This is a genomic window from Dysgonomonas sp. GY617, assembly GCF_015233815.1.
Lineage (GTDB): Bacteria > Bacteroidota > Bacteroidia > Bacteroidales > Dysgonomonadaceae > Dysgonomonas_A.
Genome location: NZ_JADCLR010000001.1, coordinates 1 through 57671 on the forward strand (window position 1 = coordinate 1; position 57671 = coordinate 57671).

Below are 57671 nucleotides of genomic sequence, written 5' to 3' on the forward strand. Positions count from 1 at the left end.
ATACATCGTATTGTGTTCAGTACCAATAATCAGCGAATTTTGAGCTGTATTCTTTACTTGTATAGTATCATAGCCCATAACATAAAATGACTTTTCTTGTAGTACAGGAGAGCTGTACACAAGAGAATATTCATCATTGACAGACTTTAGCTTGCCAAAATCCCATATAACATTTTCACCAGATCTTCCTGGATCTTTGTAGTCGACTTGTTGTTTGATGATTTCATCGCCGGAGCGGAGTCCATTGTGTTGTAGGTTAATCTGACCAAATGTGAGTAGCGGACAGAAGATCAAAAGGAGAAAGTGTAGGGTTTTCATATGGTTGTTGTTTTATTTCTTTTCAGCCAAAGCGGTTTGAAGTATTTCTATTTTTTGTTCCAGTTCTTAATTCTTCTTTTCTTGTTGAATAACGTATAGAGTTAACTCTTCTATTTTCTGAAGAAGCTTGATCTGGAATTCATTTATATTAAGCCCTTCGGTTTGCATTTATTTCTCTGATTGTACTTCCGGAAGATGTTTGTTTGCTTGGATAAAGCTTTCTACTTCGGATAGTGGTTTTAAATCATAATCATGATTGAATACATGATCAGCTCCAGCTGCAATATCAATGGTCACTTCTCGGGCTTTGAGTGGACCTGCAATTTCGACACCTCCGGTATGTATCATCGAGAAAAGCTTCTTTCCCCCATACATGATATCTAGATAAGCAGTACTGGGTGTATCCCGTGAAGTAAAATACCAGGGGCCTGCACTATGACGATAAGGAGTGATTGCTATTCTATTGACAAGTCCTCCATTGCTTGGATCTATTTGCTTTCCAACAGTTAAGAGGTTACTAATAGAACCGGTTCCTTCTACGTCTAATTTATTGACCGGATTAGTTGTTCCTATACCCACATTCCCTTTTTCAATAAAATGATTTCCCTTTCCTCGTATCATTAAATTTCCTGAACGATTTACGTCTTCGTTAATGATTGTAGATACAGTAAAATCCGGAATGTTTATAGGGGATGGACTCTCATTAATTTGTATCTGATTAAGAGCCGTTAATGCAGTAACCTTTGTATGCATATAAGTAAGTCTAACTTTGTAATGGCTGTAGTACCTTATATCAAGGTATACAGGAATGGCTTTATTGATATAGCCTCCCTCCTGTGTTGCCAGGTTGTAGGGTATACCTAATGTTATCTTCGCATTATGATTTATACCTTGTGAATCTATTAATTTAACTTCCGGATTTCCTTGTCCACCCTGTGCATATCCAATCTCAACTGAGTACTTTTCATATCCTGTTGAATAGGTAATATGAAATAATTCTACAATTATCACTCCCCCAGGTTGCCAGTTGTAGGAGTTATAACCAACTGTTGCAATTTCAAACCTTCTGGCCTGTGTTGCATTGGCTGAAAAGCTGCCAATGACACTGGTCTGTACTCCATTCTGGTTAATATGAGTTTGAGAAAATGTGGGAATGGTAATTAGAGTCAGAAGTAGAATGAGTATTCTTTTACAAAAAGCAGTTTCCACTGTGTTAGCAATAGAGCTTATTCCAGAAAAGAAGAATTTCTTCATAAATATAGATTTATTATATAGTTGGATGATGATTTATTAATTGTTGGGCTTTATTGTCGTAAGTCTTGTTATATCTTATGATTGATTTAAATGAGCTAAGCTGACATAGCTTATTCTAACATATCATAAGATATAGGCATATAAAAAAAGAATCAGCCACTTTTACTCAGTTATAGATAAATAAAGTTGAGATTGGATTATTGTGTTTCTTCATAAGGTCTTGTTATCGCATTTTTAAACAAAAATAAACATATTTTTAGACTAAAGACCTTCACTCTATAATTATTATGGATTTTAATAATAAATATTTTCTAGATGTGTGTAAATATGCTGTTTATCAGTAGTTCTGTGGATGTTGTGCATGAAATTATTATATGATAATCTAAAAAGAATAACAGACAATCTGTCCAATATGAATGATCTGAGTTTTTTATAATTAGCCAACATATCTATCATTTCAATGATGGCTATCTCTAGTCTTTGCTTGCTAAGTAATAAAAGGTCTGCAATCTTAAAATTATGAATGTTGCTTAGTGAAATTTCGAAAACTTCCCTCTATTATGACAGACGAATGAGATAGGTAATATTTTAAAAAAAAATATCACTGAATGATCAAATTGTTGCAGAATATATCCCAAAGCCTCAAAACCCAATAAAATAGCCTTAGTAGAGAGAAAATAGCACAATTATGTCAAAGGATAGCACATACTATTCAGAATACGTGTGACAGTGTTTTTTAGTTTATTTTTTTAATATGTTTGATTAACCAAAGAAATCGAACCTGAAAAATAAACCTGAAATCATGAGAATATCTAAGAGCACAATTTTTATTCTATTGAGTCTGCTCATAATTCCTTTTAATAAGAATTCTGCAACCCCAAAAGATGAAATCACTAGTAACTTAAAGCAACCTATTGCTTTAGCTGACCCATTTATAATATTACATGAGAATACCTACTATGCTTATGGAACTAATGATAAGGATGGTATTGTTGTATATATATCAAATGATCTTATTAATTGGGAAAAAGAATCGAGATTGGCTCTACACAAAGATGAGTCGTGGGGAGACAAATGGTTTTGGGCACCCGAAGTGTACTATATTCCACAAAAGAAAATTTTTTACATGTATTACTCAGTTGATGAGCATATAAGTGTTGCTATTTCCGACTCACCAACAGGACTTTTTCGTCAAGACTTAAAAAAGCCGATTATAGAAGATGAAAAGTGCATCGATAATTCACTTTTCATAGATGACGATGGCAAAGCGTACCTCTCATTTGTCCGTTTCACGAACGGAAATAATATTTGGGTTGCCGAAATGGAATCAGATCTGAAAACGATAAGAAAAGAAACAATGAAGCCCTGTATTCATGTAACAGAAGAATGGGAAAACGATTTGGGACGTGTAACCGAAGGCTCTTTTATAGTTAAGCATAAAGGTATTTATTATATGATTTATTCTGCGAATGACTTCAATAGTCAAAATTACGGAGTAGGTTATGCAACTGCTACTTCGCCAATGGGACCGTGGGTGAAATACGATAAAAACCCCATCTTTCAGAAACCTGATGATCTTGTAGGTGTTGGACACAGTGCAATATTTAGAGATAAAGAGGGCAAACTGCGAATGGTATTTCATGCTCACCACGATAAAGAAAATGTGCATCCTCGATTAATGTATATAGCAGATGTTACTTTTTCTGAAGATGAAACCCCAGTAATGAAAATTGGGGGTAATATTATAGCACCTCAGCAAACAAATATCAAATAGAACAACTAAATGGTAGTTCGGGTATACCTATTTGTCTGTCCGAAATGGGATAATCTCTATACCAAAATTATAAATAGGTCTGAGACCTCAATAAAAGAAGATATACACAACATGAAAAAGAAACTCTTATTAATTGCACTATTTATTTCCTCTATCGGATTGATTGATGCAGCTGATATGGCTGATAATTTGGTACGACAAATAACATTAAAGTCTCCCGGAAACCCGGCAATAGCCTATCCATTGCAAATTCAAAATGGTATATTGACATCAACAGAAAAAATACCAGTTGAGATAAAAGAAGAAGCTGTCGAAAATGACTCTGTATTGAAGCTGATAATTACGATCAAAGCTCACGATTTAGTATATTATAATTTTGAAGAAAGCTATAATACAACGATGAATCACGATGATTGTCAATTCTATATGCCCGGATTTTGGTATAGACGCAACTTAAGATCACCCAAGGAAGCACCATCGTTTTATACAAGCGATAGCTGGCAGGTGAGAGAAGATCGTTTGAGTACACCTCTTACGGGAATATTCAACGAAAAAACGGGAGCTTATTATACAGTATTGCGTTTAGATGATTTTAAGAACGAAAGTTTAGCCTGCCACAGTCAAGGGGAAGTTATCTTATCAGGAAAAACCTCTTTAGGATTTACAGGGTTTCGTAATCAAGACGGAAAATCGTCTCTTGTTTTTGGATTTCCGTATAGTGAAGCACCTAAAACATATATTCGTAAACTGACTTTAGCTCCTGCTGTGCAGGCATTCGATAAATTAGAAAAAGGAGAAACCCGTCAATTAGTATGGGAGATCAAAAAAAGTAAAGCATCCGATTTTTCTACATTTGTAGCTTCCGTTTGGGATTATTCATTTGATACATTAAAGCCTCAAGAAGTAAAAGATCACTTATCGACAGTGGAAGCAAAAGAAATACTTTCGAACTTTTTCCATGAAAGTTATGTTGATAAATATGATCTGAAATATTTCTCAGGAGTACACATGCGTACCGACGATTGTAAAAATACAGGTTCGGTAGAAGTTGGTTTTGTTGGTCGTGTTTTATTGAATGCGTTTAATGCTCTAGAGTATGGTGAAGCAAATAACAGACCCGATTTAGTAGAAAAAGCAAATTCGATATTCGATAGTTATTTGCAGTATGGGTTTACCCCTTCCGGCTTTTTTAGAGAGTTTGTAGATTATGATCATAACGATGAAACTAAAATATACAGTATCCGTCGTCAATCCGAAGGAGCCTTTGCAATACTGAATTATCTTGAATACGAAAAAAGAAAAGGTCGCAAGCATGCAGAATGGGAGGCTAAAATAAAAACTCTTCTGAATAATTTTCTCAAATTACAAGAAGCAAATGGTAGTTTTCCTCGTAAATTCGAAGACAATTTCAAAATAGTAGACGAATCGGGAGGTAGTACACCCTCGGCAACTCTACCATTAACAATGGCTTATACCTATTTTAATAATAAGTTGTATTTAGAAAGTGCCAGAAAAACAGCTCTTTATCTTGAGAAAGAACTTGTCTCTAAAGCCGATTATTTTTCATCAACCCTAGATGCCAACTGCGAAGATAAAGAAGCTTCTTTATACGCTTCTACTGCTATGTATTATCTGGCAATGGTGTCCAAAGGAAAAGAGCAGCAACACTATATTGACCTAAGCAAGCAAGCTGCTTATTTCAGCCTTTCGTGGTATTATATGTGGGATGTACCTTTTGCACAAGGTCAAATGTTGGGCGATGTAAACTTTAAATCGAGAGGTTGGGGGAATGTTTCAGTCGAAAATAACCACATTGATGTATTTATCTTTGAATTTGCAACCGTTCTTGATTGGTTGGCTAAAGAACGTAACGAACCTCGTTTTTCTGAATTTTCGTCTATCATCAAAAGTTCTATGCTTCAATTGATGCCCGTTAAAGGACATATGTTCGATATAGCTAAAGTTGGTTATTATCCTGAAGTTGTACAGCATACAAATTGGGATTATGGCAAAAACGGAAAAGGCTTCTACAATGATATTTTTGCTCCGGGCTGGACAGTTGCATCGCTATGGCAAATGCTAAGCCCCGATCGAGTGGAAAATTACTTTAATTACAAGAAGAAATAAGGTTTAAGATCGCAAAGCTATCTATTACACTTGGTAAGAGTGAGTATTAGAGGTGATTATATTTATAGAATATATTATTAAATACGTTCAATTCCTTAATATTATGAGAAAAACTCTTTTATATCTGTTTACATTGGTTAGTTTGGCGGCGTGTTCATCGAACAATAATGATTCGCCTCCTGCACCCGAAATAACTACATATTCGAATCCAGTGATTGCAAGGAGTTTGCCCGATCCTACAATAATTAAAGCTGCCGATGGTTATTTCTACCTCTATGCCACAGAAGATGTACGCAATATGCCAATTTATAAATCGAAAGATCTAATTGCATGGAGTTTTGTAGGAACAGTTTTCACTGACAGTAGCCGTCCCGATTTTGAACCTAAAGGAGGACTTTGGGCTCCCGATATTAATTACATAGATGGTAAGTATGTCCTTTATTATTCGATGTCAGTTTGGGGAGGCGAAGAAACCTGTGGAATTGGAGTGGCAGTTGCCGATAGTCCCGCAGGACCTTTTACCGATAAGGGAAAGCTTTTTAGAAGTAATGAAATAGGGGTGACAAATTCAATTGACCCTTTCTATATAGAAGATGGAGGAAAGAAATACCTGTTTTGGGGTAGTTTCAGAGGTATCTATGGTATAGAATTAAGCAATGATGGGCTTACTGTAAAAGAAGGTGCTGAAAAGAAATACATTGCAGGAACGGCCTTTGAAGGTACTTATATACATAAAAAAGGTAATTACTATTATCTGTTTGCATCCATCGGTACTTGTTGCGAAGGCGTTAACAGCACTTATAAATTGGTTGTTGGACGATCGGAATCACTTATGGGACCTTATGTCGATAAGGTTGGAAAGAGTATGATCGATAACGGATATAATATAGTAATCAATAGTAATAGCCGCTTTGTAGGAAACGGTCACTGTTCCGAAATAGTACAAGACGAGGTTGGTAACGATTGGATATTTTATCATGGGGTGGATGTGAAAAATCCACAGGGTAGGGTATTGTTGCTTGACCAAATAAAGTGGGATAATAATAACTGGCCTTATGTGGAAAACGGAAGTCCTTCATTATCTGCTCCGAAACCTATGTTTGAAATTCAACAATGAAAAATATGAAAACATTTATTTATCTAAGCTTATTAATATGTTTATTCTCATGTAATAAACACCCCAATAAAGAACTACCGCTATTGAACGAATCTGCATTCAAAACAGAGGTAGATGGCAAAGCTGTTGATCTATATACCTTGAAATCGGCAAGCGGATTAACTATGCAAGTTACCAATTTAGGTGCTAGAGTGGTTGCGCTTTGGGTTCCCGATAAAAATGGAAAATATGAAGACATTGTACTGGGCTATGATAGTATCGACAGATATATCAATAATAAAGGCGAGCGTTTTTTAGGACCTATTGTTGGTCGCTATGCAAATCGTATAGCTAAGGGGCAATTCGAATTGGATGGAACTACCTATCAGCTACCTATCAATAACAATGGTCAAACATTACATGGAGGTTTAAAAGGTCTTGACATGGTTGTTTGGAATGTTGATAAGGTGACTGACAACGAAATACATCTGTCGTATGTTTCGCCCGATGGTGAAGAAGGTTTTCCGGGAACTATGAAAATAGATTTGACTTATGCTCTTACTCCCGAAAATGAATTCAAAATTACCTACGCTGCCACTACGGATAAAGCGACGGTAATAAACTTATCGCATCACGGACTTTTCAATCTGAAAGGAGAAGGAAACGGAACTATTACAGATCATATCCTAACGATCAATGCAAGTAATACAACTCCCGTTGATAGTGTATTAATTCCATCAGGAGAAATAGCAAGTGTAGAGGGTACTCCTTTTGACTTTAGAAAACCGACTTCTATTGGCGAAAGAATAGATGTTGAGAACGAGCAATTGAAAAATGGTGCGGGTTACGATCATAATTGGGTTATAGATCGAAAAACAGATAAGGATGTAGAGCTAGTAGCTTCTATTTATGAGCCTGCAAGTGGAAGAAAGATGGAAGTGTGGACGGATCAACCCGGATTGCAATTTTATAGCGGTAACTTTTTTGATGGAAAAGTCACAGGGAAAACTGACAAGCCTTTGAAATATAGAGAAGCCTTTGCTCTCGAAACGCAACATTTCCCCGATAGTCCTAACCATGCTAATTTCCCAACAACACGTTTAAATCCGGGAGAAACATATACCCAAACATGTATTTATAAATTCTCAGTACAAAAGTAACTGTGAAATAAATAGTGAGTAAAAAAGGACTTTATCATCTGTTGTATGGTTATATCAGCTTTAGGTTGTTATGCTTCGCAAAAGATTAAATAGGTCTGAACCCTTAACCAGAAATACGATAACCATGAAAAGAAACTTTTTATTATTCTCAATGATGATATCTTGCATCGGGTTGTTTGCGCAGTGGAAACCGATGGGAGATAAAATAAAGACGAAGTGGGCGCAGACCATCGATGTAAATAATGTATTGCCTGAATACCCTCGTCCTATAATGGAACGTTCGGAATGGACAAACCTCAATGGATTGTGGGAGTATGCAATATTACCCAATGGACAGAATGAACCTCAAAAATACGATGGCAAAATACTTGTGCCATTTGCAGTAGAATCGAGCCTTTCGGGAGTTCAAAAAGAACTTGGAAAAGATAACGAACTGTGGTATAAACGTTCGTTTAACGTTCCTGCGAATTGGAAAAACAAAACCATCTTGTTACATTTTGGAGCAGTAGATTGGAAAACAGAAGTTTACCTCAATGACATTAAAATAGGTAGCCATACCGGTGGTTATACCCCTTTCTCGTTTGATATAACTCCTTTTCTTTCAGATGGAAATCAGAAATTAGTAGTGAAAGTATGGGATCCTACTACCGATAGTTTCCAGCCGGTAGGTAAACAAAATTCCAAACCCGAAGGTATCTGGTACACTCCCGTTTCGGGCATTTGGCAAACTGTTTGGTTAGAGCCGGTTAATGCACAACATATAGCTTCAATAAAGACGATTCCTAATATTGATACTAAGAAACTATCAATAGATGTGTCTACCCAAAAAACTACATCTGCCGATATTATAGAGGTTGTAGTAAAAGACGGTTCATCTATTGTAGCAAAAGCAAAAGGAGCAGTAGGTCAGCAATTGAATATTCCTATTACTGATATGAAATTATGGTCGCCCGAATCTCCTTTCTTATACAACCTCGAAGTTAACTTGTATAACAATGGTAAACTGGTAGATAAGGTAAATAGTTATGCAGCTATGCGTAAGATTTCGACCAAAAGAGACGATCATGGAATTGTACGCATGCAGTTGAACAATAAAGACTATTTTCAATTTGGTCCTCTCGATCAAGGTTGGTGGCCCGACGGATTATATACCGCTCCCACAGATGAGGCTTTGGTATATGATATTCAAAAGACCAAAGACTTTGGGTTCAATATGATTCGTAAGCACGTGAAAGTAGAACCTGCTCGCTGGTACACACATTGCGACCGATTAGGAATACTCGTTTGGCAGGATATGCCTAATGGAGATAAGTCTCCACAATGGCAAAACCGTCAGTACTTTAATGGTAGTGAACTAATTCGTTCGGGCGAATCAGAAGCAAACTACTATAAAGAATGGAAAGACATTGTAGACTATCTTATTTCATATCCGTCTATCGTAACATGGATTCCGTTTAATGAAGCTTGGGGACAATTCAAAACAGTTGAAACTGCCGAATGGACTAAAAACTACGATCCATCGCGTTTGGTAAATTCTGCAAGTGGAGGTAATCACTACCGCACAGGCGATATGCTTGATTTGCATAATTATCCGGGACCCGAACTTTATTTATACGATGCCGAAAGACCAACGGTGTTAGGTGAATATGGTGGTATTGGGCTTCCTCTCGAAGGTCACTTGTGGCAGCCCGACAAAAACTGGGGATATGTGCAATTCAAGAATTCGAAAGAAGTTACCGACGAATATGTAAAGTATGCCGAAGTACTGAAAAAATTGATAAAAGCAGGATTTTCTGCTGCTGTTTATACTCAGACTACGGATGTTGAAGGTGAAGTAAACGGACTGATGACCTATGACCGTGAGGTTATTAAATTAGACGAAGCTCGCACCCGAAAAGTTAACCAAGAAATATGTAATTCTTTAAACAAGTAAGTAGCTGAAAGTTGGTAATGTGGTATTTCAAAGTTGTAACAGTCCGAAGTTATTACAACTAGAATGAACAAATAACGTTCAGTGGGACCAATAAATAGGTCTGAGACCTTAATCTTAATCTCTATATTTTAATAATGCTTTACTACCCATGTAATTTGGGCAGTATAGACCCTTTGTTTATCTAATAAAATCTAATTCAGATGATGAAAAAATTATTAATTCTTATGCTAAGTATGTTTACACTAGCCGTTTGTGCTCAGAATGTAAACATTACCGGAAAGGTGGTAGACGTAGAAAGCAATCCACTCATCGGCGTATATGTGAAAATTAAAGGAACCACGACCGGAACGGTTACAGACATCGACGGAAAGTTCAGTCTCTCAGGAGAAAGAGGACAAACCTTGGTCTTTTCTTTTCTAGGTCTTACTACTCAAGAGGCAGTTTACAATGGTACGCCTCTCAATATTACTCTCAAAGAAAATGCGGCAGACTTAGATGAAGTAGTCGTAATTGGATATCAAACAATCCGAAAGGCAGACCTCACCGGAGCAGTTTCCGTAGTAGATACTAAGGAAATGAGAAAAAGTGCAGCCGGAACTATTGCTACTCAGATGCAAGGACTGGCTACGGGGGTAAATGTCCGTAGTAGCGGTAGAGCAGGTGAAGATGCTTCAATAGAGATTCGAGGAGTCGGTACACTTAGCGATCGTAGTCCACTTTGGATTGTGGATGGTATGATTATGAATCCGGGAATAGACTTTAATCCATCGGATATTGAGACTATTCAAGTCTTGAAAGATGCTTCTTCGGCAGCCATTTACGGTTCGCGTGCAGCCAATGGTGTAATTATAGTAACTACAAAGAAAGGAAGATCGGGTCCGATGAAAGTTAGCGTGAACGCGAAAGCAACTATGGAATGGACTCCTCGTTACGACTTGATGGATGCTGCTAATTATAAAAAATACAATGATTTGGCATATACCGAAGGAATTGCTAACGGTAGTTGGAAAGGTGGTTTACAACAACATTCAGATTATGATACCAACTGGCAGGATGCAGTGTTCAGAACGGGCGTTATTCAAGACTATAATGTATCGTTATCGGGAGGTGGTGAACATGGAGGCTATTTTGTATCAGGAGGTTACTTTAATCATAAAGGAGTTTCGTTCGGAAACGATTTCGACAGATATAGTTTCAGGGTGAATACCGATGGAAAGAAAGGTGTTTTCTCTTTCGGACAAAGCCTTGCATTCTCGGCTACAGATAAAGACCCTTTGCAAACCAATCCTTATAACGATGTGATGAGAATGCTTCCTACCATTCCTGTGTATGATGCAAACAATCCCGGAGGATTTGGATATGGAGATGCAAATGCCAATACATTTGGAGTGAATCCGATAGCTCGCGAAACTTTGGAGCGTCAGAGAGAAATTCAACATAGACTTAATGGTGCAGCTTGGTTCGAATTTAAACCATTGCCTTACCTGTCTTATAAGTTGAATGCTGGTATCGACTATTATTTCTGGGAGAAATCATGGTTCAGAGGAGAAGGCAACTGGCAGAGAAATCAGGAACACCGCGATCCAGAAGGTCTTAAAGAAAGAGCTAATACTTATAACAGACTTTTAGAGCATACATTAAACTTCAATAAGGATTTCGGAAAACACCATATTGATGCATTAGCGGGTCTTACTTACCAAACTTATAAATGGGAAACAGTAGGAGGTTCGCGTCTTAACTTTCCAATGGTGGGAGGGGGGTACTTAACTGTATTGGATGCAGGACAAAGTAATCAACAGAATTTCAACAGTATTCAACAAAATTCGATGATTTCCTATCTGGGAAGATTCAATTACAATTACGATAATAAGTATTATCTAACAGGAACAATGCGTAGAGATGGTACATCTCGTTTGTCGAAAGAAAATCGTTGGGGAAATTTCCCATCTATATCGGGAGCTTGGAGAATATCTCAGGAGAAATTTTTCAATGTGCCATGGATTGAAGATTTGAAACTTCGTGGAAACTGGGGTCGTCTGGGTAATGCCGCTATTGGTAGCTGGGATTATTTAGGTACAATCAACCAAAGTATGGTTACGGTAATTGGCGGACAATTGGTTTCGGGAGCATCTCAGGTTAAGATTGTTAACTCAAACTTGAAATGGGAAACCAAAGAAACTGTGAATGTTGGTTTTGATGCTGCTTTCTTAGATCAACGTTTAACAGCAAGTGCCGAGTATTATAATGCTATATCGAGAGATGTATTAACTACAATGCCTATTGCTATATCAACAGGTAATCAAGAAGGTGCGCCTTTGGCTAATGCTGCAAGTTTGAGAAACAGAGGCTTTGAGTTTACTGCAAACTGGAAAGATAAAATAGGAGACTTCAACTATGGAATAGTAGCCAACTTAACTACACTTAGCAATAAGGTATTAGACTTGGGCTATGGTAAAGATGTATACTATTCGGGAAAAACTAAATCGGAGATAGGACAGCCCTTATCTATGTATTATTTGTATAAAACTGCGGGTATTTTCAGAACGCAAGAACAAATAGATAATTATGTAACATCAAATGGAACACCTATTCTTATTGGTGACAAAAGACCTCAACTAGGTGATGTTATTTATATAGATACCGATGACAGTGGTTCTATCACTGCTAATGACCGTCAGATAGTTGGAAATCCATGGGCAAAAGCACAATTGGCTCTGACCTTTACGGGTAGCTGGAAAAACTTCGACTTTTCGATGATGTGGTATGGTCAATTTGGAAATGATATATACAATGTAACCAAATGGCAGGGAACTTATTTTGCAGATAATTCGAGCTACTTGAATTTCAAAAAAGGACAAGAACCTTATCAAATAAACCCAAATTCGAATACTCCACGCATTATTTATGGAGATGCTCGTAATGCCTATGATAGCGATAGATATTTGGAAAACGGTTCGTTTTTTCGTTCGCAATACATCCAATTTGGATACACTTTCGATAAGAAGTTTATAAGGAACTTGGGGATTGAAGCTCTTAGAGTATATGCAACAGGAAATAATCTGATAACCTTTACTAAATATAGCGGATTAGATCCTCAATTTATAAACAATGATGTATGGGATAGAGGAACCGACAATTTTGCATTCCCCAATATGGGATCGGTTATGTTTGGTTTAGATCTTACATTTTAAGAAAAATAATTGAATACTTGCTGATTTATCCTACATCAAAACAATAAATAGGTCTAAGACCTTATAAATTAATAATAAGATGAAAAAAATATATATTCTACTAATCGGAGCCATGCTGGGGTTTACCGCATGCGACTCAAGCCTTTTAGATATAGATAACCCCAACCAAGGTACTACGGTAACCTTTTGGAAGACTGCTTCCGATGCAGAAGCAGGAATAAATGCTTGTTACAGTGCTTTCTATAAAGAGGGTACGTGGATGCGTTGGCTTTCATTCAGATACGATCTTACTTCGGATGAGGGGCTGAGTTCTTCTCCTTGGATAGAGCTTGCCGATTGGACTCGATTCTCATATACCAACTATAATTTTTATGATGGGAATAATATGCATTGGGAACATTTCTATATGGCTATTTTTCGTTGCAACCAAGTATTGAAATATGTACCTAATATTGACATGGATGCTGATAAAAAAGCTCAGATATTAGGGCAGGCACATTTCTTGAGAGCATTGTGGTATTTTCAGGTAAATCTTCTGTGGGAAAAAGGACCTCTTATTCTTGAACCTACGGATGCAAATTATGTACCTGTAGAATCGAGCGGCGAACAAATTTGGGCTCAAATAGAAACTGATTTAAAAGCTGCAATAACTGAAAATCCTTTACCCGAAAAATGGGGTGATGCCGATGCTGGTAGAGCTACAATGGGTGCGGCAAAGGCTTTACTAGGCAAGGCTTATTTACAACAAAAAAAGTATGATCAGGCAAAGACCGAGTTTGAATGGTTGGTAAATAAAGAAGGCTCTCTATATGGTTTGATAGATAATTGGGTAAATAACTTTACTCACTTGGATGAAAATAATAAAGAAGGCATTTTCGAGATTCAGTTTGATGATACCAATAAAGGTGGCACCGGCAATAATGCAAGTATGGCAACCGGCTTTCAACGTACCCAATTTTATGCTCCTGAGGGTATTGGCTGGGCTGATGGAAAAGCCAGAAGATGGCTGGTTGATGAGTTCCTGAAAGAAAAAAGAACAGATGGAGCCAACGACCTTCGTTTATATAATAGTGTTCTCTATCGTGATTTTATAAAAGATTTCCCGAACGGTAATCCAATGTATTATTCGGTAAATGCAACTACCCAGTGGGACGAAAAAGGATGGGGATCTTCGTGCTATATCCGCAAATATAATACTGCTTATTTCCGTACCATAGAAGATTACTTTGCACCAAATAACTATCGGATCATGCGTTATGCTGATATTCTTCTTAATTATGCCGAATGTATTGTAGAAACAGGCGGAAGCACAACTCAGGCAGCTGTTTATGTAGACAAAGTAAGAAACAGAGTTGGATTAGCTAAACTAGCCAACAGTATATATGCTAGTTCGCTTAATTCGAAAGAAAGCTTTATGAAACGTCTGCAAATGGAAAGGTCTCTTGAACTTTGTTTCGAAGGATGGAGATGGGCCGATCTTAAGCGTTGGGGGCTATTGGATAATCAGGTAGGATTAGCAGAACTGAAGAGCCGAGACGAAGATTTCAATAATTTTATAATAGGTAAGCACAATAGATTGCCTATTCCTCAAATAGAAGTAGATAATAGTGAAGGTCAATTGACGCAGAACCCCAATTATTAAGTAATACAAAAAGGTCTAAGACCTTAATCCTTTTCAAAATAGATTCAATAAACCTGATAGCTATCTGTTATCAGGTTTATTGACCTTTAAAAAAGCAGAGTTATGAATAAATATGAAATATATATACGATACATACTATTAATTGCTCTCTTGTTTTTTGTTGAAATAAGTTCGCTTTTCTCACAGAATATTCAAAATCCGGTTTTACCACATGTTGCCGATGCAGGTGTTATAAAGTACAATGGCAAATATTATATAGGCGGTGTGTTTACCGATGGTAGTTACTATGTATCCAACGATTTGGCGACGTGGACAGGACCTGTTCATGTGTTGGATATGAATAATGAATGGACAGCAGGAACGGGAGCAGGAAACGATCAGATTCACGCCAATGATATGATTTATTTAAACGGAAAATTTCATCTGTATTGGTCGGTCAATTATTGGGGAAAAGATAAGCATATAGTACACATTGCACATGCCGATGCTGATAATATTCTCGGACCTTATACCGAACCCGTAAAAAGTACTTGGATGGACAATAGAATAGATCCGAAAGTATTTAAAGACGATGATGGTAAACTCTATATGTATATGGTTCGGTTTACGGATGGCAATACAATTTGGGTTCGCCCGATGAAAGATCCATACACATTTAGTGGTCATCCGCTTTACCAGTTTGCATCCCTGCCTCAGACATGGGAAACGATGGATAATCGTGTAGCCGAAGGTCCTTGGGTGATGAAATACAGGAATCGCTATTATATGATGTATAATGCCAATCATACAGCTACCGAATGGGGCAATTATCAATTGGGGGTGGCAGAAGCCGATTCGCCGACTACATTTAATCACGGAACAAAATATTCGTATCCTTTACTACTGTCTAATCAGACAAATGTGGAGGAAGAGTATGTAGACTTGTTGCAATTTGGTAAAACTTATAACCCTCTTTTTACGTATACAATCAACGCACCTCAACAAGATTGGAAAACTGTTTCTTTTGATGATTCTTCATGGCAAAGAGGAAAAGGTGGTTTTGCTTCTGAGAATATAAAAGGATCAACAGTCCGTAAACAAGGAACAAAATGGAATGATAAAGAAATTTATCTGAGAAAAATATTTACAGTCAACAAATCGGATATAGGAAATCTAGCATTGCGTGTAACTCACGATGGAGATATAAAAGTATATCTGAATGGTAATCTTATATATGATAAGTCGGGCTCCGATTATCGTATAATTAATTTGACAGAGAAAGAAAAAGCAGCCTTACTAAACGGAGAGAACTGTTTAGCGATTGAAAGTAAAGCAGGAAAACATAGTTATATAAATGTTTCGCTCTTTGATATGCAGAACGATAAAGCAGACGATATTCTTTTCTCACCCGGGCAACCTAATATATTACGAGGGCCCAATGGTTTTGAATGGTGGTTGATTTATATGGCAAATAAGAATAAAGAGCTTCGTAGTCAATACGTCAATCGAATACATTTTTTTGATAAGACTATGCATTCTGATGGTATAACCAGTGCAAATACCAAAGGCTATTTCCCTGAACCGACTAAACCTACTTATGGCGATACTTTTGATGATAGCAAACTATCTAAAAATAAATGGGTGTTTTCTGCTAAAGAATGGGTTGTAGCAAATGGAGAATTCATATCTAATAGCCAAGCATCCCAAACAGCAATATTAGAAAAGAGTTTCGAGTCCACGGATTATTATTTCGAAGCAGGTATAAATACAACTGATAAAGCGGGCGTAATTGCATGGTATAAAGATCAGAATAATTGGCTGAAAATAGGACTCGATTCGTCTAACAAGAGTTGGTATTACCAAACGAATACAGGAGGATCGATAGATACAAAATCGTATTCATTATCAACCGATTTTAAGTTTGGTGTATATCATACAATAACAGTACAACGAAATAGTGGAGTGTTCTCAATAAGCATTGATGAAATTCCTGCACCTGAGTTATCTATTCTTAGAACTACTATATCAGAAAAAGGAGTTCCTGGTTTGTTTTCGGAAGAAGGAAAAACGTCTTTCGATGGGTTAATCTATACAATTGGTTGGGACGAATCTGATGCAAATATCTATGGTTGGGGAAATTCTCAATCAGGAGAGCAGACAATAGGTAAATACAATGTTGCAGAAAAAGGATTGGAAGTGTTGAACGATAATTTTCAAGTTTTTAAAGGAGACTTTCTTTCTCAATATGAGTTTTCTACACAAATAACAAATTCTTCAGGTTCTGGAACTGTGGGTGTATATGCCATCTTTATTGATAAGGATAATTACGTGAAAGTAGTGTTCGATTATGAGCGTAAAAAGTTAGTTGAAGTTATTATGACAAAAGGTAAACTAATAGCAGAAAACGATTACCCTCTTTATAAATGGCAAACCCATTATGCCGACATAAAATATACTGATTTCATAGAGAAAGGATATTCATTTGCTACACCTACCTGGATAGATGCAATTAGGTTAAGCAGGCAAGCTTTTAATAATGACGATCTTTTTGTCGATAACATGTTTGATAAAGTTTCAGCCGAATATTCAGTAAACGGAGAGTGGCATTCATTCCCTAATACGAAAAATGGAGTAGCCGAGCACCCTGCATATAACGAGATGACTTTCGATAAGGTAAAAGCTGAGGCTTTGCGTTTTATCAATAAGGAGGCAACAGATGAAAACCCTTATTTGTATAAGATACGGGTAAAGGAATTGCTTAAAGATTCATACAATCTGAGGTGTGTAAAGTTAAAAGACTCATTACTCATTTATGTGGATGGAAAAGAAATCTGTCGTTTAAAAACTTCTGCAACTCCTGCTCAGGTAGGTTTGTTTTCAGAAGGAGGTCTTCCCATATATAATGGAATTATGAGATATCATATTCCTGAATAATAAAACTATAATTAAGAGAGGTTGCCTATGAAAATACAGCCTCTCTTCTATTTCATCCTAAAAATATACTCAAATGAAAAGATATAATCTTTTATTGCTTTGTATTATCTCTCTCGTTGTATCTGGCTGCCAAAATAATCAGCCCACTATAACCGAAGAGCCTAAAATATCACTGGTTCCTTTGGGTGATCCTTTTATAATGCTGTATGACAATACGTACTACGCATATGGAACTAATGCTGAGGAGGGTATTGAAGTTTATACTTCAAATGATCTGAATAAATGGAAAAAAGAAGCTAAATTAGCTCTACATAAAAACGACACTTGGGCAAGCCGTTGGTTTTGGGCTCCCGAAGTATATTATGTAAACGGGAAGTTCTATATGTACTTTTCGGGCGATGAGCATATTGGTGCCGCCGTCTCCGACTCTCCTCTAGGTCCTTTTAAGCAAGAGGATAAGAAACCGATGTTGGATAGTGAGAAAGCAATAGATAACTCTTTATTTATTGATGATGATGGCAAAGCCTATCTGTTTTTCGATCGTTTTAATGATGGTCTGAATATCTGGGTTGCAGAGTTAAATGACGATCTATTGTCCATTAAAGCAGAAACAATGCACCCTTGTATTCATGTTTCTCAAGCATGGGAAGAAGTTTGGCCAAGAGTAAACGAGGGACCGTTTGTAATCAAAAGAAATGGATTGTATTACATGACTTATTCGGCTAATAGCTACGAAAGTCCTTTCTATGGCATTGGTTATGCTACTACCGATAACATTATGGGCGAATGGACTAAATATTCGGAGAATCCAATCCTTCAAAAGCCCGGCAATTTAGTTGGAGTGGGGCATAGTGCAACATTTACCGATAAAGAAGGTAATTTGCGTATTGTATTTCACGCACATCACGATACAACCCATATTCACCCAAGGGCAATGTATATAAGTGATGTGTATTTTCAGAATGAGAATGGTATTGATAGAATGAGAATCAATTCTCAGTATAGTGTACCAACGCTAAAGTAAGTAACGAAAAGGTTTGATCCTAAAATCTTTAAACTAATCTCAGAATTTTTCGAATAGATAATATGAAAAAAACAGTTGCTATCCTTATCCTTATTTTGTTGGGAAGTTTTTATTCCAAAACTTATCCGTTCCAAAATAAGGATAACTACTATTTTAAAAGGCTAAATATTACACATGGCTTATCTCAAAATACGGTTAATACGATTATACAGGATCGTAATGGCTTTATGTGGTTTGGAACTAAAGATGGTCTCAACCGGTTCGACGGGCAATCTTTCCAGATATTTAAGTATACGCCACAAAAAGAACATAGTTTGGGGAATAGTTTTGTCACAACTTTGTTCGAAGATAATGAGGGTAATATATGGGTAGGTACAGATGCCGGAATCTATATTTACTATCCGGAAGAAGAAATTTTCAGACCTTTTACCTTGAAAGCAACCGATGGAAGTGTTGTCGAAAAAACAGTAACAATAATCACAGGAGACAAAGAAGGCAATATTTGGATTGTTGCAGAAATGCAAGGCTTGTATTGCTATAACTCGCAGACACAAAGCTTCACTAATTATCAATTGAAGAAGAGTAATATAAGAAGCTTTAATATTGATAAAACGGGAACAGTATGGGTATCTTTCTATGAAGGCGGTTTGTTCTTCTCTAAGGATAATTTGAAGACATTGAATCCTTTGAAAGCTGAGGATGGCAAGGAGCTTTTTAAAGATGAAGTTATATCTAAAACCTATCTTGGACCTTATAATTGCTTATATGTTGGTTCTGAAAAAAGTGGAATGAAAGAGGTCGATCTATCGACTCATAAAATAAGAAACTTATCTCTTTCCGATAAGTTGGGAGAGTTTGTATTTGTTAGGGATTTTATTCCCTATCAGGATAATGAACTGTGGATAGGAACTGAATCGGGAATCTATATTTACAATTTTAAGACAGATAAGAGTACTCATCTTCGTAGTTCGGCTTACGATCCTTATTCCTTATCAGACAATGCGGTGTACAGCCTTTTTGTAGATAGAGAAGATGGGTTGTGGATAGGAACCTATTTTGATGGTATTAACTATCTACCTAAACAGTACACCTATTTCAAGAAATACTATCCTACTGGTAGAAACACCGATCTGCAAGGACGCAGAGTTAGAGAAATATGTGAGAGTACCGATGGCTCTTTATGGATTGGAACAGAAGATAACGGATTGTATAATTTCAATACAAAAACAAATACTTTTGATTTTTTTGCTCCCAGTAAAGATTTTACCAATGTACATGGTTTATGTATGGACGGAGATAATCTATGGGTTGGTACTTTTTCGAAAGGAGTAAAAGTGATTGATTCGAAGAAGCAGATTATAAAATCATATATAAAAGGAGATCATAGTAATTCGTTGAATGATAACAGTGTATTTACAATATGCAAAACACGTACGGGTGATATATATTTAGGTACACTATTTGGTCTTTTGCGTTATAACAAAGCTACGAATGACTTTACAGAGATTCCTGAATTGAAAAATATCTTCGTTTATGATATAAAAGAAGATTCGAAAGGTAATCTATGGTTGGCTACTTATGTAAATGGAGCTTTCAGATACGACATAAATAAAGATAAGTGGACACACTACACACATAATGAGAAAGTAGAAAATAGTTTGCCTTATAATAAGGTGCTAAGTATTTTCGAAGATAGTAAAAAGCGAATATGGCTGACAACACAAGGACGAGGTTTTTGCCGATTTGATGCAGAGAAAGAAACATTTGTACAATACAATTCGTCTAATGGAATGCCTAACGATGTCGTTTTTCAGATAGTAGAAGATGATAATGGCTTCTTTTGGATAACTACAAATAATGGGCTTGTGAAATTTAATCCCGAAGATAAATCGATACGAGTTTTTACAGTAGCAAATGGGTTGTTAAGTAATCAGTTTAATTACAAATCGGGCTTTAAGTCAGACGATGGTACAATCTTATTCGGAAGTATTGATGGGCTTATATCTTTTAATCCGAACTCTTTCTCCGAGAATAAATATATTCCACCGGTTGTGATTACCGATTTTTTACTGTTCAATCAAAAGGTAGAAGTGGGAGGCTCTAATTCTCCACTGACAAAAAGTATAACATTTTCGGATTCAATAGAACTTAGCTCGAAGCAAAATTCTTTTTCTCTGCGTATTGCAGCCATGAGTTATCAAGCTCCCGAAATGAATAAGCTGATGTATAAACTCGAAGGTTTCGATAAAGATTGGCTTCCTGTAACAGAAAGTTCATTGATTACATATTCTAATATAGGGCATGGAGAGTATGTATTTAAAGTACGGGGATCAAATAGCGATGGTGTATGGAATGAGAAAGAAACTCAATTGTATATAAAGATACTGCCACCGTTTTATTTGTCAGTTTGGGCATATATGCTCTATTTTCTGATGATTGTAGGGTCTGTATTCTTATTCATCAGATACATCAAAATACGTAATGAGCGGAAGCAGCGTCGTTTGCTAAGCTTATTTAATCAAAAGAAGGAGCGGGAATTATATAATACTAAGATTGAGTTCTTCACGAATGTTGCTCACGAGATACGCACACCTTTGACCCTTATAAAAGGACCTCTTGACAATATAATAAAGAAAGGAAACGTAGATGATGAAACAAGTCTCGATCTGGATATAATGAGTAAAAATACATCGCGCTTGCTTAATCTGACAAACCAGCTTCTCGATTTTAGAAAGACAGAAATACAAGGCATTACCATGAATTTTATAGAGTGTAATGTCTCTGAAATCCTACGAGAGACATCAATACGTTTTATTCCCTTAGAAAAACAAAAAGAGCTTGATTTTAAGCTGAATATGCCTCAGCATGATTTTTTTGCTCATGTAGATAAAGAGGCATTTACCAAAATACTCAGCAATCTGTTTAACAATGCTATCAAGTATTCAGAAACTTATGTTCATGTTTCGTTAGTAATTGGTAATAGTGAAGATAATGTTTTTCATATCAGTATAGTAAACGATGGTCCTGTTATACCTAAAGAGATGAGGAATGAAATTTTCAAACCATTTGTAAGGTATAATATAGACGAATCGCAAAAAGCAACTGTGGGTACGGGAATCGGTTTAGCCTTGTCTCGCTCGCTTGCCGAGTTGCATCATGGTAATTTGTATATGGATGAAGAGTTAACTGTAAACAGCTTTTATCTTACGCTTCCTGTTTTTCAAGAGAATACTATTCAAATAGTAGGTAACTCAACTATTACACATCATTCGCCAATTAGTAGTATTCATAAGATTGATAAAGAAAAGAGCAATCAACCATCTATCTTACTTGTTGAGGATAATCAAGAGATGCTACTATTTGTCAGTAGAGTATTGTCCGATGATTATGACGTTCTTACTGCCGAAAATGGAGTTCAGGCATTAGAAATTCTCGATAACACCTCTGTCAATTTAATCATCAGTGATATTATGATGCCACAGATGGATGGTTTCGAATTATGTAAAGCCATAAAATCGGATTTAAATTATAGTCATGTGCCCATTATACTACTTACTGCCAAAACCAACTTGCAATCGAAAATAGAAGCAATGGATACGGGAGCAGATGCTTATATCGAAAAGCCATTTTCGAATGAATATCTTTTGGCTAGTGTTGCAAACTTATTGCAGAACAGAGAAAAGGTACGCGAAGCATTTACAAAATCGCCCTTTGTGGCTGCCGATACAATGGCAATCACAAAACCTGATGAGGAATTCCTAGCCAAATTGAACGAAATAATCCAATCGAATTTAAGTAATCCCAATTTTAGTATTGATGATATGGCAGATACTTTCTTTATGAGCCGATCGAGTTTCTATCGAAAAATTAAAGGAATTGTGGGAGTTAGCCCCAATGAATTTTTGCGTCTCGAACGTTTGAAAAAAGCTGCCCGATTACTCAAAGAAGATGTGGCACACGTGAATGAAGTATGTTATATGGTTGGGTTTAATTCTCCATCCTATTTCACAAAATGTTTTTATAAGCAGTTCGAAATTTTACCTAAAGATTATACTAAGAAGTAACGTAAATCTTGTATTGTATCAGAATTAATTTATTCTCAAATATCATTTCATCATCAATTCCGATCATTTCATACAACCAGTATGCTATTTTATGAAATGGGGATAAATAGGTATTATTATATGTTTGGAAAGACATATCTTTGTTCTTATTAAAAAATGAAGGATGTCAAAGTATTTAGTATTAACCAATAGCAATGAAGTCGTGAGGGTTACCCCCGAACGGATTGTGTACATACTGTCGGAGGGGAATTATTCTACTATGACTCTTGTAGATAAAGACGAGCATGTGTTTTCGTTCAATCTGGCTTCGTTCGAAAAAATAATAGAGCAGCAATTGGGTACTGATGCACAAACATTTATTCGTTTAGGAAAAAGCCTCATTATTAATGGTAAGTATATCTACTACGTAAATGTCTCAAAGCAACAGATTGTACTTTCGGATGGTAGTTTCTCTAATAAATTTACGCTTTCGGCTTCGAAAGAAGCATTGAAGGCTCTTAAGACAGTGTTGGAGGATAGTATAAAAAGTAGGAGGATTGGAATATGATGACAAAGAAGAATAAACAAGATAACGAAGTATATATTCTTGGCTCTGAAATTAAGGAAAAAAGAAAAGGGCTTACAACCAGAGTGAAGTGGCTTATTCTGACTATCTGTTCTTTAATAATCTTAGCAAGCCTTTTGTTCTTCTTCCTAACAAAGGAACAAGCTCCCGAATATTACTTTGAACCTGAAGAAACAACGTCAGAAAGTATATCTATAACAATTGATACTATTAGCAGTCCGAGTAAAGAAGGATATATTGAAGTTCTATCGGATACTATAAATGATGTACCTCTATTAATATATATACCTAATGGAGCTACAATGTCTCTATCGTTAGGGATGCCCGACAGATCGGATTCCTCTATTCTATATGCTGCAATGGCTGCCGATATACGTAAGGATAATCAGAAAATTGTAGGAGACTTTGTTCTTTCAGGAGAGCAACTATCAAAAGGAGTTGCTAAAAAAGGATTTTGTGCCATTCAAGATAAAACGGTTTCTATTGGGGTGGGAGAGTATACCCCTTTATTGGAGCAAGTGATTGCAAATAAAGGCTCTTTTTTCAGACAGTACCCTCTGGTGCAGAATGGAGAATTGGTTGAGAACAAGCCTAAAAATAAATCGATACGCCGTGCCCTTGCTGTTCGTAACGAGCAGGTAATGATGATAGAGAGCCGAAATAACGAATCGTTTCACGACTTCTCGCAGGCATTGATTGATATAGGTGTATCCGATGCCATATATCTGGTGGGAGGGAATGCCTTTGGATGGTATTACAACAAAGAAGGAGTTTTGCAAGAGTTTGGAGAAGAGTTATCGGATGTTCCCGAGAATATCTCATACATAACTTGGCATAGTAAATAAAATAATCCATTAAATATTAGCTGATTAAGGTTGAAGTAGTTTCTTCGACTAGAGAATCATATGTCTTTTTTGACAAGCGTAAGTCTTGCCTCCTGGAGATTTTATACCTAATAGAAACACTCTAACTAACACTTATATACTAACATACTAACTAACATTAACTCTAAAAGGTCATGAAAAAGAAAAAAACACCCCTCCTCTTTACGCTCTTATTACTGATGAATATAAGTTGTTCCGAGTTTGATAATAGTCAAGATATAGGAATTGATGCTGTTTCGGTTGCTGATTCTATTTCTTATCCTGATCTAGTTTCGGATTCAATAATTGAAACTACTGCAACTATTGAAAAGAGCGACTCGTTGAGTACCCGAAAATATATTTACCTCACAATTGACGATGCTCCTCTTAACGGAAGTATGTATATTGATAGTATTATATCAAGTGAAAAGATAAAGACTAGCCTGTTTGTTGTAGGCAATGCCATAGATGGAAGCAGTAGATTTTCGAGATATTATAAGATGCTTCAACAGAATCCCAATATTGAGATTTACAACCACAGTTATTCGCATGCTAATAATAGATATGTTGATTTTTATAAGAACCCCGAATTGGTTTTAGAGGACTTTGATAAAAATCAGTCAGACTTTGATATCACTCATAAGATTACACGCCTACCCGGACGTAATTTGTGGCAGATAGGGGAAAGAAAAAAGAACTATAATCAAACAGGAGCTACCTCTGCCGATTTATTGGTAAAGAATGGTTATAAAGTATTTGGTTGGGATGTAGAGTGGAATTACGATGCAAAAGATTATATGCCTAAACAAACCATTGACGAATTGGTTGAAGAGATTGAAGCCTCTTATAACTCTTCCAGAACGTTTACAGCGAACCATGTTGTACTGTTAATGCACGACCAAATGTTTGCAAAGGTAGGTGAGAAAAACGATCTTAGAGAATTGATTACTAAATTAAAAGATAACAATTATTGCTTCGAATATCTAAGTGCATATCCCGAATGATGGTTTCTTGATGGCAACAGAAAGCTTTTTTAGAATACCTCATTTAGTGATATAAAGAACCCTTGTGAGCCGTTGGTTGCCCATCCGTAATCGAGATTGACATTAGAACGGCTCTTCTTGTTAATCATAACGCGCAAGCCTAAACCGTAAGCTAGGTTTACATTCTGAAAAAGGTCTATATTCTCTGTACGGCTACTCGCTGTGGTGGTATTGGCAAAAATTACACCACCCAAGAGGTCGCTATTTGCTTGTAAGGGAAAACGGTATTCAACCTCAGTATATATCAAATCTTCACCTCTGAAACGTCCCGAAGTATAAGCTCTTCCCGATCTGCTGAACATATCCCAGCCAATGGCGGGCAGATTCATATAGGGTAAGTTGCCACTTGTAACAAACCATCCGTATGTCCATATACCAATGAGGTGGCGAGGGCGTTCTTTCGATAAATTAAAGTAGTCGCGATATTCCAGCCAAAGTGTACTCGAATTTTGTGTACTTCCAATCAATTTAGGGTTCAACCTCCAACTGGCAAAGGCATAGCGTCCCGAATAAGGGTTCGCCACATTGTCTCTGCTGTCGTACATCAAATTGAGAGATACACCCGATACCGTATTGCCTTTTGTGCTGAAACCTTTAAGTTTGTTGTAGCGGTAATGTTGGGTTACTTGTTGAGGAACAGTATCCAGATCGAGTAAATTGTCGTCTATATTGTATATTACATCCAGATGGTATCCTAAACCATAAAAGAAGCGAGTGTCTTCATGCTTCCTCAGAGTTGTCATATAAGCTCTTATGAGATCATATTCCATCATCTGATGTTTTTTTAGATAATGTCTTTCCGAATATCCGTAATTGTTATTTACCAAAGGATGTATAGAGCCGCTTCCTGTACCTAGTCCATAGGTAGGTTGCGAAGTTATCTGATACCTGAGGTCTGCCATGATATTCCATTTGTCACCTTCCAAAAAAGTATTTCCTCTGGTACTGAATAAAAATTGCTGATTAGTAGTATAGACCAATGATGCCACAACAGACGACATGCTGGTGTTTTGCTGATCGCCCATGTACCATGTAAATCCGGGAGATACGCCGAATGCAAAACCTACGGTTGGATTGGTTGCAAGAACGGGAAATGGGATGATATTTACTTTTTTCTCTTGAGCCTTTATCGTGAATGCAGCCAAGATAAATACTATTGTCAGTTGAATCGTTATAAACGTTCTCTTCATTAGGTTCATTAGATAAGATACTATCTAATGAACCGTATTCTTGAGAAATAGTTCATCATAATGGATAAAACTCTTTGCTTAGTTTCTGATAAGTCTTACCGAATTACTTATGGTTCTAAGAGAATTTAATTGGAAATTTAGATTCACATTATTTTTGTATATAAAATATCGGTTGGCATACGATACATCCGAATAAAGTGTTGTTGTCCAATAATAACCATATATATCTTTTTGAGAGAATTTAAAATCTTGCGTTCTTACTCCGCCTAACTGCCCCGAAAACCCCGTAATATTATCAGTAGAGCTGTCGCCTTGCATTGATAATTTATTTGCAACAGAAGTTGTACCCAAATAAGTAACTAGAGTATTTATTTCTTCAGTTGAAGGTACATGCCAACCCTCGGGAGCTATTCCCTGCGAATCCATTATGGCATTCCAATCATACATTGCTCCATATTGAATTTTATAAGCTCTATCATCGTTGTAATAAGCATAATTGATAGGATTTCCGTTTCTGTAATGCTCAACACGTAAATTTTCGGTCATCCAATATTGAGTTCCTATTTTTACAAGTTTATAATTGTTACCATCAATATCTTTTTGTAATTCGGGTTCAGCTTTTAAACCATATACAATATTGTCAGTAACTCCTATTATCCCTTTGTTGCTTATTTCAACTTTTGAGAAAAGAGCTTGTTTCCCCTCAGTATATGTAGCTATTGCCTTGTCACTCCAAGAGACCTTGCCACCATGTACCGATGTTTGGAGAGGATCAAAGCTGTTGGTTGCAGCATTCATCTTCCGAATCATAACTTGAGCCACAAAGCCATTTGTCAGATCAGGTTTACCTTTCACCATAGGATATACAACAATTGCCTGAGCATCTATCGACCCCGATTTAAAAAGGTATTCTTTGCAGACTTGGGCTACTTGTACATTGTTGTCGAATACTTTCTGTACAAGAGATGTTGTCCAATCGATGTCATTTAAGTTTAGAACCTTCGTACTTAATTCTTCCATGTCATCCTTTATCGGATCATCTAAAATCCAGTCTGCAATGGCACCTGTTGTTACCGTTATTTTCATCGGGCTAAGTGTAATATCAAATGTATATTCTTTTCCCGATTCGAAAGTAATAGATTCCTCTAACTTATAATTATATCGTGCCCCATCCTCTACGAATACTATAGCAAAAATGCCCGTTTTAGCACTAAGAGTTTGAGGTACTATAATGCCTGTCAGACTAATTTCATATCCCGATTCTGTAACAGTAGATTGTCCGGGAGAAATATTTGCTATTAGTGATGTTTCAGAAGGAATTACATTTCCATTTGATAAATCGATAGAGCCTTCCACTTTTGTATTTGTAATTCTTACAAAGGAATTTGGCAATCGGTCTGCCAGAAATCCATTTTCAGATTTTATATTTAGTTTTATCTTACTCATTCTATGAGTAAAAGTAAGGTGAACATCCTCTTTTGTTGGTGATAAGTCTGAGGTTTTAGCCCATAGAAAATCGCTAGCCCGATATCTTTCCTCTATTTTTTGATTGCCTTGTACCATAAACGTATAGTTCTTAGGATTAGGCAATGCTTCGCTGTAAGGGGCATATGCATAGATATCTACTTTAGGTCTGTTTGGCCAAGACATCTTATTGCCGGCATCCATCAACCACTCAGTTCCGTTGAATGTATGTCTTTTATTGGATGCAAAGTTTGATACACCAATTTGTCCCGGAGTTATATTGTCTTCATTATATTCTACAACATAAACACCTATATGATCGTCTTTTTCAAAATTATTATCAGTTATACGTGTTTGTCTAAGACCTATGTGCGAAGCTAGTTGCAGATACTCACCACTGCTTTCATTCTCGAAATCGTCCTCATGCGAGCAGCCTGCGAAAAGAAGCCCCATCATTGTAGTAACAATTATGAAAAAAGAGGTATATATATTGCTTGTAAAACTAATTTTTCTTACATGTCGAATCATGAAATATATTTGTTTAGTTGTTTTTTATAAGACGTACGTAAAATGCCGAAACTTTAGGAAAACTAGGGAAATCAACCGTTCCCGAATTATATATTCTCATCGCATAAGCACTGGTACTTGTTGTTGAGATGGGCGTTGATGTCCATACATAGGCAACAAGTGCAATCCCCGAAAAAGATTCAAATGTGTTTACTATTTGCATTAAGCCTCCGGGTAGCATACCATACCCTGTATTGTTTGTAGACATGATAGACCAACTGCCTACATGTTTTAAATTGGTTGCAGCGCTCCCTCCAAACTTATTTAAAGTTTCGAGTTCGGCTTTTGTTGGCAGATGCCAGCCCTCAGGTGCAATTTCATTTGCATCTGCAACTGCATTCCAATTATACATTGTCCCATATACATCTTTATAAATAGGGTTATTGCTGTAGTAGTAATGAGGTATATTTACCCCGTTTCTATATCTTTCAACTTTTAGGTTGTCTAATGTCCAATACTGTGTTCCCGTTTTTACTACTCTGTACGTATTGTTGTCAATGTCAGTAACGAGATCGGGAGAGATTGTCAATCGGCAGATATAATTATCGGCAGTAGCTCTTAATACGCTACCCGAAGTAAGTTCGACCTTATTGATCAAGGGTAAATTCCCTGCTGTATAACTTGCAACTGCATTGGTACTGGTATTCCAGCTTACGGCTCCGCCATGCACATTTGTTTGAAGCGGGTCATATTCGTAAGTAGTATTATTTATTGTACTACTCATAACCTGAGCTACAAAACCTCTGTTTAAAAGAGGATTTTCATTGGCATCTACCGGATATATTACTATTGCCTGATTATCTATTGTTTGAGGGGTTGCTGTTTTTAACGACAAATACTCTTTAACCACTATCGCTACTTTGTATCCATTGGCATCATATACATTATGTACCAGCGATTTATTCCAATCTATTTTACTAAGATCCATAGCTTTTCCTATTGACTGATCTATATTCCCTTCAACTACTGGTGCAGGCTGCCAATCTTTAATCTCGCCTACTGTAACCGTCATACCGGTTTGTGTAATCGTTAGATTAATAGTACGCTCTTTGCCGCTTTCGAAAGTTAATGCTGCATCCATATCGTACACATAGCCTATTCTGTTGGTGTCAAAATTCATATCTACCAATCTAGAACCTATTGACAGTGTTTGGGGTATAATAATACCTTCTACACTAATGTCATATCCTGTTACGGGAGTAGCATATCTAAGAGGAAGTATGTCTACTAAACTTCCTTCTTGAGGTGTTACTTGCCCGTTTTGGAGGTTTACGATACCCATTCCCTTCGTATTTCTGATTTTTACGATAGCATTCTTTATCTCGTCAGCAGATAAGTCTATTTCAGATTTGATATTTACCTTCACTTTGCTCAATCGATGCGAAAACGATAAGTCTATGGCACTTGTTGTCGGTGCTGTTGAAACCGATTTAGCCCATAAAAAATCGCTTGCATTGTATCCCAATTTGGTTTGCTGATCGGTTTTTACAGTAAACGAATATGCTGTCGGATTACTTCCCGAGAGGCTCGAATCGTATGGGGAATAGGCATATATATCAATTTTAGAACTAGCATCGGGCCATGATATCTTCGACCCATTATCTAAAGTCCATGCCTTTCCGTTGAATACATGCTTAAGATTTGATGCGTAATTGTTTGTACCTATACTACCGGCAGTATTATTGCTATTTGTAAATGGTACAATGTATAAGCCTATCTGATCATTTGTTTCAAAGTTGCTTCCAGCTATTTTGGTTCTAGTTTCCAAAATAGACGGAGCTATTCTAATTAAATTATCCTGCTCGATAAAATCTTCGTTATCATGGCTGCATGCTCCTAAGAAGAAAACTCCCATTAGAGTGAGTAGCATTGATAATGAAAAAGATATATGCTGTTTAATTTTATTTTTTATAATCATACATGTTTATTTAGAATGATGCAATACTTATATTTTCTAGAGAAACAGTTGCTGATGAACGTCCCAATGTATTTATCGTCATATTGAAGGTATATACCTTTTGAGGTGAAAATTCTATATCTTGTTGTGTGACAAACATAAGATCTGTATAGTTATACCTTATAGCAAACAGAGGTGTACCCGCTTTTATAATCTGAGGTACTACAATCGCTTCGTATGCTAGCTTGTAACCTGTTGGTATATCAGTTCTGTTATTGGGTACTATAATCTGATTACTCCCTGTTGAGGTTGCTTTTCCTATACTCATATCAATAAGTGCCGAGGCTTTGATGTTATGTATCTCAAACGAAGCATTATTCTCATTTATAGAAGAATCACTGTATTTCAGATTGATAATACATTTACTCAAAATATGCTCGAATGTTATATTGGCAGTATTATTATCTGGTGATAAACCCGATACTTTCCCCCACAAGAAGTCACTACTCGTGCCATTAGATACTGTTTGATCTAGCGATACTGTAAATAAATACTTGTTGAGGTCTTTTTTACCTGCAATACTTCCCATCTCATTATCGTATGGATAATAGGCATACATATCGGATATAGATTGAGCGTTATGGAAATAAAGCCCTCCCGCTATATCAGCATTCCACAAATTACCATCGTAGGTGTGAAGTACATTCATATACTCGTTAATATCACCGATATTACCGGGTTGCAATCCTTTGTAATCTACAAGATAGATGCCTATTTTATCTTTCTCGATAAATTCTTGCATAGAAGTCGATCTTGTATCTTGTTGAATAGATCGGATTTTAGCGTTTATAGCTATTTTGTTGTTTACTTCAGTTTCTATGTCAGACGAATTATCATCGCAAGAGTAAAATATCGGACTCAAAAGAATTCCAATAAACCAATACTGAAATGTTAATTTGAAAGTTTTATTTTTCATTTTACTTTGTTTTTGATAACCTTAAATCTTATCTATAAGTAAGCTCCTAAGGCGTGTTGTTATGTATAAATATCTAAAAAGTAGTGCATTCGTCAAAATAAGATATGATTATTTAATCATTTTGATAGGCGCATCTGATGGCATTAATCTTTTTTTTTATAAAAAAAGTATATTATCGTGTTGTTTGGACACTATTGCAAAAAAAGCAGTTGGTTTTTAGACCAACTGCAAGCATTTTATTTATAGGAGTAAGAAAAGTGTAGATGTTAAAATAATCGCCAGATTTGAGCTACCATAAAGCAGACAAAAATACCTAATAAAAGAGGCAATAGCGAAGCAACTACAGTCCATTTAATACTGCGTGTTTCTTTGTAGATAGTGTATATGGTAGTACTACATGGATTGTGTAGCAAGCTAAATAGCATTAAATTGATTCCGGTGAGTAATGTCCATCCCCCGGCATGCAGAATATTAGCTACCTCATTTTCTGAACCGTCGAAAAGTACACCTGCACCATTGCCAACCCCCATGCTGCTGAAAGTAAGCGTGGTAAGCATTAGTATAGTAGGTATAACAATTTCATTGGCAGGAATAGCCAGAATATATGCTAATAAGATAACTCCATTTAAGCCAAGTACGATTCCAAAAGGAGATAGCCCCTCTATTAACCATAAGGCAATGCTTTGATCTTGAATATTAATATTGCTGATCAACCATATAATTGCTCCTGCAGGTGCAGCAAATGCAACAGCACGTCCTAGAACTATCAATGTTCTGTCAATTAAAGACGTATATATTGTTTGCCATATTCTTGGCGGGCGATAGGGAGGTAACTCCAAGATGAAGAATGAAGCTTCGCCTTTTAGCATGGTTTTGGATAAAAACCAAGACACCAGAAATGTAAAACCAATACCTAATACGGCAATAGCTATAACCGATCCCGTAGATACCAATTGAGACAAGCCTGTTGGCACAACTGCTCCGATAAAGATGGTAGCTATCAGAATTTGAGTAGGCCACCGTCCATTACACAACGAAAAGTTATTGGTGATAATAGCAATAAGTCTTTCTCTAGGACTGTCTATAATACGTGTTGCAACTACTCCTGCTGCGTTGCAGCCAAAGCCCATACTCATAGTTAAGGCTTGCTTACCATGTGCCCCTGCTTTGCGAAATATATTGTCTAAGTTGAAAGCTATACGTGGTAAATATCCAAAATCTTCCATTAATGTAAATAACGGAAAGAATATTGCCATTGGTGGAAGCATTACAGCTACAACCCAAGCAGTAGAAAGATAAACCCCGTCGATAAGTAATCCACTAATCCATGAGGGAATACTAAGGCTTTCTACACCACTTTTCAAAAATGGATAAATTGTTTCCAGAAACAGTGACGATAATAGCTGAGACGGATAATTTGCACCTATTATAGTCAGCCAAAGTACTACGCCTAATAAAAGCAGCATAATAGGAAAACCCCATATTTTGCTGGTAACAATATTATCGATAGCTCTATCAACCCGAAATGTACGGTGTTGATCGTCAGATTTAACTGAGTTCTTTACAATTTTAGAAGCATCGGCATAAAAACTCTCGGTTAGATTATCGTGGTAGTTATCTCCCACATCTTTCCGTAAATCCTCTGCTAGTTCGAGTAACTTATCAAGTTCGTTTCTATCCTCTGTCATCAATGCAACCTCCCTTCTTTAAGAGCCTTTATTATACTCTCGTCACCCTCCAGCAAACGCATAGCAATCCATCGGCTGTTTGCTAATTGAGGGTATAACTTTAGCAATTCGTCATTTAATTTCTCAATTGCTTTATTGGTTGTTCTCGGTATATCTTCGAAGTGATACGGTTTTGTAACTATTTCACCTATTGCTAAATCGTGTACGGCATGCAAGAGATCAGTTATGCCTTCATTCGATCTTGCACTTGTTGTTACAACCGGAATACCTAAATCTCGGGCAAGAGTTCTGTCATCTATTTCTATATTATGTCTTTTAGCTTCATCCATTAAGTTGACGCACAAAACAACTTTGTTGGTAATTTCCAGAATCTGTAATGCCAGATTCAAGTTTCGTTCCAATCTGCTGGCATCTACTACTACGATAGTAACATCGGGTTTTCCGAAAAGAATAAAGTCACGAGCAACCTCTTCGTCCTCTGAGGTAGATAATAGAGAGTAAGTTCCCGGTAGATCAACCAATTTAAACTTCTTATCTAAAAAGGAAAAACTCCCTTGAGCTGTGGTAACTGTTTTACCCGGCCAATTTCCTGTATGTTGTCTAAGCCCCGTAAGGGTATTAAAGACAGTACTCTTTCCGGTATTAGGATTTCCGGCAAGAGCTATCGTATAGTCAAAAGAAGTAGTTTGCTCTCCCATCTTTTTCAGATCAGAGACAGTATTATATTTGCATGTACTACAAGCGTTTGTCATTGTCAGAAAGTTTTTTTATTAATATAAGCTTTGCTTGTTCGTTTCGTAAAGCAATCAGTGTATTGCGTAAACTATAAGCAACAGGATTACTCAATGGACTTATGTTCTGAACCGTAATTCGGGTGCCTCTCACAAATCCTAAATCAAGCAAGCGTCTTCTTATTTCGCCTTTGCAATTATCAGAAATACCGAGTATTTCGGCTTCTTCCCCGTAGGTGAGTTCCGATAATTTAGTTTCTATTTGCAGAGCTTCATTTTCCATCGTATCCGTTTTTTAGGTCGCAGACCTTTTATTACTTTTAGTAATTATGAAACAAAAAAATATTCTTCTTGTTCTCTTTCTATTGTAATTAGAATTGTAAAATTAGAAAGTTAGATTAATAAAACAAATTTATTTGATTCTTATTTTCATTATTCTTTTGTTTTTATATATATTTGTAGTACAATGTCTCCAACCGAAGAAAACTATCTCAAAAATCTGTTTTATCTGGAAAATAAACTGGGTGAAGCTACTGTTAATGAACTAAGCAAGTCATTAGACATAAAGATGTCTACCGTAAACAGCATGATGAAAAAGTTTGTGGAGAAAGGTTTAGTTCATTACGAAAGCTACAAGCCTTTAAAGTTGACGGAAAAGGGCAGACAAGAGGCAGCTTTGATTCTTCGTAAACACCGTCTGACCGAAATGTTCCTATACGAAAAGATGGGTTTGGGTTGGGAAGAAGTTCATTCAATAGCCGAACAGATAGAACATATCAATTCAGTTGTATTCTTTGATCGAATGGACGAATTATTAAATCATCCACACATAGACCCTCATGGTTCTCCTATTCCTGATAAAAAAGGAAATATTCCCCAAATAGATTATCATAGATTGAGCGATTGTAAGATTGGCGAAGTGGTTACTTTCTCGGCAGTAATCGATTCATCCGAAGATTTTCTGAACTACTTAAGCAAACGCAGTTTAGTACTAGGCACTCAGTTAAATATTAGCTCTGTGGAAAATTTTGATGGAAGTATGACTATCAGTTATCAAGATACCAAAGCAGATGTGTTGAGTAAGTTTGTCTGTGACAGGCTACTTGTTGTGAAATTATAAAATAATATACTCTTATCTTCTTCTTTTCAGGATGACCTTTTTCTCTAAGGTTAGAGCTGCCTGATCCCAATATTCTCATAAAGATTGACTTTTTTCTAATATAATTACTAGATTTGGGAAATCTTAAATATTTCTAAACAAAATCATAAGATGTGAATTAATGGTAAAATCATTAGAGCATAATAAAATTGTAATTGATGAAACTACACTAAAAGAGTTCTTCGATTTATACTTCAAGGATGTTTGTACATTTTTGAATTATTATACTCATGATCAGTTTTTGATAGAAGACATTATTCAGGATATTTTCATAAAACTATGGGAAGACAGAGAAAACGTAAATATATTCTTCATTAAAACATACCTCTATAATGCTGCAAGAAACAGAATGTTGAATCATCTGAGGGATGAGCAAAACAGATCGGTATTGATAGAGGAATGGGCAAATAGAGAGATTGAGAAACAAAAGTCGGAAGACTGTGTCAATATGGAAGAATTTAGCTTAGTCTATCAACAAGCCATTAAAGATTTACCACCCAAATGTCAGGAAATATTTCTGTTGAGCCGCGAACTCAATAAAACATATAAGGAAATAGCCGAAGAAAAAGACCTCTCTGTGAAAACAGTTGAGGCTCAAATGTCGATAGCTATAAAAAAGACAAGGGAATATATCCTCAAGCATTATAACCGTCCTAATAGCGCACTGCCTTTATTAACAACACTTATTCTTTATCATGGATACATGTTTTTAAGTAAATAAGGTCTCAGACTTATCAATTACTTTAGTGAGTACAACGGCAATAGTTTGTTGCGACTCGAAAGTATATCATTCAATAATTATCATTTTATAAAAAAAATATCTCTACTCGTTTAGGGGTATTTATATCTGTTATGTGTCTAATAATAAAAGGGAGCAGAAAATATGAATAATAAGCAGATACCATATGATATTTTAGCGAGGCATATTCGTCAGGAATGTACGGATGATGAACAACGCTATATCGAAAATTGGATCAGTTCTTCGGACGACAATAAAAAGCTATTCGAGCAATTGTTGCATGAGTGGGAATATATTTATGATAGCCCCGAGAAAATTGTATATCCTGATAAAAATAATATCTGGGACAATATTCAAACCCAACTTTTTGCATCTGTAGCCGAAGCATCGTACTCGAAGAAGCTTCTCATCAAAGTTTGTAGTGTGGCTGCCATGATTGCCCTAATTATAGGAGCTGCAACAACTCTGATTATAAAATCAGCAGCAGACTCTTCCTTCTTAGCCGAATCTATTACAACAATAGAAACTATGCAAGGGCAGAAGATGCAAATGACATTGCCCGATGGTACACAGGTCTGGTTAAACTCAGAGTCGAAACTAACCTATTCGGCAGCCTTCAATAAATCGAGCAGAGAAGTTAACCTCGAAGGAGAAGCTTTTTTTGATGTGAAGAAGAACGAGAAAAAGAAATTTATAGTAAAAGCATCCAATATCAATGTAGAAGTAAAAGGTACAGCATTTGATGTATCGGCTTACTCAGCCGATGAAAATATTATTGTTTCGCTACTACGTGGAAAGGTTGGTATAGTTAGTAAAGATGGAAAACACTTAACCGATCTCGAATCAAATGAAATGGTAGTAGTCTCTAAAAAAGATTTGCAATACAGTTTGTATAAGAGCGATGCCGAAACCCATAGAGCATGGATAGAAAACGAACTGATATTCTACAATTCGGATATTCATCAAGTTGCTAAAAAGCTCGAACGATGGTATGGTATAAACATAACACTTATTAATCCTGATGAAAAACAAAAATATACATTCTCAGTAAAAACCGAATCATTACGCGAATTACTTGAACTATTTAATAAAATAACACCCATAGAGTATTCAATAAAAGGAAAGGAGGTTACTATTACTCACCGATAGTTCTCGTGAAAAAACACATATAGAATGTGGTAACCTTTCTGCTCCTCAAAAAATCTAATCCAATATTAATAATAAATAATTTTGTTATGCGAAGAAAAGCACTAATAATTAGCTGTCTATTTTTTGTATGTTCTACATTATCTGTTTTTTCCCAGAATAAAGACAAAATAGACCTGTCATTAAATAATGTGACGCTAAAAGAATTCTTTTCAACAGTTGAAAAAAAACTAGGCTATTCGTTCATGTACAGCAATGTAGATATTGACGACAGCCACTTAATTTCGGTTGAAGAAAAGGGTGGAAACATCAATACTCTTTTGGACAAGGCTTTTAAAAATCAGCCGATAAGCTATGAAATAACATCCAATAAGATTATCCTCAAAAAAACTGAGCGATCAACTAATCAGCAAGTTGCAAACCTAAAAAAAGTAAAAGGAACTATTCTCGATGAGTACGGAGAGCCTGCCATCGGAGTAAGTGTAATTGTAAAAGGCAGTCCCAGAGGCACAATTACCGATATTGACGGTAATTTTGATATAGAAGCTGCCCGAGGCGAAACTCTATTGGTTTCGTATGTTGGATTTCTAAAACAAGAACTCAAAGTAAACGAAAAGAATACATTCGATATTAAGTTAGAAAAAGATAATAAACTACTGGATGAAGTAGTAGTTATTGGTTACGGAACTCTTCGTAAAAGTGACCTTACAGGTGCTTTGAGTTCCGTAGATACAAAAGACCTTGATACCAGAGCAACCGCCAACGTTGCCGAAGCCTTGCAGGGTATAGTTGCAGGTGTGAATGTGCAACGAAACAGTGGTATAGCGGGAGACGATGTTGCAGTAAAAATACGAGGTGTAAACACATTCGGAAGCAACGATCCTCTCTATATTATCGACGGTTTTCCCGGTCAGGTAAATAGTGTGAACCCCAATGATATAGCATCTATGGAAATTCTAAAAGATGCTGCCGCAGCCGCTATTTATGGTTCTATTGCAGCCAATGGGGTGGTAATTATAACCACTAAAAACGGACAATCGGGTAAAACTCAAATCGATATCAATAGTTTTGCAAGTGTAACACAAACTGCAAAACGGTTGGAGATGCTAGATGCCGATGGATATGTTGCGGTACATCAACGTATGTATGATGAGTATAATAAATATGCATCTTCTCCGGTTGATCTTCCCGGCTATCTGTCTGCTCCCGGTGTGCATAATACCAATTGGCAGGATGAGGTATTCAGAACGGGATTTGCTACTACTCAAAGTGCTGCGGTGCGAGGTGGTCAAAACGATACTCAATATTCGTTATCAGCCAACCTTACAGATGAAAAAGGTGTTGTGATTTCCAACACATTCACCAAACAGAATGCACGTATGAAAATCAAAACCAAGAAAAACATCTTCACTATTGACGGAAACATGGCAGTTACTGCTATAAAGAGCAGAAGACCCAATTTCAGTTTGAAGGAAGTATATATGATTTCGCCACTTGTACCCGTACATGACGAAACTCAAGAAGGAGGTTTTGGACTTACAAATTGGGGCGATCTTCCTAATAACGTAAATGTTATAGCTCAGGATCATTATGTAAGCAGTTGGAGAAAAAAACAAAATATAGCTGCTAATATAGCCGTTGGTGTAGATATTACTAAAGCTCTTTCTTTCAAAACGAGTTATTCATATAGTGGTAACAATGAGCAATATTACAGACACAATCCGGCTTATGTTGCCGATGTGAAAAACCCATACGAATATCCTGCTTACGAAGAATACCGATCGTATTGGGAAGAGCAAGTATTTGATAACTTGCTGAATTATACTCAACAAATAGGTAAGCACTCTATTAATGCTATGGTAGGAACATCGTTGATCTTGAATGCATCTACATGGAATACGGTAGGGGTAGAAGGTAAGAAGACGGTCTATTCGGTAAACAACGGTTCTATTGTAACAAGCGAATTACCTGCCGGTTTCCCCGATCCTTACTTTATGACTATTGATGCTGGTAAAGGAGGAACTTTTTCTGCCGATGGTTCTAAATTCAAATACAATAGAATGTCTTATTTCGGAAGGTTAAATTATTCGTATGATAGTCGTTATCTATTGCAGTTTACATTCCGTCGAGACGGTTCCTCTAAATTTGGAAGCGAAAGCCGCTACGGAAATTTTCCCTCTTTAGCATTGGGATGGAGAATAAACGAAGAAGCATTCTTCCCTAAAAACAGTGCCGTTTCTAATCTTAAGCTAAGAGCCAGTTGGGGTAAACTGGGTAACGAAGTTGCTTTAGGGTATTACGATCATCAAGCTCTCATCAGAACCTATAATAACTTGTTCTTGGGATACGTTCAAGGCGATGGAAACAATCCTTGGCCGGGAAGTATTGCAACGGGACTCGAAAACAGATCGTTACAGTGGGAAACTACGGTGTCAAAGAATATCGGATTCGATTATGGTTTCCTTAATAATGCCATAACAGGATCTATAAACTACTTTAATAATACAACAGAAGACCTTTTGATTATAAAGAAAATGGCTCCCTCGGCAGGTCTGGACGACCCTATCCTGAATGTTGGAAAAATACGTAACAGTGGTTTAGAATTTGAATTTACCTACAATAAAACCTCAGGAGATTTTCAATACAGTCTAGGCTTTAATGTATCTACTTTAAAGAACGAGGTGGTTTCTTTAGCCGATCAAAATCAGATACTTTTGGGTACAGGGTTGAAATTCGATACGGAGCATTTTCCCAATCAAACTAGAGTAGGTCATCCAATTGGAGCATTCTTCCTCTATAAAACAGATGGAATTTTCCAAAGTCAAGAAGAAGTAAATGCGCACAATCATAACGGAAAACTGATTCAGGAAGATGCCAAACCCGGTGATATACGCTTTGTTGATGTAAATGGTGATGGCGTTATTGACGATGATGATAAACAATATTGTGGAACGGGAATACCAAAAGTAGAGGTCAACTTTAATTTAAGAGCCTCATATAAAGGTTTCGATGCATCTGCACTTATTGGTAGCGGATGGGGACATAAATTGTATAATGGTAATAAATATTACTATGAGGGAATGAACTCAGGATCTAATTTCTTGAAATCGACTTTGGATGCATGGACTCCCGAAAACCGAAATACAAGTATCCCTCGTGCCGTATTGCAAGACCCTAATGGAAATACAAGAGAGTCGGACAGATTTCTTGAATCGGGCGATTTTATCCGTCTTCGTCAGATACAAATCGGATACACTTTGCCAAAAAGATTGCTAACTCAAATAAGATCCGAAAATCTAAGGGTGTATGTAAGTGGAGAAAATTTATTTACATGGACAAAATACGATGGAATTGATCCTGAATTTGCAGCTGCCGGAACAAGCAGTACGCCAAGTGTATTGAATACGGGGGTAGACAGACTCATATTTCCATTCACTCGTTCATATGTGTTAGGTCTCCAATTTACATTTTAAGGATACAAACCACTTTATGTTATAAAAAAGGTCTGAGACCTTAACTTGTTCATTTATTTAATATTATCAGTATGAAAAATAATATATATATAATACAGTCTTTAGTATTGGCTATATTTCTATTTTCAGGATGTGCCGATCAACTGAATGTGGAATCGCCCGACCAACTGACTTCCGATAATTTCTGGCGTTCGCAAACAGATGCCGAAGCAGGGCTTGCAGCCGTATATTCGAAATTGGAATGTGCTACGGATATTTGGGGCTTTGCCGAAGTGAAATTTCCCGTAGAAACCTATCGAGACGATCTTTCAACCATAGGCAGCGATGCTCTTAATTACCCTACATGGGTAGACCTTTATAACTTTAGCTACACTAATGGTAATAGCCAGTTTACTGAGTATTGGACAATTCATTATCAAGGAATTTCGTATGCTAATCAGGTATTGGAAAAAGTACCTACTATTGTAATGGATGAAACTTACAGAGATCAGATTGTAGCCGAAGCACGTTTCTTGAGAGCTTATTATCACATGAAATTACTTCTCAATTGGGAGAAAATTGTGTTGAGAGATGAGTACATCAAAGACGAAAAGCAAATAAGCAAAGCTCTATCAGAAAGAGCCGAAACTTGGGATTTCATCGTGAGCGATTTTGCAGAAGCAACTGCCAATTTACCGGTAAAGCAATCGAACGAACATTTAGGACGTGCAACCAAAGGAGCAGCATATGCGTACTTAGGCTATTGCAACCTTACCCGTGCATATGAAGAAAGTGATAAAAAAGCTGAGTATTTAAGCAAAGCCGAAGCCGCTTTTAAAGAAGTGAAAGGTTATTCATTAGAATCTAACTTCTTATCGATGTTTGACGGAACCAATAAAAACTCAAAAGAATCTATTTTCGAATTACAGTTTACTGACAATACTGCCAATGGTGCTTCTTACAGAACCGCAATACACAAATGGGTAGCCACGGGCGAAATTGGTGGATGGGATGAAATATTACCAAGCAAAAGACTGATAGATGAATTTAAGAAAGAGGGCCAAACGTCGTCCGTAGGAATGTATGATGCACGTATCTACCAAACGATGTTTTTCAACGATGATTATTTTAATGATCCGGTAGAAAAGCGTGTGTATGGACGCACATATAAAGAGCTTTTTGGTGCATATTCGGAGAAAGCTTGTTTCAGAAAATATTTACCTGCAAAGTGGTCAGATATGCAGAAAGGGCAAACAGCCGTAAATCTTCCATTGATGCGATATTCGGATGTATTGTTACTATTGGCTGAAACCTTAAATGAAGAAGGTAAAACAGCAGAAGCTATTCCGTTTATCAATCAGGTACGCGAGAGAGCAAAAATGTCGGGCATACCATCGGGTTCTAACAAAGATTTTGTAAAAGCTCAGATAGAACACGAGCGGATTCTCGAATTTGCTTTAGAAAATACCCGTTTCTATGACTTAAGACGTTGGGGTAAGGCTCAGGAAGCTTTAGCGGCTGTAAACAGAAAAGGTTTCGATCCTTCCAAAAATAACTTTTATCCGATACCTTTGCTTGAAATAAAATCGAACGATAAGGTTAAGTGATACTAATTGTAGTTGTTTACGAGCAAACGAATAAAAGGTTTGAGACTTTAAGTAAGGGTTTTGTATCCGATTTTGATTAGACGATAAATATAAATGACATTAATTTTTTGAACTATGTTTACTGTTTTCACCATTATGGTTATAGGAATTATAGCCGGATATTTTCTTCGCAGGATACCAGATATTAAGATAATCGGCAAGCTTATTACAGGCTTTATTTTTCTGCTTCTGTTTTTCTTAGGAATAGCAGTTGGTCATAATGAGAAAATAGTAAATAACCTAACGACTATTGGCTTGCAGGCTCTCATTATAACAATGGGAGCCATAGCGGGCAGCGTTGGTCTGGCATGGTTTGTTTATAAAAAGTTTTTCGAAAAAGGACGTGAATAATCCCATTAGTCGTATTTATAGTAGTCAAAGCAATAAACAGGTCTGAAACCTTACTTAGAAAGATATGAAAGGAAGTCTTATAATATTATCGTTTTTTGTTGTCGGAGCCGTAGCAGCCTATTTCGGAGTATTACCCGATATAGTATTAGAGAACGACTTTAGCATCTACATACTATATGGTTTGATGTTTCTGGTCGGAATCAATATCGGTTATGATAAAAAGACATTATCAACTCTCAAAAACAATAAATTTAAAATAGTACTTGTACCACTGGCAACATTGGTCGGAACATTGGGTGGCTGTGCAATAGTTAGCATCTTCCTTCCTCAATGGAGTCCGTTCGAATGTATGGCAGTAGGTTCAGGCTTTGGATACTACTCGCTTTCGAGCATTTTTATTACTCAATACAAAGGAGCCGAGCTGGGTACAATTGCTTTGGTATCTAATATCATTCGCGAATTGTTTACCCTGCTGGCAGCTCCGCTTTTAGTAACCTATTTCGGAAAACTGGCTCCCATATCAGCCGGAGGAGCTACAACGATGGACACAACTTTGCCTATCATCACTAAATATTCGGGGCAGGAGTGGGTTGTAGTCGCCATCTTTCATGGCATAACTTTAGACCTTACCGTCCCGTTTTTAGTAACGTTTTTCTGTTATCTATAAAAAAATACAAATGAAAAAAATAAATATCCTCTTGTGGTTATTCTGTATCATACAGTTTAGCCAAGCCCAACAATTGCCGAAAGAATGGGAAAATCCACTTGTAAACCAGATCAACCGCTTGCCTATGCATGCCCATTTCAAGCCCTATGCAACCAAAGAAGCAAGCATAAAAAGAGATGCTGATAACAAGCGCGAACAATCGTTGAATGGTACTTGGGATTTCCATTATGCGAAAAATCCCGATTCGTGTCCCAAAGATTTTTACAAGAAAGATTTTTCGATTGCAGGATGGAGTAAAATCACAGTTCCCGGAAGTTGGGAACTACAAGGATTTGATGCACCTATTTATACCGATGTGGCATATCCATTCCCTGCTAATCCGCCCTATGTCCCTCACGATTATAATCCTGTGGGATCCTATAAAAGAACATTTACAGTACCCGCAGATTGGAAAGATATGGACATTATCTTACATTTTGCAGGTGTTGAATCTGCATACTATTGTTGGATAAATGGTCAGTTTGTAGGCTATGCTGAAGACAGTCGCTTACCATCCGAATTTAAGATAAATGACTATTTACAACAGGGAGTAAACGATATTTCGGTAGAAGTATATCGTTACAGTGATGGGTCGTATGTTGAGGGACAAGACTATTGGAGATATAGCGGTATAGAGCGTAATGTATCGCTGATTGCCCGTCCAAAAGTCAGAGTTCAAGATTTTGGACTAAAGGCCGATCTTACCAATAATTTCAAAGACGGATTATTTGAACTTGAAGTGAAAATGAATAGAGATGCTTCTTTTGTAAACTCATCTGTTCGGATCGATGTTTCTGATAATGGCAATATCATTTATACTACAACTCAAAAGCTGAAAAGCAAACAAGATTCTATAATCAATATCGACAAGACGTTTACCAACGTCAGACCATGGACTGCAGAAACGCCTAATTTGTATACTTTAACTGTGAGTACGCTCGATAAAAACGGAAAAGTAACAGAAGCTTTTTCGCATCGCTTTGGCTTCCGCAATGTGCAGATCAAAAACGGTATGCTCATGGTAAATGGTGTACCCATTACTATAAAAGGGGTAAACAGACACGAGTTTGAAGCTAAAACAGGACGTACTATTTTTGAAGAAAGCATGCTTAAAGATATTGAGTTGATGAAACTATTTAATATCAATGCAGTACGATGCAGCCATTATCCGAATAATGAGAGGTGGTACGAATTGTGTGACGAATATGGCTTGTATTTGGTAGATGAGGCTAATATTGAATCTCACGGTATGGAAGCGCATGAATTGGGCACTTTGGCTAATCTCCCTGATTGGATTGTACCTTTCCATGAACGAGTTGAAAGAATGGCTCTTCGTGACCGAAACTTCACTTCTATTATTATCTGGTCGCTTGGTAACGAATCGGGATATGGCGAACATTTTGCAACTATGTACCATTGGTTGAAGAAGTACGATCCATCACGACCCGTTCAATACGAAGGTGCACGAAAAACTGGATTATCTGATATCTTTTGTCCGATGTATGCACGTATTTATCAATTGCAGGAACATGTAAATCAACGTCAGATACGTCCGCTTATTCTATGTGAATACGCTCATGCTATGGGTAATAGTGTAGGCAACTTGCAAGATTATTGGGATTTGATAGATAAACACGATCAGTTGCAGGGTGGTTTTATTTGGGATTGGGTAGATCAAACTTTCCCGATAAAAGATGCTGATGGAAACGATATTTGGGCATATGGTGGCGATATGGGATATGTCGGTGTTCCTAATGATTCTAACTTCTGTGCCAATGGATTGATACTTGCCGACAGATCTTTGCGTCCACATATTTGGGAAGTGAAAAAGGTGTATCAACCTGTTCGATTCGAGCCTGTATCTTTCTCTGATAATAAGATTAGGATAACCAATCGTCAGGATTTTGCCAATCTGGATGATTATGAATTCGAATGGCAGGTAAAAGCAGATGGAAAAACCATATTCAGTGAGAAGTTTGATGTTTCGGGATTAGAGCCTCACGGATCAAGAGATATAATTCTGAATATTCCAAAGATTAATGCAATTGCAGGAACTGAGTATTTCTTAGATCTGAATGCTTATTACAGAGGGAAGCACCCGATGATACCTGCCGGACATTTACAAGCATATGAGCAATTTCAACTACCGATAGAATTTAAAGCCATTGTAAGGAAAGATGCACAAGGAGATATAAATCTCAAAGACGAAACAAACAAAATAATTATATCGGGTACTGATTTTGAGATTTCATTTTCAAAAGAAAACGGACAATTATATTCTTTAAAGAAAAGCAACAACGAATTATTGAAATCGGGTATAATGCCAAACTTCTGGCGACCTCTTACTGATAATGATGTAGCCAATAAATTGGGAATCCGTTCTGTAACATGGAAAGAAGCTACACAGAATATGACTTTAGCAAATATAGAAAGTCGTAAATATGGTAATCTGGTTAAAGTAAATACTATTTACGATCTTGCAAAGCAAGGTTCTAAAATAGAGATGAACTACATTATTTATCCAAATGGAGTAATAGATGTAAACTACAATTTAATAGTGGGAGATATGCCTTTACCAGAAATACCCAAAGTGGGCTTGCATATGGTGCTGAAAGGCGAATACGATCAGATGACTTGGTTAGGAAGAGGACCTCATGAGAACTATTGGGATAGAAAAACGTCTGCAACCATAGATCTATACAAGAGTGATGTTTGGAGTCAATTCCATCCTTACATACGTCCACAGGAAACGGCTAATAAGTCCGATGTTCGTTGGTTCAGCCTTCAAAGTACCAATGGAGATGGTCTTCTAATCAAAGGCAGACAACCTCTAAGTGTAAGTGCATGGAACTTCCCTATGTCGGATATTGAGTATGTTCCGTTTGATATTGAACGTAAACATGGGGGAAGCGTCAAGAAACAAGATATGGTGTGGGTAAATATTGATTATCTGCAAATGGGAGTCGGTGGAGATAATACATGGGGAGCTCAAACTCATCCTCAGTATACTATTACCCCTCAAAGTATGTCTTATGGATTTACTATAATTCCTGTGAAACAAACAGATAACCTGATAGAAGTAACTAAACAATACTAAGGTTAGATACCTCCTTATTCCTTTGGTCAGTATTATGAACAAGTTAACAAGTGTACAAGTTGAGAAAGCTTGTACACTCGTAAACTTAAAAGACCATTAAAATCAAACTTTTACTTAAATACAATTAAGATGAACAGAGCAATATTATATACCTTTTATTTTATATCAGTCTTGTTAGCGAGTTGGTTGTACTCATGTACGCCTACTCAGCAACAAGATATGCAGCACGATTTAGCATCAGATTACCCCAATCTGTTGAATCTTACACATAATCCGGCAAAACGTACACAAGGAAAAGGATTCTTTACCGATAAAGGTTCTTGGATGGGTTTTTCCGTTCCAACAAAAGATACCGAAGTAAATGGCTTCTGTGGACCTTACGATCTCGATCATAGAAATTGGATAAGTAGCTCGCTGTGTCAAGTGTCAGCTTTATCACCTGAGGAAATACAGATACCTCTGAAATTAGATACTGCTATCTATTATCCGGGTAAGGCTGTTCTCAAATCGGTAGGTGAAAAACTGCAATTAGATCAGGAGTTGATTTTTGTAACAGCCAATCATGCTTTGTTGAGATGTAAATCGACAGCCGATATTTATTTCAAAATAGAGGGCAATCTATCCGATAGCCTTATTTGGGATGCAGAGTCACATAACTTAATTGCTGGTTTGAAGACGGGAGAAGTTCTGGGGATCAGTTTTCCTCAAGATGTAATTTTAGAAATAAATGGGGGTGGGTATAATGCAACATCAAAAAAAATGGGAAAGCAATTAGATATTGTAATTTCTTATTTCAATACAAAAGATGATTATTTGAAATTGAAAGGCGAGATTCCTGAGATTCTCTCATCTTCCGATCAAAAGATAAAGGAGCATACCGATCGTTGGAACAATTATATTGCCTCGAACATAAGAGAAGATATGCCTGAAAAGTACAATCGGGTATTGGTGAAAAGTATAATGACACTCATTAGCAATTGGCGTAGTCCTAAAGGGGCTTTGCTTCATGCTGGAGTTGCACCTTCTCATGCAATGGATTATTTTGTGGGATTTTGGGCGTGGGATTCGTGGAAGCATGCCGTTGCGTTAGCTTCTTTGGATATAGAACTGGCAAAAGATCAGATACGAACCATGTTTGATTATCAGGATGAGGCAGGTATGATAGCAGATTGTATCTATACCGATGAGAAAGAAAATAACTATCGCGATACTAAGCCTCCTTTGGCTGTGTGGGCTGTTGATGCTATTTTTAAAGCTGATAAGGATACCGCTTTTCTGGCAGAGATATATCCTAAACTTTTGAAATACCATCAATGGTGGTACATATACAGAGACCACGATAAGAATGGAATATGTGAATATGGAGCAACAGATGGAACCATAGAAGCTGCCAAGTGGGAGAGTGGTATGGATAACGCTATCCGTTTTGATGACACCAAAATGGTAAAGAACAAAGAGAACGCATGGAGTATGGATCAGGAATCGATTGATCTGAATGCTTATCTTCAATACGAATATACTTTGTTGAAAGAGATGTCGGGTATATTAAATATAGCATTTGACGAACCTGATAGAAAAGCTTTGATTCAGGATCACTTCTATGATTCAAAACTGGGATATTTTTTCGATAAATCGTTGAAAGGATCTTTTATTGAAGTATATGGTCCTGAGGGTTGGACTCCCTTGTGGACAGGTCTGGCAACTAAGGAGCAAGCCGATAATGCTACTAAAATAATGTTTGACACGAATAAGTTTTCTACCTATATTCCGTTTCCGACTGCGGCTGCCGATAATCCTAAATTTACTCCCCGAGGATATTGGAGAGGTCCTATTTGGCTCGATCAGGTATATTTTGCCATATCGGGTATACGCAAGTATGGTTATACGAAAGAAGCGGATGAATATACTCGACAAGTTTTTGATCGCCTTCAAGGTTTGGAAGACGATGCACCCATACACGAAAACTACGATGTACATTCGGGCGAACGATTAAAAGCTGCTCATTTTAGTTGGTCGGCTGCTCATTTGATGTTATTGTATAAAGAGTATGGAACGGCATTGAAATAATCTGTCGTTTTTAAATCCTAAAAAATAAAACAGTCCGAAATCACTTCGGACTGTTTCGCTATCATGATAAAAATACTTTCCCTATGTTAAGGAAAATCTGAAATCAAATGTTGTGTATTTAATGAAACTATTTTGCTTGTTTTACTTGTCTTTCGTTTTATACTATGCATGAAACAAAAATAAGGTGTTGGTTTGTATTGGAGTATATAAAATAATTCAAATGAATGTAATATTGTCTTTTATACTATCTTATGAATAGGTGATGTGTCTAAAGCTGTATTTAAAATGTCAAAATGTATAGGCTTTTGAATGAATTTACATAGTAGGCTCAATGTGTGAGTGATATATTTGTATTGTAGTTTTTACCTGAATCTGTAAAATTAAACGATACAATATTATGAGGCACTCGGCTAGTACCCTTTCTCGAATTTATTTAACCGGTCTTTTTCTTTTTATGTGCTTGTCTGTCTTTTCTCAGGAGAAGACAATCGATCTGCAAGGAACATGGCGTTTTAATATTGATGCCCATGACAATGGTCTCAAAGAACGTTGGTATTCACGAATGCTGAAAGATGAAATTGTCTTGCCAGGTTCTATGACCGAAAACCGAAAAGGAGACGAAGTTACACTTCATACTGATTGGACTGCGAGTATCTATGACAGTTCATTCTTTTACAACCCAAGATTAGAAAAATTCAGAAAGCAGGAAAACTTGAAACTTCCTTTCTGGCTGACTCCTCTCAAATATTATGTAGGTGCAGCGTGGTATCAACGTGATGTAGTTATTCCTAATTCATGGAAAGGTGAACGGATTACATTATTCTTAGAACGTCCACATACCGAAACCATGCTTTGGATTAACGATAAGGAAGTCGGCATGCAAAATTCGTTATCAGTTCCCCATGTATTTGATGTAACACCTTATCTGAAAACAGGAAAGAATACTATCAGCCTAAGGATTGATAACCGAACCAAAGAAATTAATGTAGGCAAAGACTCGCATAGTATAACCGACCAAACTCAAGGTAATTGGAATGGGGTAGTGGGTCGCATGGAATTACAAACCACACCTCGAACGTATATAGATGATATTCAGATTTTCCCCGATCTGAAAGCAAAGAAAGCAGTTGTAACTATTTCCATTGCAGGAAATACTTCGGGCGAAATTCTACTCGAAGCCGAAAGCTTTAACGGTGAAAAACGCCATGTTGTAGTACCTGTCAAACAGGGTTTTAAAGCACAAGGTAAATCTACTTCTTTATCTGTTGATTTACCGATGGGTAGTGATATGCAATTGTGGGATGAATTTCATCCAAATCTATATAAACTGACTGTTACCCTACAAACTAAAGCAGGTAAAGATGTACGTGAAGTACAATTCGGAATGCGTGAGTTTACTATTCAAGATAAATATTTCTATATCAACGGTCGTAAAACTATGCTGAGGGGTACGGTCGAAAACTGTGTTTTTCCATTGACGGGCTATGCCCCTATGGATGTAGCATCGTGGGAAAGAGTGTTTCGTATATGTCGTCAATATGGGTTAAATCACATGCGCTTCCATTCGTTCTGCCCTCCCGAAGCTGCTATGATAGCTGCCGATTTAGTAGGCTTTTATCTGCAACCAGAAGGACCTACATGGCCTAATCATGGGTCGTCTTTAGGAGACGGTCGTCCCGTAGATGACTATCTGTGGGAAGAAGCTAAACGTATTGTTAAACAATATGGTAACTATCCATCTTTTGCGATGTTTGCTATTGGTAACGAACCTCGTGGACGTTGGGTGGCATGGGTAAGCAAATTTGTAGACTATTGGAAAGAAACCGATTCGCGACGGGTTTATACAGGAGCTTCGGTTGGTAATGGTTGGGCATGGCAACCTCGCAATCAGTTCCATGTAAAAGCAGGAGCAAGAGGACTAGCATGGTCAGACGAACGACCCGAATCTAATTCTGATTATCAGGCTCGTATTGATACGGTTAAACAGCCCTATGTATCACACGAAACAGGTCAATGGTGTGTATTCCCTGATTTTACCGAGATTGACAGATATACTGGTGTGATGCGTGCCCGTAATTTTGAATTGTTTCGTCAAGATTTGAAAGACCGAAATATGGGCGATTTATCGGCTGCATTTCTCAGAGCATCGGGCAAACTACAAGCTTTAGCCTATAAATATGAAATAGAAAAAACACTGCGTACTCCTAACTATGCAGGGTTTCAATTGCTCAGTCTGAACGATTATTCGGGACAAGGCACAGCTCTGGTTGGAGTTCTCAATGCTTTCTGGGAAGATAAAGGATACATAAATGGACGAGAATTTCGTGAGTTTTGTGCTCCTACGGTTTTACTTTCCCGAATGGATAAGTTTGTATTCGAGAATAACGAAACGATGCAGGCTCGTATCGAAGTTTCGCATTTCGGAGAAAAGGAACTGAAACAAACTTCTATTGATTGGACTATTAAAGATACTTACGGAAAAGTTATTCAAAAAGGACAGTTATCACCCAAAGATATAGCTGTTGGTAATTGTCAAACTTTAGGCACTGTTTCTTTTCCTTTAGCTACCATTGATAAGGCTACAAAATTGAATCTTGAAGTGAGTATTCCGTGTTCAGATATAACCAATAACTGGGATTTCTGGGTATATCCTGCCACTTTACCCGAAGTAAACACAGCCGATATTTATGTGACTTCGACAATAGATACTAAAACAAAAGAGATACTGAATAACGGAGGAAAAGTGTTGCTGTTGTTGGCTTCAAAAATTGAGCAAGGCAAAGATGTAGTACAATATATGACGCCTGCTTTCTGGAATACATCGTGGTTCAAAATGCGTCCACCACATACTGTTGGTACGCTGATTAGAGATAATCATCCAATATTTAAGAACTTCCCTACCGACTTCTATACGGGCTTACAATGGTGGGAACTGATCAATAAAGCTCAGACAATGGAGATGAATAGTTTTCCTGCTGAGTTTCAACCTATCGTACAACCTATTGATACATGGTTTATCAACCGTAAATTGGGTATGCTGTTCGAAGCTAATGTAGGTAAAGGCAAGATAATGGTTTGTAGTGCCGATATTCACACAGATTTGGAGAAACGACCCGTTGCACGTCAACTCTATTATGCAATAACCAAGTATATGACTTCGGGATTCTTCTATCCAGAATCTGATTTGAAATTGTCAGTAATAGAGGATTTAACGAAGTTGGAAGGTGAACGAATCAATACACATACACAAGATGCTCCTGATGAGTTGAAAAATGTAATACAATAGAAATTGTAGGGGTGAGTAATTATTTGCCCCTATATCAATATACCATGACCTTAAAATAAAGAACATGAGAAAGAAACTTCTTACAGGATTACTATTGATAGCTTTTGCTTTAGGGCTGAATGCCCAGAAAGCCGATCGATTTTTCAATCCAAAAGATTTGACAATTGTCGGTACATATTATTACCCTGAACATTGGGACGAAAGCCAATGGGAAAGGGATTTAAAACAGATAAAAAGCTTGGGATTTGATTTTGTACATTATGCCGAATTTGCATGGGCACAACTCGAACCGCAAGAAGGAGTTTATAATTTTGAATGGTTAGACAAAGCTGTTGATCTGGCAGATAAGAATGGGTTGAAAGTAATTATGTGCACTTCAACAGCTACGCCTCCTGTATGGTTGGTAAGGAAATATCCCGATGTATTGATTACACGTGAAGATGGTACAAAGATGGATCATGGAGCACGCCAGCACCCATCGCCATCGAATACATTTTATAGAGAATATTCATTGAAAATGATTGATAAACTGGCTCAACATTACGGCAACGATAAACGGATTATGGGTTGGCAGTTAGATAACGAACCTCGTCCCGTTTCCGACTACGGAGAAGATGCTAATAAAAGATTTCGCACATGGTTGAGAAATAAATATTCTACTATTACGGCTTTGAATAAGGCTTGGGGAACTAACTTCTGGAGTCAGGTATATTCTGACTTCTCGGAGATAAATATTCCTCAGACTTCTCAAATGTTTATGAATACGCATCAGATTCTCGATTACAATAGATTCACAACGAATGAAATGGCTAGTTTTTTGGACGATCAAACCAAAACTATCCGCAAATATAGTATTCCTTCTCAATGGGTAACTACTAATTACATTCCGGCTTATGAGGACGGACATTTGAGAAAAAGCGATGAACTGGATTTTCATTCATATACCCGATATATGGTATTTGGCGAAAACTATGGAATTGGTCGTAAAGGGTATCGCTTAGGACCTGTTGAACGTATTGCAAAAGCTAATGATTTTTTCCGTCCGATTGATGGGGTTTATGGTATCATGGAACTTCAACCGGGGCAGGTAAATTGGGGTAAGATAAATTCTCAACCACTTCCGGGAGCTGTTCGTTTGTGGCTATGGCATGTTTTTGCAGGAGGCAGTAAATTTGCTTGCACCTATCGGTATCGTCAACCGATTTATGGAACCGAATTGTATCATTATGGTATTGTTGGACCCGATGGTGTAACGCCAACTCCAAGTGGATTAGAATATTCGGAATTTATAAAGGAAATAGCATTGCTTCGAAAAGAATACAACCCGAATGCTAAAAATCCCGATGCTTACGAAAAACGAAGAACCGCCATTCTCTACAATCACGAGAATACTTGGGAAATGGAACGCAACAAGCAAACAACGGAATGGAATACCGAGAAACACATAGATAAGTATTACGATGCTTTGAAAAACTTTGGTGCACCTGTTGATTTTATTGATGAAAGAGCCGACTTATCTAAATACAATGTAATTGTTGCCCCTGCTTACGAAATGATTGATCCCGAACTGGTACAACGATGGAAAACCTATGCAGAGCAAGGTGGCAATTTGGTTTTAACAGCCCGATCGGGACATAAAACTCGCAACGGACAGTTGTTTGAAGCCAAGTTTGGTGAACTCATCTATCCATTGATTGGTGGTCAGATAGAATTTTACGATCTTTTACAGCCCACTACTCCCGATAATGTAATTTTTGGAGGAAAACCTTATAGCTGGACTAGTTGGGGCGAAATATTAAAACCTGACACTGGTACTGAAACATGGGCAACTTATCAAGGTGATTTTTATGAGGGAAAACCTTCTGTCATACACCATTGTTTAGGAAAAGGAACAGTAACTTATGTTGGTGTGGATTCTCAGAAAGGACAATTTGAAAAAGATGTATTGAAGAAACTATACTCGCAATTAAACATTCCTATTCTTGATTTGCCTGCGGGGCTGCATATCGAATATCGCGATGGTTTTGGTATAGCTGTCAATTATGCCGATAAAACATTGGATTTACCTCTTATAGGAAATGTACAATATATTATTGGAGGTAAAGCAATACCAACAGCAGGCGTATCTGTTTGGATAGAATAAACGTCTACCTCTTATTGCTTTACTTGTATGGGCGAATTATTATTCGCCCAATTATTTACCTATTAGATATATCAATATGAAAAATAAATTAGCCTTACTTGCTCTTCTTATTTTGCTGTGTAGTTTTACTTCTTCCGAACCTAAAATAAGAATTTTTATTGCGGGCGATTCTACGGCTCAAAGCTATAAGGAGGAGAAAGACGGTCTGATAAAAGGATGGGGGCAGATGCTCGAAAAATACCTCACAGAGGATGTGCAGGTAGTTAATCATGCAATGGGAGGACGAAGCACAAAGACTTTTATTAGTGAAGGACGTTGGGATCGTTTACTGTCGGAAGTAAAAGCCGGCGATTATGTGTTTATCCAATTTGGGCATAATGACGCTTCAACCCGTCCCGAGCGACATACTTCATATGAAGATTATGAAAAGAATCTACTGAAATTTATTCACGATGTGAGGAGTAAAGATGCTTATCCCGTATTATTGACCTCGGTGGTGATGCGTACTTTTAAAGATGGTAATTTGGTGGACGATCGTCTAAAAGGTTACCCTGTTATTACAAGAAAAGTAGCTAGAGAACAAGCGGTAGCTTTGATTGATATAAACTTAAATACCCGTGATTTTGTAACCATGTTGGGCGATTCTGCCTCTATTCCTTATTATCGGTGGGTAGAAGCTGGTGTAGATCATGCTAAACCCGATGGGCTGAAAGATGATACCCATATGATGGAGAAGGGTGCAACGCAAGTAGCTTCTTTTGTGGCTGATGGAATAAGAGACTTGAATCTGTATGGATTGAGTAAATATCTTAAAGCGGGGAAAGAATGAGCCTGTTATATTCTTTAGGGGTGAGTAAATTACTTTGTAGCATTTCATTATTTTTTTACCTTTGAATGATCTTTTACAATTAATAACCTTGTTCTGAGTTTCAAACCTCTATCTACTTTTGAAAATATGAAAAATAACTTCTTGATTTTTTCTCTGCTTCTTTTCTTATTCTCTTCTTGTGATGGAAAAGATGATAATGTAGAGCCTGATTTTATCCAACTCTCTCAAAATGAAATTACTTTCGATTATAAGGAAGGAAAAGATACGATAGAATTAAAAACAAATACTTCTTGGGAGATCGTTAATATTCCAGAATGGCTGATTGTCAGTAAACAAAAAGGAACAAAAGAAGATACGGAGGTAGTTATTGCAGTTCAGAAGAATAGTCAAAGCGAAAGCCGTGAGTTTGAATTAATTTTTCAGATAAAAGGTAAGAACGAAAAAATACGTATTTTACAGGAAGCTAAGCCTAAACCCGAATATACTTTACCTCGATTGGGTTTCAGTTCTTTAACTCGCCTCATAAGCGGAACTTATTCAGAGACCGAACCTTTTGAACTCGAATATGAAGCAGATCAACTGTTTATTAATTCCTCAAATAAAGAAGCTATATTTCTGGGAAACCTCTTTAGTAGTAATCTTACTAATTATCCAAAGTTAAGTGTTATAAAAGGTTATGCGTATAATCTAATAACGATAGGTATAGGATATGGTCAAAACTTTTCAAGAATAGATAATTTTATGCCTTCTTATGAAGCGTATCAGAAAATAGAAAAAGAAAGTATTGATAAACACGCTTCTAGCTCGAGTTTGTCTTTAAGTGCTTCAAATGGGACAAATTATTACTCTCGTCGTCATTTACATTGTATTGGGCTTTATGAACTTGGTATTTCGTTGGATAAATTGTTGAACGGAAAATCTTATAAAGAAGAATCAATGAAGCATGAGTATGGATTAATATATCCTATCACACATAAGCGATTTGGATCATTTATGGACTTTCCTTATCCTTCTTTGTTTACGGAGGAGCTGAGTAAAGAGAAGTATGAACCTTTGCATCCTAATTACATTGCAGAGATTAGCTATGGTAATAACTCTTTACTGTTGGTGGAGTCTGATTTTGATAGAGGAACAGTAAATTCTCTTAAATCAAAACTGAGTAATAAGGGACAATTAGATGCCGAAGAAGTGAAAAAGGCACAACAAATAGATGCTTATTATATTTATATGGTGGCAGCAGGCGAATTTAATGTAATCAAAGGAAATCTAATAGAAGTTATTGAGCAATTGAATGATCCTAAGATAGCGAAACCTGTTATTGTTCCCGTTTCATTTGGTTTCTCTGATTACTATACTAACGGCGTTGGCAGTGTAACCTACAAGATACATGTAGAATAGATACTGACAATAGTATCTATTCTACTGATTTAGATTCTTCTTTTGGTTGACCGTATTTTGATGGTGAACAATTGTATTGAGCCTTGAAACATTTACTGAAATAGAATGGGTCTTCGAAACCTACTTTGTATGATATTTCCGAGACTGTAAATTCTCCCGAAAGTAACATTTCGGCAGCTCTTTTCAGCCTCTTTATCTTTATCAGTTCATTGGGTGAGAATCCCGTAATACCTTTAACTTTCTTATAGAAAATAGTTCTCCGAAGTTTAGATAGTTCTGCAAAACGATCCACAGAAAACTCACTATTCGATATGTTTTGTTCTAAAATACGATCGATAAGTTCGAAAAACTCTTTGTCCTTGTCTGTTGCTGTAATCAGATTGCCATCGAGTACATATTCGTTTGAAAATCTTTTCTTCAATTGCTCGCGTTGTTCTATCAGTTTAAAAACTCTGGTTGTTAGATATTTCATGCTAAATGGTTTCATTATATAGGCATCTGCACCGCTTTCTATACCTTCCAATTGATGCTCGATAGAAGAATGGGCAGTTAATAATATGATAGGAATGTGGCAAGTCTGAAATTCATGTTTTAATAGGCGTGTAACCTCAAAGCCATCCATTTCGGGCATCATAACATCGCAAATAATCAGATCGGGATTTGTTTCAATAGCTTTTTGAAGTCCTTGCTTTCCATTCTCAGCCGAATCTACCATGAAATACCTGCTGAATTCATCAATCAGAAAGTCACGTATATCATCATTATCATCTATAATCAACATCTTGTAATTGGCTAAAGTCGATTCACTGATTTCTGGCAAAATATGAGGTACTTGCTCTATGGGCGAAATTGTGCTGATATTTTCATCAATAATATCAGGTAAAGCCATATCTATGAAATTCTCTCCTTCGTATACCTCTTTAGATGTTGATAGTTCAACATGAAAGATCGATCCCCCGTTAGTATTATTTTCGTACCAGATTTTTCCTTTATGCGATTCCACAAATTCTTTAACAAGAGATAATCCTATCCCCGTACCGGACGATGAGAAATTGATCTGCATGAATCTACTGAACAACAAATGCTGCTTTTCTTTATCAATGCCTATTCCGTTGTCTTTAACAGAGATAATGCAAGTTTCGTTCTTGGGGTTAATGCTTATAGTTATTTCTATTTCTCCATCTTTTGGGGTAAATTTAAAAGCATTGGATAGTAGATTGTATATTATTTTATCGACTTTTCGGCGATCAATATACATTCTCAAAGAATCGGGTTGACTGGTAAACATATAGGTAATGTTTTTCCGTTCGGCAATCTCTTGAAAGCCCGAATATATTTCCTGTACAAATTCAACCATGTTTATTTCTTCCAGATCGAGGGTTAAAATGTTGTTTTGTAGTTTTCTAAACTCTAGTAACTGATCGATAAGTCTGCTTAAGGTATTTGAGTTTCGACCCAAAATATTAAGTTGTTTCTTTATATTGTCGGGAATATTTGATTGTTCGTTCATGTTTTCCATAGCTCCTTGAATAAGTGTGAGCGGAGTTCTGAACTCATGCGAGATATTAGTAAAGAAACGCAATTTGTGATTGGTTAGTTGTTTTTCGACCTGAACTGCATTATTCAGTTTCCCGAATTTATAGATTAAGCGGAAAGCAAAATATAAGGCGCAGATCAGCAATAAACTGTATAGAATATATGCGTATGTCGATTTCCAAAAGGGAGGCGTAACCTCTATCTCTATCTGAGTAATCTTATCACTCCATACCCCGTCGCTATTGGCTCCTCTAACCTTGAATATATATTTTCCCGCAGGTAGGTTTTTATAAGTTGCACTGTTGTCGTGTTTGGGAGTACTCCATTTTTTATCGTAGTTTTCGAGCATGTACGAATATAAATTCTTCTCGGGAGAACCTAAAGTGAGTGATGCAAATTGTATTGTAAATGTATTTTGCTTATAGCTCAAATCTATTTTGTCTAAGAATGAAATTGACTTTTGTAGAGGCGAATCAGAACTTCCAATTTCTGCTTTCTGATCGTACAAAAAGAAGTTTGTGAAAGTGACGGGTGGTGTGTTTTGTTCTGCCACAAAACTTCTCGGATTAAATATAAGTAGCCCGTCGAGGCTTCCCCAAAGCATATTGCCGTCTAAACATTTAAGATTGGCATTTT

The 57671-nt window shown here is 36.9% G+C and carries 33 protein-coding genes and 2 pseudogenes (1 of these 35 running past the window's edge); 26 read left to right on the forward strand and 9 right to left on the reverse strand.

The window, feature by feature from the left end; all coding sequences use genetic code 11:
- Both IR022_RS00005 and IR022_RS00010 read right to left on the reverse strand, forming a co-directional pair.
- Positions 1-318: pseudogene (locus tag IR022_RS00005) on the reverse strand (hypothetical protein); the annotation flags it as partial.
- A gap of 168 nt (positions 319-486) precedes the next feature.
- Positions 487-1572: a hypothetical protein gene (locus IR022_RS00010; RefSeq protein ID WP_194202134.1), complete on the reverse strand. Its 1086-nt coding sequence runs from the start codon at positions 1570-1572 to the stop codon at positions 487-489.
- An 808-nt stretch (positions 1573-2380) separates the two neighbouring features.
- Between IR022_RS00010 and IR022_RS00015 the strand changes: the two genes are divergently transcribed.
- The 13 genes from IR022_RS00015 (at position 2381) to IR022_RS00075 (ending at position 24928) form a co-directional block, all read left to right on the forward strand.
- A complete protein-coding gene (locus IR022_RS00015) occupies positions 2381-3346 on the forward strand; it encodes a glycoside hydrolase family 43 protein (protein ID WP_410492788.1) in 966 nt (321 codons plus the stop codon).
- A 111-nt stretch (positions 3347-3457) separates the two neighbouring features.
- A complete protein-coding gene (locus IR022_RS00020; protein ID WP_194202136.1) occupies positions 3458-5473 on the forward strand; it encodes a hypothetical protein in 2016 nt (671 codons plus the stop codon).
- Positions 5474-5576: 103 nt separating this feature from the next.
- Complete coding sequence (locus tag IR022_RS00025) at positions 5577-6590, forward strand: family 43 glycosylhydrolase (RefSeq protein ID WP_194202137.1); 1014 nt, start codon at positions 5577-5579, stop codon at positions 6588-6590.
- Positions 6591-6595: 5 nt separating this feature from the next.
- On the forward strand, positions 6596-7729 hold the full coding sequence (locus IR022_RS00030) for an aldose epimerase family protein (protein WP_194202138.1): 1134 nt from the start codon (positions 6596-6598) through the stop codon (positions 7727-7729).
- A 124-nt stretch (positions 7730-7853) separates the two neighbouring features.
- Positions 7854-9662: a glycoside hydrolase family 2 protein gene (locus IR022_RS00035; RefSeq protein WP_194202139.1), complete on the forward strand. Its 1809-nt coding sequence runs from the start codon at positions 7854-7856 to the stop codon at positions 9660-9662.
- A gap of 200 nt (positions 9663-9862) precedes the next feature.
- Positions 9863-12853 (forward strand): SusC/RagA family TonB-linked outer membrane protein, encoded by a 2991-nt coding sequence (locus tag IR022_RS00040; RefSeq protein WP_194202140.1) that lies wholly within the window; start codon positions 9863-9865, stop codon positions 12851-12853.
- A 79-nt stretch (positions 12854-12932) separates the two neighbouring features.
- Positions 12933-14495: a RagB/SusD family nutrient uptake outer membrane protein gene (locus IR022_RS00045; protein ID WP_194202141.1), complete on the forward strand. Its 1563-nt coding sequence runs from the start codon at positions 12933-12935 to the stop codon at positions 14493-14495.
- Positions 14496-14597: 102 nt separating this feature from the next.
- Positions 14598-17408, forward strand: a complete 2811-nt coding sequence (locus tag IR022_RS00050; protein ID WP_194202142.1) for a family 43 glycosylhydrolase — start codon at positions 14598-14600, stop codon at positions 17406-17408.
- A gap of 73 nt (positions 17409-17481) precedes the next feature.
- Entirely contained in the window at positions 17482-18432 is a 951-nt protein-coding gene (locus IR022_RS00055; protein WP_194202143.1) for a glycoside hydrolase family 43 protein, read from the forward strand.
- Positions 18433-18494: 62 nt separating this feature from the next.
- Positions 18495-22496 (forward strand): two-component regulator propeller domain-containing protein, encoded by a 4002-nt coding sequence (locus IR022_RS00060; RefSeq protein ID WP_194202144.1) that lies wholly within the window; start codon positions 18495-18497, stop codon positions 22494-22496.
- 163 nt (positions 22497-22659) lie between these two features.
- Positions 22660-23043, forward strand: coding sequence for a LytTR family transcriptional regulator DNA-binding domain-containing protein (locus tag IR022_RS00065; protein WP_050711412.1), 384 nt, complete (start codon positions 22660-22662; stop codon positions 23041-23043).
- On the forward strand, positions 23040-23906 hold the full coding sequence (locus IR022_RS00070; protein ID WP_194202145.1) for a phosphodiester glycosidase family protein: 867 nt from the start codon (positions 23040-23042) through the stop codon (positions 23904-23906). The genes IR022_RS00065 and IR022_RS00070 overlap by 4 nt, the downstream gene beginning before the upstream one ends.
- Positions 23907-24079: 173 nt before the next feature.
- The gene (locus IR022_RS00075; protein WP_194202146.1) at positions 24080-24928 is read left to right on the forward strand and encodes a polysaccharide deacetylase family protein; all 849 of its coding nucleotides are present in this window, start codon (positions 24080-24082) and stop codon (positions 24926-24928) included.
- Positions 24929-24957: 29 nt separating this feature from the next.
- Here IR022_RS00075 and IR022_RS00080 read toward each other — a convergent pair whose 3' ends face one another.
- The 6 genes and pseudogenes from IR022_RS00080 to IR022_RS00105 form a co-directional block, all read right to left on the reverse strand.
- The gene (locus IR022_RS00080; RefSeq protein WP_194202147.1) at positions 24958-26157 is read right to left on the reverse strand and encodes a BamA/TamA family outer membrane protein; all 1200 of its coding nucleotides are present in this window, start codon (positions 26155-26157) and stop codon (positions 24958-24960) included.
- Positions 26158-26235: 78 nt separating this feature from the next.
- Entirely contained in the window at positions 26236-28077 is a 1842-nt protein-coding gene (locus IR022_RS00085) for a fimbrillin family protein (protein WP_194202148.1), read from the reverse strand.
- Positions 28078-28162: 85 nt separating this feature from the next.
- Positions 28163-30106: a fimbrillin family protein gene (locus tag IR022_RS00090; RefSeq protein ID WP_194202149.1), complete on the reverse strand. Its 1944-nt coding sequence runs from the start codon at positions 30104-30106 to the stop codon at positions 28163-28165.
- A 10-nt stretch (positions 30107-30116) separates the two neighbouring features.
- On the reverse strand, positions 30117-31061 hold the full coding sequence (locus IR022_RS00095; RefSeq protein WP_194202150.1) for a fimbrillin family protein: 945 nt from the start codon (positions 31059-31061) through the stop codon (positions 30117-30119).
- A 266-nt stretch (positions 31062-31327) separates the two neighbouring features.
- A pseudogene (feoB, locus tag IR022_RS00100) lies at positions 31328-33501 on the reverse strand (ferrous iron transport protein B).
- Positions 33485-33763 (reverse strand): ferrous iron transport protein A, encoded by a 279-nt coding sequence (locus tag IR022_RS00105; protein ID WP_050711405.1) that lies wholly within the window; start codon positions 33761-33763, stop codon positions 33485-33487. Before IR022_RS00105 ends, feoB begins: the two are co-directional and overlap by 17 nt.
- Positions 33764-33946: 183 nt before the next feature.
- Between IR022_RS00105 and IR022_RS00110 the strand changes: the two genes are divergently transcribed.
- The 13 genes from IR022_RS00110 (at position 33947) to IR022_RS00170 (ending at position 55499) form a co-directional block, all read left to right on the forward strand.
- Positions 33947-34600, forward strand: a complete 654-nt coding sequence (locus IR022_RS00110) for a metal-dependent transcriptional regulator (protein ID WP_194202151.1) — start codon at positions 33947-33949, stop codon at positions 34598-34600.
- 160 nt (positions 34601-34760) lie between these two features.
- Complete coding sequence (locus IR022_RS00115; protein WP_194202152.1) at positions 34761-35360, forward strand: RNA polymerase sigma-70 factor; 600 nt, start codon at positions 34761-34763, stop codon at positions 35358-35360.
- Positions 35361-35522: 162 nt separating this feature from the next.
- Positions 35523-36527: a FecR family protein gene (locus IR022_RS00120; protein WP_194202153.1), complete on the forward strand. Its 1005-nt coding sequence runs from the start codon at positions 35523-35525 to the stop codon at positions 36525-36527.
- Positions 36528-36613: 86 nt separating this feature from the next.
- The gene (locus IR022_RS00125) at positions 36614-39997 is read left to right on the forward strand and encodes a SusC/RagA family TonB-linked outer membrane protein (protein WP_194202154.1); all 3384 of its coding nucleotides are present in this window, start codon (positions 36614-36616) and stop codon (positions 39995-39997) included.
- A gap of 71 nt (positions 39998-40068) precedes the next feature.
- Positions 40069-41583: a RagB/SusD family nutrient uptake outer membrane protein gene (locus IR022_RS00130; RefSeq protein ID WP_194202155.1), complete on the forward strand. Its 1515-nt coding sequence runs from the start codon at positions 40069-40071 to the stop codon at positions 41581-41583.
- A 114-nt stretch (positions 41584-41697) separates the two neighbouring features.
- Entirely contained in the window at positions 41698-41973 is a 276-nt protein-coding gene (locus IR022_RS00135) for a LysO family transporter (RefSeq protein WP_050710815.1), read from the forward strand.
- 64 nt (positions 41974-42037) lie between these two features.
- Complete coding sequence (locus tag IR022_RS00140) at positions 42038-42640, forward strand: lysine exporter LysO family protein (RefSeq protein ID WP_194202156.1); 603 nt, start codon at positions 42038-42040, stop codon at positions 42638-42640.
- Between the two features lie 10 nt (positions 42641-42650).
- Entirely contained in the window at positions 42651-45776 is a 3126-nt protein-coding gene (locus IR022_RS00145) for a glycoside hydrolase family 2 TIM barrel-domain containing protein (RefSeq protein ID WP_194202157.1), read from the forward strand.
- 129 nt (positions 45777-45905) lie between these two features.
- Positions 45906-47843, forward strand: a complete 1938-nt coding sequence (locus tag IR022_RS00150) for an MGH1-like glycoside hydrolase domain-containing protein (RefSeq protein WP_194202158.1) — start codon at positions 45906-45908, stop codon at positions 47841-47843.
- A 454-nt stretch (positions 47844-48297) separates the two neighbouring features.
- Complete coding sequence (locus tag IR022_RS00155; RefSeq protein ID WP_242053034.1) at positions 48298-51129, forward strand: sugar-binding domain-containing protein; 2832 nt, start codon at positions 48298-48300, stop codon at positions 51127-51129.
- 64 nt (positions 51130-51193) lie between these two features.
- Positions 51194-53272, forward strand: a complete 2079-nt coding sequence (locus tag IR022_RS00160; protein WP_194202160.1) for a beta-galactosidase — start codon at positions 51194-51196, stop codon at positions 53270-53272.
- A gap of 76 nt (positions 53273-53348) precedes the next feature.
- Positions 53349-54101 carry a rhamnogalacturonan acetylesterase gene (locus IR022_RS00165; protein WP_194202161.1) on the forward strand — a complete coding sequence of 251 codons (753 nt, stop codon included), beginning with the start codon at positions 53349-53351 and terminating at the stop codon, positions 54099-54101.
- Positions 54102-54227: 126 nt separating this feature from the next.
- A complete protein-coding gene (locus tag IR022_RS00170; RefSeq protein WP_194202162.1) occupies positions 54228-55499 on the forward strand; it encodes a BACON domain-containing protein in 1272 nt (423 codons plus the stop codon).
- 16 nt (positions 55500-55515) lie between these two features.
- Here IR022_RS00170 and IR022_RS00175 read toward each other — a convergent pair whose 3' ends face one another.
- A protein-coding gene (locus IR022_RS00175) for a two-component regulator propeller domain-containing protein (RefSeq protein WP_194202163.1) crosses the window boundary here: on the reverse strand, positions 55516-57671 show its 3' portion. The gene runs 2167 nt beyond the window's last position; the window shows 2156 of its 4323 coding nt (coding positions 2168-4323); its start codon lies beyond the right edge, outside the window; the stop codon is at positions 55516-55518.

Excerpts from the sequence above, each read along its gene's own strand:
- IR022_RS00010 (WP_194202134.1), bottom strand. The coding sequence starts at position 1,572 with ATGAAGAAATTCTTCTTTTCTGGAATAAGCTCTATTGCTAACACAGTG.
- IR022_RS00020 (WP_194202136.1), top strand. The coding sequence starts at position 3,458 with ATGAAAAAGAAACTCTTATTAATTGCACTATTTATTTCCTCTATCGGA.
- IR022_RS00025 (WP_194202137.1), top strand. The coding sequence starts at position 5,577 with ATGAGAAAAACTCTTTTATATCTGTTTACATTGGTTAGTTTGGCGGCG.
- IR022_RS00030 (WP_194202138.1), top strand. The coding sequence starts at position 6,596 with ATGAAAACATTTATTTATCTAAGCTTATTAATATGTTTATTCTCATGT.
- IR022_RS00035 (WP_194202139.1), top strand. The coding sequence starts at position 7,854 with ATGAAAAGAAACTTTTTATTATTCTCAATGATGATATCTTGCATCGGG.
- IR022_RS00040 (WP_194202140.1), top strand. The coding sequence starts at position 9,863 with ATGATGAAAAAATTATTAATTCTTATGCTAAGTATGTTTACACTAGCC.
- IR022_RS00045 (WP_194202141.1), top strand. The coding sequence starts at position 12,933 with ATGAAAAAAATATATATTCTACTAATCGGAGCCATGCTGGGGTTTACC.
- IR022_RS00050 (WP_194202142.1), top strand. The coding sequence starts at position 14,598 with ATGAATAAATATGAAATATATATACGATACATACTATTAATTGCTCTC.
- IR022_RS00055 (WP_194202143.1), top strand. The coding sequence starts at position 17,482 with ATGAAAAGATATAATCTTTTATTGCTTTGTATTATCTCTCTCGTTGTA.
- IR022_RS00060 (WP_194202144.1), top strand. The coding sequence starts at position 18,495 with ATGAAAAAAACAGTTGCTATCCTTATCCTTATTTTGTTGGGAAGTTTT.
- IR022_RS00065 (WP_050711412.1), top strand. The coding sequence starts at position 22,660 with ATGTCAAAGTATTTAGTATTAACCAATAGCAATGAAGTCGTGAGGGTT.
- IR022_RS00070 (WP_194202145.1), top strand. The coding sequence starts at position 23,040 with ATGATGACAAAGAAGAATAAACAAGATAACGAAGTATATATTCTTGGC.
- IR022_RS00075 (WP_194202146.1), top strand. The coding sequence starts at position 24,080 with ATGAAAAAGAAAAAAACACCCCTCCTCTTTACGCTCTTATTACTGATG.
- IR022_RS00080 (WP_194202147.1), bottom strand. The coding sequence starts at position 26,157 with ATGAAGAGAACGTTTATAACGATTCAACTGACAATAGTATTTATCTTG.
- IR022_RS00085 (WP_194202148.1), bottom strand. The coding sequence starts at position 28,077 with ATGATGGGGCTTCTTTTCGCAGGCTGCTCGCATGAGGACGATTTCGAG.
- IR022_RS00090 (WP_194202149.1), bottom strand. The coding sequence starts at position 30,106 with ATGATTATAAAAAATAAAATTAAACAGCATATATCTTTTTCATTATCA.
- IR022_RS00095 (WP_194202150.1), bottom strand. The coding sequence starts at position 31,061 with ATGAAAAATAAAACTTTCAAATTAACATTTCAGTATTGGTTTATTGGA.
- IR022_RS00105 (WP_050711405.1), bottom strand. The coding sequence starts at position 33,763 with ATGGAAAATGAAGCTCTGCAAATAGAAACTAAATTATCGGAACTCACC.
- IR022_RS00110 (WP_194202151.1), top strand. The coding sequence starts at position 33,947 with ATGTCTCCAACCGAAGAAAACTATCTCAAAAATCTGTTTTATCTGGAA.
- IR022_RS00115 (WP_194202152.1), top strand. The coding sequence starts at position 34,761 with ATGGTAAAATCATTAGAGCATAATAAAATTGTAATTGATGAAACTACA.
- IR022_RS00120 (WP_194202153.1), top strand. The coding sequence starts at position 35,523 with ATGAATAATAAGCAGATACCATATGATATTTTAGCGAGGCATATTCGT.
- IR022_RS00125 (WP_194202154.1), top strand. The coding sequence starts at position 36,614 with ATGCGAAGAAAAGCACTAATAATTAGCTGTCTATTTTTTGTATGTTCT.
- IR022_RS00130 (WP_194202155.1), top strand. The coding sequence starts at position 40,069 with ATGAAAAATAATATATATATAATACAGTCTTTAGTATTGGCTATATTT.
- IR022_RS00135 (WP_050710815.1), top strand. The coding sequence starts at position 41,698 with ATGTTTACTGTTTTCACCATTATGGTTATAGGAATTATAGCCGGATAT.
- IR022_RS00140 (WP_194202156.1), top strand. The coding sequence starts at position 42,038 with ATGAAAGGAAGTCTTATAATATTATCGTTTTTTGTTGTCGGAGCCGTA.
- IR022_RS00145 (WP_194202157.1), top strand. The coding sequence starts at position 42,651 with ATGAAAAAAATAAATATCCTCTTGTGGTTATTCTGTATCATACAGTTT.
- IR022_RS00150 (WP_194202158.1), top strand. The coding sequence starts at position 45,906 with ATGAACAGAGCAATATTATATACCTTTTATTTTATATCAGTCTTGTTA.
- IR022_RS00155 (WP_242053034.1), top strand. The coding sequence starts at position 48,298 with ATGTGCTTGTCTGTCTTTTCTCAGGAGAAGACAATCGATCTGCAAGGA.
- IR022_RS00160 (WP_194202160.1), top strand. The coding sequence starts at position 51,194 with ATGAGAAAGAAACTTCTTACAGGATTACTATTGATAGCTTTTGCTTTA.
- IR022_RS00165 (WP_194202161.1), top strand. The coding sequence starts at position 53,349 with ATGAAAAATAAATTAGCCTTACTTGCTCTTCTTATTTTGCTGTGTAGT.
- IR022_RS00170 (WP_194202162.1), top strand. The coding sequence starts at position 54,228 with ATGAAAAATAACTTCTTGATTTTTTCTCTGCTTCTTTTCTTATTCTCT.